Annotated in this window: 67 protein-coding genes; 45 read left to right on the top strand and 22 right to left on the bottom strand. The window is 65.0% G+C overall.

Features of this window, described 5'->3' with window-relative positions:
- The first annotated feature begins 249 nt into the window (after positions 1–249).
- The 17 genes from AB8998_RS30625 (at position 250) to AB8998_RS30545 (ending at position 24025) form a co-directional block, all read left to right on the top strand.
- Positions 250–1437, top strand: a complete 1188-nt coding sequence (locus tag AB8998_RS30625; protein ID WP_369742051.1) for a hypothetical protein — start codon at positions 250–252, stop codon at positions 1435–1437.
- A 635-nt stretch (positions 1438–2072) separates the two neighbouring features.
- On the top strand, positions 2073–3038 hold the full coding sequence (locus AB8998_RS30620) for a conjugal transfer protein (protein ID WP_369742050.1): 966 nt from the start codon (positions 2073–2075) through the stop codon (positions 3036–3038).
- 62 nt (positions 3039–3100) lie between these two features.
- Complete coding sequence (locus tag AB8998_RS30615; protein ID WP_005113689.1) at positions 3101–3352, top strand: hypothetical protein; 252 nt, start codon at positions 3101–3103, stop codon at positions 3350–3352.
- A gap of 26 nt (positions 3353–3378) precedes the next feature.
- Positions 3379–3831 (top strand): hypothetical protein, encoded by a 453-nt coding sequence (locus AB8998_RS30610; protein WP_369633250.1) that lies wholly within the window; start codon positions 3379–3381, stop codon positions 3829–3831.
- A gap of 474 nt (positions 3832–4305) precedes the next feature.
- Positions 4306–6387 (top strand): ATP-binding protein, encoded by a 2082-nt coding sequence (locus tag AB8998_RS30605; RefSeq protein WP_369742049.1) that lies wholly within the window; start codon positions 4306–4308, stop codon positions 6385–6387.
- Positions 6384–8516: a hypothetical protein gene (locus tag AB8998_RS30600; RefSeq protein ID WP_369742048.1), complete on the top strand. Its 2133-nt coding sequence runs from the start codon at positions 6384–6386 to the stop codon at positions 8514–8516. The genes AB8998_RS30605 and AB8998_RS30600 overlap by 4 nt, the downstream gene beginning before the upstream one ends.
- Positions 8517–8519: 3 nt before the next feature.
- Positions 8520–9752, top strand: a complete 1233-nt coding sequence (locus AB8998_RS30595; RefSeq protein WP_369742047.1) for a hypothetical protein — start codon at positions 8520–8522, stop codon at positions 9750–9752.
- Entirely contained in the window at positions 9749–11167 is a 1419-nt protein-coding gene (locus AB8998_RS30590; RefSeq protein ID WP_369742046.1) for a C40 family peptidase, read from the top strand. Before AB8998_RS30595 ends, AB8998_RS30590 begins: the two co-directional genes overlap by 4 nt.
- A gap of 115 nt (positions 11168–11282) precedes the next feature.
- Positions 11283–12980 carry a transposase gene (locus AB8998_RS30585; RefSeq protein WP_369736417.1) on the top strand — a complete coding sequence of 566 codons (1698 nt, stop codon included), beginning with the start codon at positions 11283–11285 and terminating at the stop codon, positions 12978–12980.
- Positions 12981–13136: 156 nt separating this feature from the next.
- A complete protein-coding gene (locus AB8998_RS30580) occupies positions 13137–13697 on the top strand; it encodes an ESX secretion-associated protein EspG (protein ID WP_369742045.1) in 561 nt (186 codons plus the stop codon).
- On the top strand, positions 13603–13947 hold the full coding sequence (locus tag AB8998_RS30575; RefSeq protein WP_369742074.1) for an ESX secretion-associated protein EspG: 345 nt from the start codon (positions 13603–13605) through the stop codon (positions 13945–13947). The genes AB8998_RS30580 and AB8998_RS30575 overlap by 95 nt, the downstream gene beginning before the upstream one ends.
- 366 nt (positions 13948–14313) lie before the next feature.
- Positions 14314–16584: a type IV secretory system conjugative DNA transfer family protein gene (locus AB8998_RS30570; RefSeq protein ID WP_369742044.1), complete on the top strand. Its 2271-nt coding sequence runs from the start codon at positions 14314–14316 to the stop codon at positions 16582–16584.
- A gap of 118 nt (positions 16585–16702) precedes the next feature.
- Positions 16703–18103, top strand: a complete 1401-nt coding sequence (locus tag AB8998_RS30565) for an NlpC/P60 family protein (RefSeq protein WP_369742043.1) — start codon at positions 16703–16705, stop codon at positions 18101–18103.
- Between the two features lie 202 nt (positions 18104–18305).
- On the top strand, positions 18306–19370 hold the full coding sequence (locus AB8998_RS30560; protein WP_369742042.1) for a hypothetical protein: 1065 nt from the start codon (positions 18306–18308) through the stop codon (positions 19368–19370).
- A 2-nt stretch (positions 19371–19372) separates the two neighbouring features.
- Positions 19373–20617 carry a C40 family peptidase gene (locus AB8998_RS30555; RefSeq protein WP_369742041.1) on the top strand — a complete coding sequence of 415 codons (1245 nt, stop codon included), beginning with the start codon at positions 19373–19375 and terminating at the stop codon, positions 20615–20617.
- A gap of 265 nt (positions 20618–20882) precedes the next feature.
- Positions 20883–22469 (top strand): ParB/RepB/Spo0J family partition protein, encoded by a 1587-nt coding sequence (locus AB8998_RS30550; protein WP_369742040.1) that lies wholly within the window; start codon positions 20883–20885, stop codon positions 22467–22469.
- A 692-nt stretch (positions 22470–23161) separates the two neighbouring features.
- Positions 23162–24025: a ParA family protein gene (locus AB8998_RS30545; protein WP_033721400.1), complete on the top strand. Its 864-nt coding sequence runs from the start codon at positions 23162–23164 to the stop codon at positions 24023–24025.
- A 476-nt stretch (positions 24026–24501) separates the two neighbouring features.
- Here the strand turns inward: AB8998_RS30545 and AB8998_RS30540 are convergent, their stop codons facing one another.
- Together AB8998_RS30540 and AB8998_RS30535 are read right to left on the bottom strand one after the other, a co-directional pair.
- Positions 24502–24903, bottom strand: a complete 402-nt coding sequence (locus AB8998_RS30540) for a hypothetical protein (RefSeq protein WP_369742039.1) — start codon at positions 24901–24903, stop codon at positions 24502–24504.
- Positions 24904–25123: 220 nt separating this feature from the next.
- On the bottom strand, positions 25124–26398 hold the full coding sequence (locus AB8998_RS30535) for a helicase HerA domain-containing protein (RefSeq protein ID WP_369742038.1): 1275 nt from the start codon (positions 26396–26398) through the stop codon (positions 25124–25126).
- Between the two features lie 357 nt (positions 26399–26755).
- On the opposite strand from AB8998_RS30535, the gene AB8998_RS30530 reads away from it, so the two are divergent.
- The 3 genes from AB8998_RS30530 (at position 26756) to AB8998_RS30520 (ending at position 28314) form a co-directional block, all read left to right on the top strand.
- A complete protein-coding gene (locus tag AB8998_RS30530; protein WP_005113661.1) occupies positions 26756–26935 on the top strand; it encodes a hypothetical protein in 180 nt (59 codons plus the stop codon).
- Positions 26932–27633: an Rv1815 family serine proteinase gene (locus AB8998_RS30525; protein ID WP_369742037.1), complete on the top strand. Its 702-nt coding sequence runs from the start codon at positions 26932–26934 to the stop codon at positions 27631–27633. The genes AB8998_RS30530 and AB8998_RS30525 overlap by 4 nt, the downstream gene beginning before the upstream one ends.
- Positions 27634–28077: 444 nt before the next feature.
- A complete protein-coding gene (locus AB8998_RS30520; RefSeq protein WP_369742036.1) occupies positions 28078–28314 on the top strand; it encodes a helix-turn-helix domain-containing protein in 237 nt (78 codons plus the stop codon).
- A gap of 37 nt (positions 28315–28351) precedes the next feature.
- On the opposite strand, the gene AB8998_RS30515 is transcribed toward AB8998_RS30520, so the two are convergent.
- The 5 genes from AB8998_RS30515 to AB8998_RS30495 form a co-directional block, all read right to left on the bottom strand.
- On the bottom strand, positions 28352–29212 hold the full coding sequence (locus AB8998_RS30515) for a hypothetical protein (protein WP_369742035.1): 861 nt from the start codon (positions 29210–29212) through the stop codon (positions 28352–28354).
- Between the two features lie 94 nt (positions 29213–29306).
- Entirely contained in the window at positions 29307–30236 is a 930-nt protein-coding gene (locus AB8998_RS30510) for a hypothetical protein (protein ID WP_369742034.1), read from the bottom strand.
- A complete protein-coding gene (locus AB8998_RS30505) occupies positions 30233–30835 on the bottom strand; it encodes a hypothetical protein (protein WP_369742033.1) in 603 nt (200 codons plus the stop codon). The genes AB8998_RS30510 and AB8998_RS30505 overlap by 4 nt, the downstream gene beginning before the upstream one ends.
- Positions 30822–30971: a hypothetical protein gene (locus tag AB8998_RS30500; RefSeq protein ID WP_369742032.1), complete on the bottom strand. Its 150-nt coding sequence runs from the start codon at positions 30969–30971 to the stop codon at positions 30822–30824. The genes AB8998_RS30505 and AB8998_RS30500 overlap by 14 nt, the downstream gene beginning before the upstream one ends.
- Positions 30972–30990: 19 nt before the next feature.
- On the bottom strand, positions 30991–32070 hold the full coding sequence (locus AB8998_RS30495; protein WP_369742073.1) for an ArdC-like ssDNA-binding domain-containing protein: 1080 nt from the start codon (positions 32068–32070) through the stop codon (positions 30991–30993).
- Positions 32071–32208: 138 nt separating this feature from the next.
- Between AB8998_RS30495 and AB8998_RS30490 the strand changes: the two genes are divergently transcribed.
- Both AB8998_RS30490 and AB8998_RS30485 read left to right on the top strand, forming a co-directional pair.
- A complete protein-coding gene (locus AB8998_RS30490; protein WP_369633233.1) occupies positions 32209–32985 on the top strand; it encodes a hypothetical protein in 777 nt (258 codons plus the stop codon).
- Positions 32982–33662: a hypothetical protein gene (locus tag AB8998_RS30485; RefSeq protein WP_369742031.1), complete on the top strand. Its 681-nt coding sequence runs from the start codon at positions 32982–32984 to the stop codon at positions 33660–33662. Before AB8998_RS30490 ends, AB8998_RS30485 begins: the two co-directional genes overlap by 4 nt.
- A gap of 4 nt (positions 33663–33666) precedes the next feature.
- Here AB8998_RS30485 and AB8998_RS30480 read toward each other — a convergent pair whose 3' ends face one another.
- Both AB8998_RS30480 and AB8998_RS30475 read right to left on the bottom strand, forming a co-directional pair.
- Positions 33667–34200: an Imm61 family immunity protein gene (locus AB8998_RS30480; RefSeq protein WP_369742030.1), complete on the bottom strand. Its 534-nt coding sequence runs from the start codon at positions 34198–34200 to the stop codon at positions 33667–33669.
- Between the two features lie 2 nt (positions 34201–34202).
- Positions 34203–34538: a hypothetical protein gene (locus AB8998_RS30475; RefSeq protein ID WP_369742029.1), complete on the bottom strand. Its 336-nt coding sequence runs from the start codon at positions 34536–34538 to the stop codon at positions 34203–34205.
- Positions 34539–34624: 86 nt separating this feature from the next.
- Between AB8998_RS30475 and AB8998_RS30470 the strand changes: the two genes are divergently transcribed.
- From AB8998_RS30470 to AB8998_RS30430, 9 genes are all read left to right on the top strand, one after another.
- Entirely contained in the window at positions 34625–35173 is a 549-nt protein-coding gene (locus AB8998_RS30470; RefSeq protein WP_369742028.1) for a hypothetical protein, read from the top strand.
- Positions 35170–36162: a DNA-binding protein WhiA gene (gene whiA, locus AB8998_RS30465; protein WP_369742027.1), complete on the top strand. Its 993-nt coding sequence runs from the start codon at positions 35170–35172 to the stop codon at positions 36160–36162. Before AB8998_RS30470 ends, whiA begins: the two co-directional genes overlap by 4 nt.
- On the top strand, positions 36159–37958 hold the full coding sequence (locus tag AB8998_RS30460) for a hypothetical protein (protein WP_369742026.1): 1800 nt from the start codon (positions 36159–36161) through the stop codon (positions 37956–37958). Before whiA ends, AB8998_RS30460 begins: the two co-directional genes overlap by 4 nt.
- 85 nt (positions 37959–38043) lie before the next feature.
- Positions 38044–38331, top strand: coding sequence for a hypothetical protein (locus AB8998_RS30455; protein WP_369742025.1), 288 nt, complete (start codon positions 38044–38046; stop codon positions 38329–38331).
- Positions 38328–39434, top strand: coding sequence for a DUF5131 family protein (locus tag AB8998_RS30450; RefSeq protein WP_369742024.1), 1107 nt, complete (start codon positions 38328–38330; stop codon positions 39432–39434). Before AB8998_RS30455 ends, AB8998_RS30450 begins: the two co-directional genes overlap by 4 nt.
- Positions 39431–40288, top strand: coding sequence for a sce7726 family protein (locus tag AB8998_RS30445; protein ID WP_369742023.1), 858 nt, complete (start codon positions 39431–39433; stop codon positions 40286–40288). Before AB8998_RS30450 ends, AB8998_RS30445 begins: the two co-directional genes overlap by 4 nt.
- 32 nt (positions 40289–40320) lie before the next feature.
- Positions 40321–40779, top strand: a complete 459-nt coding sequence (locus tag AB8998_RS30440) for a hypothetical protein (RefSeq protein ID WP_369742022.1) — start codon at positions 40321–40323, stop codon at positions 40777–40779.
- 115 nt (positions 40780–40894) lie between these two features.
- Complete coding sequence (locus AB8998_RS30435; RefSeq protein WP_369742021.1) at positions 40895–41206, top strand: hypothetical protein; 312 nt, start codon at positions 40895–40897, stop codon at positions 41204–41206.
- Positions 41207–41242: 36 nt separating this feature from the next.
- Positions 41243–41464: a hypothetical protein gene (locus AB8998_RS30430; protein ID WP_369742020.1), complete on the top strand. Its 222-nt coding sequence runs from the start codon at positions 41243–41245 to the stop codon at positions 41462–41464.
- Between the two features lie 487 nt (positions 41465–41951).
- On the opposite strand, the gene AB8998_RS30425 is transcribed toward AB8998_RS30430, so the two are convergent.
- Positions 41952–42125: a hypothetical protein gene (locus tag AB8998_RS30425; RefSeq protein ID WP_369742019.1), complete on the bottom strand. Its 174-nt coding sequence runs from the start codon at positions 42123–42125 to the stop codon at positions 41952–41954.
- A gap of 5 nt (positions 42126–42130) precedes the next feature.
- On the bottom strand, positions 42131–42439 hold the full coding sequence (locus tag AB8998_RS30420) for a hypothetical protein (protein WP_369742018.1): 309 nt from the start codon (positions 42437–42439) through the stop codon (positions 42131–42133).
- A gap of 46 nt (positions 42440–42485) precedes the next feature.
- Here AB8998_RS30420 and AB8998_RS30415 point away from each other — a divergent pair, with 46 nt between their 5' ends.
- From AB8998_RS30415 to AB8998_RS30405, 3 genes are all read left to right on the top strand, one after another.
- Entirely contained in the window at positions 42486–42743 is a 258-nt protein-coding gene (locus AB8998_RS30415) for a helix-turn-helix domain-containing protein (protein WP_369742017.1), read from the top strand.
- Between the two features lie 67 nt (positions 42744–42810).
- Positions 42811–43149 (top strand): hypothetical protein, encoded by a 339-nt coding sequence (locus AB8998_RS30410; protein WP_369742016.1) that lies wholly within the window; start codon positions 42811–42813, stop codon positions 43147–43149.
- A 42-nt stretch (positions 43150–43191) separates the two neighbouring features.
- Positions 43192–43392, top strand: a complete 201-nt coding sequence (locus AB8998_RS30405; RefSeq protein ID WP_369742015.1) for a hypothetical protein — start codon at positions 43192–43194, stop codon at positions 43390–43392.
- 228 nt (positions 43393–43620) lie between these two features.
- On the opposite strand, the gene AB8998_RS30400 is transcribed toward AB8998_RS30405, so the two are convergent.
- Together AB8998_RS30400 and AB8998_RS30395 are read right to left on the bottom strand one after the other, a co-directional pair.
- A complete protein-coding gene (locus AB8998_RS30400; RefSeq protein WP_369742014.1) occupies positions 43621–43956 on the bottom strand; it encodes a hypothetical protein in 336 nt (111 codons plus the stop codon).
- On the bottom strand, positions 43953–44222 hold the full coding sequence (locus AB8998_RS30395) for a hypothetical protein (RefSeq protein ID WP_369742013.1): 270 nt from the start codon (positions 44220–44222) through the stop codon (positions 43953–43955). The genes AB8998_RS30400 and AB8998_RS30395 overlap by 4 nt, the downstream gene beginning before the upstream one ends.
- A 156-nt stretch (positions 44223–44378) precedes the next feature.
- Here AB8998_RS30395 and AB8998_RS30390 point away from each other — a divergent pair, with 156 nt between their 5' ends.
- From AB8998_RS30390 to AB8998_RS30370, 5 genes are all read left to right on the top strand, one after another.
- Positions 44379–44894 carry a C40 family peptidase gene (locus AB8998_RS30390; RefSeq protein ID WP_369742012.1) on the top strand — a complete coding sequence of 172 codons (516 nt, stop codon included), beginning with the start codon at positions 44379–44381 and terminating at the stop codon, positions 44892–44894.
- Positions 44895–45261: 367 nt separating this feature from the next.
- Positions 45262–46515 (top strand): hypothetical protein, encoded by a 1254-nt coding sequence (locus tag AB8998_RS30385; protein ID WP_369742011.1) that lies wholly within the window; start codon positions 45262–45264, stop codon positions 46513–46515.
- The gene (locus AB8998_RS30380) at positions 46512–47588 is read left to right on the top strand and encodes a hypothetical protein (protein WP_369742010.1); all 1077 of its coding nucleotides are present in this window, start codon (positions 46512–46514) and stop codon (positions 47586–47588) included. The genes AB8998_RS30385 and AB8998_RS30380 overlap by 4 nt, the downstream gene beginning before the upstream one ends.
- On the top strand, positions 47585–47866 hold the full coding sequence (locus AB8998_RS30375; RefSeq protein ID WP_369742009.1) for a DUF4031 domain-containing protein: 282 nt from the start codon (positions 47585–47587) through the stop codon (positions 47864–47866). Before AB8998_RS30380 ends, AB8998_RS30375 begins: the two co-directional genes overlap by 4 nt.
- Positions 47857–48321: a DUF6283 family protein gene (locus AB8998_RS30370; RefSeq protein WP_369742008.1), complete on the top strand. Its 465-nt coding sequence runs from the start codon at positions 47857–47859 to the stop codon at positions 48319–48321. Before AB8998_RS30375 ends, AB8998_RS30370 begins: the two co-directional genes overlap by 10 nt.
- Here the strand turns inward: AB8998_RS30370 and AB8998_RS30365 are convergent.
- From AB8998_RS30365 to AB8998_RS30345, 5 genes are read right to left on the bottom strand one after another with little or no spacing between them, the layout of a single operon-like run.
- Complete coding sequence (locus tag AB8998_RS30365; RefSeq protein ID WP_369742007.1) at positions 48318–48566, bottom strand: hypothetical protein; 249 nt, start codon at positions 48564–48566, stop codon at positions 48318–48320. The two genes, AB8998_RS30370 and AB8998_RS30365, sit on opposite strands and share 4 nt — an antisense overlap.
- Entirely contained in the window at positions 48566–48748 is a 183-nt protein-coding gene (locus AB8998_RS30360; RefSeq protein WP_225332598.1) for a hypothetical protein, read from the bottom strand. Before AB8998_RS30360 ends, AB8998_RS30365 begins: the two co-directional genes overlap by 1 nt.
- The gene (locus tag AB8998_RS30355) at positions 48735–48920 is read right to left on the bottom strand and encodes a hypothetical protein (protein WP_369742006.1); all 186 of its coding nucleotides are present in this window, start codon (positions 48918–48920) and stop codon (positions 48735–48737) included. The genes AB8998_RS30360 and AB8998_RS30355 overlap by 14 nt, the downstream gene beginning before the upstream one ends.
- Complete coding sequence (locus AB8998_RS30350; RefSeq protein WP_369742005.1) at positions 48917–49261, bottom strand: type II toxin-antitoxin system PemK/MazF family toxin; 345 nt, start codon at positions 49259–49261, stop codon at positions 48917–48919. The genes AB8998_RS30355 and AB8998_RS30350 overlap by 4 nt, the downstream gene beginning before the upstream one ends.
- Positions 49258–49494, bottom strand: coding sequence for an antitoxin MazE5 (locus AB8998_RS30345; protein WP_369742004.1), 237 nt, complete (start codon positions 49492–49494; stop codon positions 49258–49260). Before AB8998_RS30345 ends, AB8998_RS30350 begins: the two co-directional genes overlap by 4 nt.
- 48 nt (positions 49495–49542) lie before the next feature.
- Here AB8998_RS30345 and AB8998_RS30340 point away from each other — a divergent pair, with 48 nt between their 5' ends.
- Genes AB8998_RS30340 through AB8998_RS30325 form a run of 4 tightly spaced genes read left to right on the top strand, consistent with a single transcriptional unit; the run spans position 49543 to position 51498 of the window.
- A complete protein-coding gene (locus AB8998_RS30340; RefSeq protein ID WP_369742003.1) occupies positions 49543–50130 on the top strand; it encodes a hypothetical protein in 588 nt (195 codons plus the stop codon).
- A gap of 53 nt (positions 50131–50183) precedes the next feature.
- Positions 50184–50540 carry a hypothetical protein gene (locus tag AB8998_RS30335; protein ID WP_369742002.1) on the top strand — a complete coding sequence of 119 codons (357 nt, stop codon included), beginning with the start codon at positions 50184–50186 and terminating at the stop codon, positions 50538–50540.
- A 56-nt stretch (positions 50541–50596) separates the two neighbouring features.
- Positions 50597–50764 carry a hypothetical protein gene (locus tag AB8998_RS30330; protein WP_369742001.1) on the top strand — a complete coding sequence of 56 codons (168 nt, stop codon included), beginning with the start codon at positions 50597–50599 and terminating at the stop codon, positions 50762–50764.
- Positions 50761–51498 carry a hypothetical protein gene (locus tag AB8998_RS30325; protein WP_369742000.1) on the top strand — a complete coding sequence of 246 codons (738 nt, stop codon included), beginning with the start codon at positions 50761–50763 and terminating at the stop codon, positions 51496–51498. The genes AB8998_RS30330 and AB8998_RS30325 overlap by 4 nt, the downstream gene beginning before the upstream one ends.
- Positions 51499–51509: 11 nt before the next feature.
- Here the strand turns inward: AB8998_RS30325 and AB8998_RS30320 are convergent, their stop codons facing one another.
- On the bottom strand, positions 51510–52004 hold the full coding sequence (locus tag AB8998_RS30320; protein WP_369741999.1) for a hypothetical protein: 495 nt from the start codon (positions 52002–52004) through the stop codon (positions 51510–51512).
- A 62-nt stretch (positions 52005–52066) separates the two neighbouring features.
- Positions 52067–52513 (bottom strand): hypothetical protein, encoded by a 447-nt coding sequence (locus AB8998_RS30315; protein ID WP_369741998.1) that lies wholly within the window; start codon positions 52511–52513, stop codon positions 52067–52069.
- A 315-nt stretch (positions 52514–52828) separates the two neighbouring features.
- Here AB8998_RS30315 and AB8998_RS30310 point away from each other — a divergent pair, with 315 nt between their 5' ends.
- The gene (locus AB8998_RS30310; protein ID WP_225332494.1) at positions 52829–53113 is read left to right on the top strand and encodes a type II toxin-antitoxin system Phd/YefM family antitoxin; all 285 of its coding nucleotides are present in this window, start codon (positions 52829–52831) and stop codon (positions 53111–53113) included.
- The gene (locus AB8998_RS30305; protein ID WP_029367903.1) at positions 53110–53367 is read left to right on the top strand and encodes a Txe/YoeB family addiction module toxin; all 258 of its coding nucleotides are present in this window, start codon (positions 53110–53112) and stop codon (positions 53365–53367) included. The genes AB8998_RS30310 and AB8998_RS30305 overlap by 4 nt, the downstream gene beginning before the upstream one ends.
- A gap of 247 nt (positions 53368–53614) precedes the next feature.
- Here AB8998_RS30305 and AB8998_RS30300 read toward each other — a convergent pair whose 3' ends face one another.
- Positions 53615–53824, bottom strand: coding sequence for a hypothetical protein (locus AB8998_RS30300; RefSeq protein WP_225332495.1), 210 nt, complete (start codon positions 53822–53824; stop codon positions 53615–53617).
- A 212-nt stretch (positions 53825–54036) separates the two neighbouring features.
- The gene (locus AB8998_RS30295; RefSeq protein WP_369741997.1) at positions 54037–55314 is read right to left on the bottom strand and encodes a hypothetical protein; all 1278 of its coding nucleotides are present in this window, start codon (positions 55312–55314) and stop codon (positions 54037–54039) included.
- Positions 55315–55668 lie beyond the last annotated feature (354 nt).

Here is a 55668-nt window from a genome sequence, read left to right as displayed (position 1 = left end):
GGTATAGCGGCAGTGGAAGGACGAGCAAGACCACCACTTGATCCACCGCGTACCAGCTGGACCGGGCGGACGACCAACCGCCAGCGGACTACCGCCTGGTAACCACCGCTACTACCGAGCTACCAGTGCAGGTCAGGGACGTAAATGAGCCATCGCGCAGCCGTGTGAGCGAACCCACTGCCAGGCGCTTACCGCGGCTCCTACCTCAAGGCTCTGGAGAACAATAAAAGCTGCTGCCAGCATTGATTCATGACCGACTTGCTGGACAAGCTCCTGGCCGACCCGGAGCTGCTTGAATGGCCGCGATTCACCACGCCGGCGGCGGACGACCCAGGTGGGGCGCCCGCTGATGATATGGCGCCCGCAGGAATGGCGTCGCACATGACGCGCGCCGCATCCGACGACCGCGAGTTGGCCGTCGAGAAATTGCGGTCATACATCGACGAGGCCATCCCGAACGATCCGACATCCGGCGACGCAGAGTTCGGCCGACTCGGATTCGATGCACCGCCGGCCGGCGACGATGCCGTCGATGCCGCCCAACGCACCACAGACGACCAATATGCGGCAGAGACGACCGCAGATTCGAAATACGCGACCAATTCAGGAACTGCCGAAAACAACGAAGACCAAGATCCGGCAGACAACAACGAGACGCCTTTGGCGTTCGACGATATTGCGGCCAAAAACAATGCTTTTTCCTCCGGCGTCGGCGCTGTCGGACAATGGCTCAAAGACCAGAACTGGAAGAGCCCCCGCACACTGGGTATAACAGCGGCCTCGGTTATCGCGGCGGCGGTCCTCGGGCAGTGGATACTGCAAGGCGCCGGCGACCAAACCCCGACAGCCCAACTGACCGCACCAGCGACCAGCCATACGGCAGCCCCGGCAGCGCCGGCAGTCCCGGCGGACGGTCCTGTCCAGGTGTTGACCGCAACAGCGCGTTGCCCAGCGCCGAGCTCGGACCCGATGAACGCTCTGCGCGTGGAAAGCACCCAGCCATGGATCTGCGTGCGTGCGTGGCAGATCGACGGTCAGATCCTGGAGGTGACCTTCGACAAGGCCTACGTGATTTCAGCGGTCTCGATCATGCCGGGCGCCGACAGCGAAGAGGGCGGCGAGGACCAGTGGGCCAAGTTCCGCACAGTCCAGCTGCTCAACTGGTCATTCAACGACGTCGGGAGGACCAACTGTGACCAGGACACCCGCAACGAGCGCAAGACAGCAACGTTGGAGATCAACGCGGCGAACTGCTACCACCAGGGGCCATGGCAGCCGGTAGTAGCTAGCTCTGTGACGATCACGATTCGTCACACCGATCAGCCGTCTAACCCGAACTCCGTGGGCACACCCGCCGGCGATCCGAGTGCCAATGCGGACTACACCGCCTTCGCGGTAAGTCACCTCGAACTCATCGGGCACCCCTCGGGCGGCTAAGGCCTCCTACCGCAATCGAGATAGCCTGCTACCACGCTGATCTGGTAGCAGGCTATCTCTGTGTGGAAGCCATGTTGGTAACAACCTATCGCTGCTGGTCAGCTAGCTGCATAGCAGCGCTGGAATGCCAGCGGACGCCCAAGTTAGGCCCCTGACAACCCCACTTGCAGGCTCCGCTACCTACTCAGAAAGCTAGCAAGTTATCAGCTAATTTTCCTAGCGAACCTCTCGGCGCTCCTTCGCCTGGCGGCTCGTCGCGCCGAGCTTAGCAGGGGTTGTCAACCACAGCAACATCGTGTAAGGGCCGACGAACTTGTCGCTTTCTCACTAACGTGTCACTCCAGGGCCGTTGCGGTGGGAAAAACCCAGGCAGACACCGATTCCGTCGAAGCCCCCGGCTCACATGCCGCACGGCCCAGCCGCGTGCCAGAGGGACGACCCTTGCCGGCGCGCTGCTCGATGCGGAGCCGATCCTCGACGAGTTTGGGGATGGGTGCCCCGGAACGGCTGGTCAGGACAGCGCCGAACCCCGCCGCAGGCCCGAACGCCACTGCGGCCGGGTTCGAAACCAGCGTTCCCGCACCTCAGGGGCGGTCCTCTGGAAAACGGGTATTCGCCTCTGCATCGTTTGACCTGTGAGTTTCCGCCCCAGCACCGGCGACCGGGTCCGCCACTGGACCCAACAACACCGCCCTAGTCGACGCACCGTGTCTCGCGCCGGCGTCATCGCCTGCCTTGCCCTCGGCGCCCTCGGCGGCTTCAACGCGATCGCCACAAGCTGCGCCCCCGACCACACGGTCACCGTTGGCCAACTCGACACGACGCTCAACCGCGGGACGTCGGTCAGCGGCTTCGCCGACGCCTACGTCAACGTCTACCTGACCACGACATCGGCGAGCGCCCTGACCGCCTTCACCGGTGCCCACATCACCCCGACTGCGGTGCCGGTAAGCGTGATCAAGACCGCCCCCTGGTCGGTGACGCGTCAGCCCAGCGGATTCGCCAACGTCGACTACTGGTCGGTGGTCATCGGCGCATTCGTCAAGCCCCTCTCCAAGGCACCCGAACTGCGCTTCTATCAAGTCCCCGTCGCCGTCGTTCAGGGAAACCCCCGCATCACCACCGCGCCAGCCATCGTCAACGGCCCCGACATCGGATATGACATCGACCTGGACTACCCGTCCCAGGTCTCGCAAGATTCCGACGCCTATAAAACCGTTGCCGACTTTTTGGACACCTGGCTGAAAGGAACGGCCAGTCATCCTGCAAGCGGCGATATCAGCCGCTACAGCATTTCTCCGCAGATCCGCCCATTCGACAACGCTCCATTCACCAAGATCGGTATCGACTCGATCAACGCGCAGGCCGACATCCCAGCCGACGCGCAAAACGGATTCACCACGAAAATTCTGGTTACCGCGGAAGGGTCGATAAATGACAAGTCAAATCAAACACTGACCTATCCATTGGTCATTGTGCGCCAGAGCGACAAATGGTTTATCTCCGATATCGACCCGGCGCCTCAGATTGCAGGCCGCATCGCCAAGCCAACTGAAACGACGCAGCCACCATCCGGCGCGTCCACCAATGCCCCCGGATGACGAGAAACAACTCGCCCCGGAAAAGAAACCACAATTCCGCGAACAGAAAAGGAGGGTAGAAAATGAACTACCTCAACCAGGTGCTCCTGAACACCATCACTCAGGGCAAGACCACCATCATCCTGGTCATCACACTGGTGGCCCTGGGTCTCATCGCCCTGCTCTACGCCAAGAGCATGGGCTCGATCACCAAAGTGATCGTGGTGGTCGCCAGCGCCATCGGCGCCGTGATCATCGTCGTCATCCTTCCGGACCTGCTGCGCGGTTCGGCCAGCGACACCGGCGGACTCACCGGTATCACCAGCCGCTACTGACACCCGACACAGGCACAGAGGACCGCATGAGCTCTGACGAGTCATCCCGCGGCAGCGCCGACGTTGCCGAGCGCCGGGATCCGCCCATCTTCGTCTCGATCTACACCCTGGCGCGCAAGTTCCCGAAACTGATCGGGAAATTCCCGAACGGACAGCCGATCCCGTTCGGGCCGTTTACGCGCATCCAATGCGGCGTCTTAGTCGCGGCGGCCGGACTCATTCTGCTGGTGTTCAAGCTGCTGGACCCGCCGATCCTGCCCACCCTCTTCGTCGGAGCTGCGATCACCATCCCGTCGGTCATCCTGGCTCGCCGGATCGGGTTCTCCATGGCCCGTACCAGTTCACGGCTGATCTGGCTGGTGCGACCCCGCCTGTACCGCGCCCCGTTGAGCACCGGTGGTCACCCACCGAGCAAGCACCAACGTCCCGCCACTACCGGGAAGAGCGGCCACGTCCTGGACCTGGAGTTCCTTCAATGATCGTGACCCTGCAACAGCCCACCCTGGCCGTTACCGACAACCTGCGCTGGACCCGAAGCGGAGTCGTCTATGCCGAGTGGCTACTCGGTGCGCTGCCGAACGGTCATGAGGAACGCAGTGAGAAAACCCGGATCGACAACCAGCACCGGCACCTGTTCTCCGACCTCGGTACGACGATTCTGACCAGCGTGGTGGCGCCGATCGCGATCCCGACGATCGCCGAGAAGATCACCTCCTCGGCACGTCGGGCCGCGCCGCTACGCGGCCGCCCACCGCGCCGCCCCCAGTTCCGCGGCACGAAGCGACTTCCTGACCCTGTTTCCCGACGCCGCCATCGAGGCCTCCGCGCGGCTCGCCGAGATCGAGATCCAGGATCCGCCGCCGGCGGAGCGACTGCACTGGTTGTCAGTCCCGCTGTGCGGTCCCGCCCGTGGCGGAGACCTGCCCGACGGCTATCAGCCCACCGCTAAAGATGTGAAGGCCTTCACCACGCTCGCCGCCGACACGCAGCGCAAAATCCCCGGGATCTTCCGACCCCAACGGGTCAGCGAACATCAGATGCACTGGCTGTGGGAGCGCAGCCACACCCGTGGCGTCGACTATCGCGCATACCTGCAGGCGCTCAACGGATCCGAACCCAATCCGTCGGCCCCCCGGCCTTTCCCCCACCGCGCCGCCGGGCCGCACTCGGTACGCCGGCGACGCGGCTTTCGGCTGGACGGGGAAGTGGACCCAAGGCTGTCACGCGCGGTCAAGGTGGGATTTCCCGACAGCGATATTCCCCCGAGCTACCAAACATTCCTGCTCGTGGACGACTTTCCCGCCAAGCTGGCCTGGCCGGGAGTAGCCGACCAGGTGTTCGCGCTGCTCAATCACTTCGAAGGCGCCGGCGTCGACTACACCCTGCACACCTGGGTCCGCAACCGCGCCGACGCTCTGGCGCACAATGCGAGCTCGCTCAAGCAGCTGGCTGAGCAGATGGACGAACGCGACAGCGAGGTGAGCTTCGCTCAGAACTTCCTTGTCACGCGCGGCCAGCAGCTCGCCCAGTACAACACTCACCTGGAAGGCAATCCGGCCGAGACCGAGATCCACTTTTGCCCGATCATCGCGGTGTCCGCGCCCAGCTACGAGGAACTCCGCGACCGCGTCCAAGACGTGCACCGCACGTTCAAAGACATCCCGATCAAGCTCGTCGATCCCGCCGGCGCTCAAGAAGAAGCCTGGGCCGCCTGCCAACCCGGGTATGCCCCGCAGCGGGTGACCGCCGATTACACCCATGTCACCGCTACCGACTACTTCTCCAAGTTCACGCCGATTACGGCCGCCAAGATCGGCGACGACGCCGGACCCTGCATCGGAGAGTGCCGGCTCTCCGGGTTCCACGAACCCGTGTACTTCGATCTGCTCGGCGTCACGGAGAAGAACAAGTCCGCCAGCTTCGCGTTGGTCGGCGACCTCGGATCGGGCAAGTCGGTGCTGCTGAAAGTCTTCGGCGGTCTCACCGTCGACCACGGCGGCCAGGTCTTCGCCATCGACCGCTCCCCCATGGGCGAATACGTGTCATTCGCCGAATCGGTCGCCAACGCGGTCGTCATCGATCCGACCAACCCCCAGTACACGCTGGACCTGCTGCGGGTGGTCCCCGGCGCCGACGTCGCCGAGCGCATACTGCCCGTCCTCATGCGCCTGTTCCAAATCACATCGGGCAGCCCCGAATCCACCCTGCTGTCTGACCTCATCGAGCCGAATTACCGCGCACGGCACAAGATCAAGGGCCTGCCTGAACTGGTCACCCACACCGCCAACCTGGTTCGTAACCCGAGCCTGGCCACCGGAGCCGTCGCTGATGCCGCACCTGCGGTGATCGCGAAAGTCGCCTCCCAACTGCGCTTCTGGTCGCAACGCACCTACGCCCGTGTCCTTTTCGCCAACGACCTGCCACCACTGCCGCTGGACGCCCCGTTCGTGGTGCTGCGCACCAACAGACTCTCGCTACCGGACGAGAAGAGCAGCCTGGCCGACGATCCCACCAAGCTCTTCGGCGACGTCATCTACACGCTGTTCGCCACCATCGCCCGGCAGGTGCTGTTCTCAGAGCCCGACGATCCCGATCCGCGCTTCGGCCTCTTCCTGCTCGACGAGGCCCGCCATCTGACCCGGTCGGCCATCGGGGACGGGATCATCGAGGACTTCGTCATCGATGGGCGCAAGCACGACTGCGCGATCGGTTTGGCCTCCCAGGATCCCGCGCACTTCCGACGGTTCACCCACCTCATCCCGACCCTGTTCCTGTTCCGCCAAGTCGACGAAACGCTCGCCACCGAGGAATTGCGCATGGCCAGCAAGGACGCGGCCCGCGACCGGAACTTGGTCAAGCAACTGATGACCGAAACCAGCCCCGGGACCGGCGAAGACGGCCAAACCCCTCCAGAGCGTCGCGGCGAATGCCTGATGAAGGACATCCGCGGCCGTCTCGTCGAGATCAAGGTCAAACTGCCGGCGCGCGGCGACCGCGCCGCCGCGGTGAGCACGACCCCAGGGGCGGCCGCATGAACCGCAATCCATTCCGCATCGCCGCCCGAGCCTGGCGCCGCGTTGTGCTGCTGCTGACTCCTGCGATGATGAGCATCATCAACGCGGCCCCCGCGTGGGCCGGCACCGGTGCGACCGCGGCAATCCTGTGGATCGGAGTCAGCGACAGCGCGCATGTGCCACTTGGCTCCTACGGCTTGTCGCTGAACAACGGCTCGCTCACCGACCCGGCCGCCGCACCGCCAGCACTGAGCATGCATTGGTTCTACAGCCTGTTCCTGGGCATCATCGCCACGCCGATCTGGCTGGTGAACAACGTGCTGTCCTTCAAGTGGCTCAAGGTCATCTCACAGCCGTTCGACTTCATCGGCCACCAGCTGACCGTGATGGTGCACAACCCTGTGGTGCTGACCGCAATCGGCCTGATCGCCGCGTCCATCATCGCGGTGACCTTCGCGCTCGGCAAAGTTGGGAAAGCGGCCGCGCAGATCACCACGGCCATCCTGCTGGCTTACATCTCGATCGCCCTGGCCAACAAACCGGTCAGCGAACTCCTCGGCCCGAACGGCGCGCTGACGATGGGCCGCGACATCGGCGTGGAAATCAGCAGTGAGCTGTCCGGAAAGCCCCTAGAGGGGCAACAAGCGGTAGATGCCCTGTCGCAGTCGCTCGCCGACCACTTCGCCCGCACCCCCACCCTCATCTGGAACTTCGGCCAAGACCTCGACGCACCGCCCTACAACTGCGGTCAAGCATGGTCCACGGCAATCACCAGCGGACCCGTCGACAAGGTCAAAGACGCCGTCGCCCAGAACTGCCCAGGCGGACAAGGCCTCCACGACTACGCCATGAGCGATCCCACCAGCAGGAAAATCATCGCCTTCGTCGCGATCATCTTCGCGCTGGCCGTCGCAATCGTCTTCACCTACCTGTGCGTCCAGGTCGTCATCCTCGCCCTATCGGCAGTGTTCTGGGCGATCGTCGGCATCGTCGCCCTCATCACCGGATGGATCCCCGGCGCCAGCCAAAACCTCGCACTCAAAGCCGCCCTCGATGCGGTGTTCTCCTTCGCCGGCATGACAGGGATGGTCGCCATCGTCGGTCTCACCGGGACACTTGCCGGTGCCATGTTCTCCGCGGCCGGCGGCGATCTCGTCGTCGCTATGCCCCTGGTCTCGCTGATGCTTGTCGCGATCTTCATAGCCCTGCGCAAGGTCCGCAAAGGCATCCTCAAAGCCCGCGAGCGCACCGTCCAGGCCCTGCAACGATTCAACGGATCCCAGGGTGAAATGTCTGGGGCCACAAACATTCTCGAACGTCTCGACCCGCTCACCGCAATCCCGAACGCGACCCACCGAGTCACCAGCCTCGCCCGCCACGGCGCCACCACCGCCGCCAAACTCGGCATCGCCGCCGCAGCCCCCGAGGCGGCCCCGTTCCTCGGCGCCGCGGACCAACTGCAAAACAGGGCGAGTATCAAGAACCTCAAGGGATCACGCAGAGCCAAGGCCGACACATCAGCTCAGGACACCCCTGCCACCACGGAACTTGAGACGCCTGCTTGGGACGCAGAAACCGTCGAGGTAGGCGACCGGATCCGTTACTCGGGTGGTTGGGACGTCATCGGCAAGGTCAACGAAAAGTCCGTGCGCCTGGTCAACCTGGACGACCGGCTGCCCTTCGATCAGATCGAGGAGGTCAGGACGAGCGCCGGCGCCGCGGTCCGCATCGTCAGCGGCCAGCGGTCGATCATCGACCAGGTCACCGCCACGGGCGCCCATAACAGCTATCCCCAATCGGGAACCCCGGCGCCGCCAGTCGGCGGCGGACCGGCCGCCGAGCCTATCCTGGCCGCCCCTTCTGAACGCCTCTATGGCACCGAACGCATTCCTGGCCCTACGCTGCCCCACGCCGCGAGCGTCGCCGAGCACCGTCAGCGATTCCCGCACCTGTGCGGAGCACCTACCACCCGCGGCGGCTATTGCATCAACGCTGCTGACTCCTGCCGGCACCACGCCGGCTCGGCGCCGGCGATCCACCCGGCGATCGCCGCGCTGGCTCACCAGAGCGGCGAACCGCGCACCGACGATCCCGACGCCATGCCGGAGTTCTACGCCGACATCCGAGGCGAACTGATGGGACGGCGATAGGAGATGACCACCGCCGTCAAAATGACCCTGGCAGCGGCGATTGCCGCGCTGCTGTGCATGCTCGCCCTGCCGATCGCGATCACCATGATGGCCCTGCCAGGGCAGGGAACCCAGCAGTTCTTCGCGACCTGCACCGCGGCGCTCGGCATCCGTGGGGCGATCGTGGCAAACCCCCCCAGTGACGCCCCATCTGCGCAGGAACTCCTGTTGAAGATCGAGCAGACCGCCGAAACACTGGGATTTGGCAGACAGGGGGCAACCGTGACCGTGGCGATCGCTATGCGTGCAACTGGGCTGGCTAACGCCGCAAACGCCGGCGACGCCGACACGCAGCGCTATGCACATAGCGCAGTTCTCAACGACGGCGCCGGCGCCCTTGGGCTGCCGCTGTCCTGGGGCAGCGCCGCCGAGCTCATGACCCCAGAGGTGTCCACCGCACTGGCCCTCGATCACATGGTCGACACGGAACCCCGCTGGCGCGATACGGATCCCAGCCAGCTGGCAGCACAAATCACCGGACTGACGGCCGAAGACTTCACCCAGTACGTCGCCGACGCCCAAGCCCGCCTTGGGGCACTGCCCGCGCCAGTCGAAACCTCCAGCGCCGCTGCTACTGCACTGACCTCCGCCGCCCCGACCACCACCCAGCAGACAGCCCAACCCGCACCCCCGACCACAATTGCCGCGACGTCAACGGCAACCACGGTGCTCAACCCGGACCAGGCCAGCTCGGCCATGTCCACCGCGCCCGCCGCCGCGAACTGCCTACACGCACTGACGACGCCGTTGCCGGCTGCTGCACCCGGCCACAACCCCGCCGGACCTGACATCGCTGCCGCCGCTCAGCGCAGTGTGGGCACCGACCAGACCGCCGCCACCACCACCGCCACACAAGCTGCGACCAACGAGCCCATCCCGGCGCAACCGACCACGCAGCCGGCCAACACCGCCGACTCCGCCGGTTACGTCGCCTCGATCCTGTCGAGCACCCTAGGAACCGCCATTCCCACCACCATCGCCGAACAGCTGCAGATCGGATACCGCGTGGTCGCCGACCCCGAACCGGGTGACGCCGTCTACATCGACATCAGCGCGGGCGCGGGCCCACACCTGGCCGGCATCGCGGTCGACGCCGACACCATGGTCACGGTGCTGCCCGGGCACTCAGCGCCGGAGTGGACCCGCATCGGGCCGAACCGCGTGATCCGACGCATCGAGGGAGGCCCCGCCGCATGACCCAACCCTCCGCACCCATCGCCACCGCCGAAGATCCGGCCACCAGCGAGGCCGAGAATCCCTCCACCGCGAATCCCCCACACCCCGCGCAGGCCACCGGTCAGTCCGAGGGCCCGGTGCCGGTCAAGCCACCACCGTTGCCCGGCACGTCGGCGCCAGGCACGACACCACCTCCCACCACTACCGCCGCTCCTGCCGCGCCGGGCGCCACGACACCAAACGGTCAGAGCCCCAATGGCACCGGAACCGTCCCGGCCACCACTGCAACCCCCTCGGGCGACACCAAACTGGAAGACGACAAGAAGGATTCGGAAGCCGATCACAAAGGCGACCACAACAACGCCGACAGCGACTCCGACAGCGACGCATCAGCCGACACTCCACCGGATCCAGGTCCGTCACCAGACGCCCTCGGCCAACTGGCCAGCCTCGGCCCCCAGCTGGCGAGCCCGCTCATCAACGCCGCCACCGGCATCCCCGCGGCCGCACTCCAGGGTGCCGGAAGCCTCATCCCGGCACTCGCATCAGCCGTCATGCCCCAACTTGCCGCGCTCGCAAACCAACTCGGCACTGGCGCACCCCCCGGAACCCCCTCGGGCCGCGTCAACACAAGCGGCGCCGACAGTCTCGCCGGCCCCCTAGGCTCCCTGGTCGGCGAAGGCCCCGCCGCCGACGCGGCCCGCAACAAGAACGAGGCCCTGGCCCGCCAAGTCGGCGCGATGCGCGATGTCGAACGCCAACTCGGCGAGATCCTGGGTCTGTCGTCGGCCCGCACCGAAGAAGATCGCGCGAAAATCCAAGGCGTCATCGACGACGTGGAAACTGCCCTCATGTCGGCCGGTGTCCAGGGCGACACCCCCGAGGCGCAAACCGCGGTCATGACGGCAATGCGCAAGGCGCTCGACGAGGCCGGCAACGTGGTCAGCTCCGCAGCACGCGACAAACTCACCGACGCTCAGTTCGTCCGATCTCTCATCCACAACTACCTGGCAGCAGCCGGCTCGACCGACTCGCTGCACGCGGGAGTCGCCGGTAGCGGCGCTGGCGCCAACGCCGCGCGTATCGCCCATGACGCGCTCGGCCTCCCCTACGTCTGGGGCGGCGGCGGCGCGCTAGGGCCCACCGGCGGCGGATTCGACTGCAGCGGTCTTACCCAGTGGGCCGTCGCCCGCGCATCCGGCGGCCGCGTAATCCTGCCCCGCACCACCTACGAGCAGATTCACGCCGGAACCGCGGTACCGCTCAACGCACTCGCCCCAGGTGACCTGGTCTTCTCCAACTGGTCGTCGCCGGGTGTCCCCGAACACGTCGCGATCTACATCGGCAATGGGCAAGTCATCGAAGCCCCGCAGCGAGGTGTACCGGTGCACATCAGCAACCTGCCTTCCGGCGCGCAGGCCCGCCGCGTTCTATAACTGAACAGAATGCATTGACCCTCAGGAAAGAGTGTCTAGGACGGTGCTGTTTTAGTCGCTGACTTTCGGCGTGGCTGAGCGGGTTTCGCATGGATGGGCGGCGAGGATCAGATGCGTGGCTTTGGGACGGGAAAATCGGCAGGGCCGGTTCGATGACGTGATGCTGCTTGTCGGCGATCAGCTGCCGGCGGGCAGCATCTATCGGCTGCTGGCCGACCACGGCGGTGCACTGTTCGACGACGATTATTTCGCTGATGTGTTCAAGCGTTCGGCGTTGGGTCGGCCAACGGTGCCGGCGCGGGTGATGGCCGCGGTGATGCTGCTGCAGGCCTACGAGGGGCTTTCGGATCGGGAGGCCTGCGACCGGCTGGCCTTTGACCTGCGCTGGAAAGCGGCCGCCGGGTTGACCGTGGATGCGGAGGCGTTTCATCCCACGGTGCTGGTCGGGATGCGCAACCGGCTACGCGCATCGGATCGGCCACGGCGGTTGTTCGAGGACGTCAACACCACGGCGCGGGCGGCGGGGTTGTTGCGGGGACGGCGCCGGGTGCTCGATTCCACTCCGCTGTTGGATGCGGTGGCCACCCAGGACACGGTGATCCAGCTGCGGGCCGCGATCCGCAAACTACTGGCGGTGGCCGATCGGGCCGATCCGGAGGTGGCCGGTGCGGTGCGCACCGTGCTGACCCGCGACGATGACTACGCCAGCCTGGGAAAACCACCGTGTGACTGGGACGATCCCACGGCGCGTGAAGCCTTGGTCGATGCGCTGGTGCGCGACGCCAAGGCAGCACTGGAGGCCTGCGATGGCCGCCAGCTTGACGGGGCACTCGGTGAGGCGGTCGAGTTGCTGGCGCTGGTGGCCGGCCAGGACGTCGAGGCCGGCGACGACGGGGTGTTTCGCATCGCGAGGCGGGTGGCCCGGGATCGGCTGATCTCCACCGTTGATACCGAGGCCCGCCATGGGCATAAGTCGCGGGCGCGGACCTTCGATGGCTACAAGTCCCATTTGGGTATCGATCCCGATGACGAGCTGATCACCGCGGTGGCCGTCACCGCGGCCAACGCCGCCGACCGTGAGGTCATCGACGAGCTGCTGGGCAACCCGGTCACCGACACCACGAGTGCTGCACCCGATTCCGCCGCCACCGATGCCGCCACCGATGCCGATGCCGATGCCGATGCCGATGCCGATGCCGATGCCGATGAAACGATCACCGATCACGGTGAGCATGTGCGAAACGAGTCGGAGCCCAATGTCTTTGAGGTGTATGGCGATTCGGCTTACGCTGATGGGGCCACCCTCGATGAGCAGACCCAACGTGGCCATGACATGCGCGCCAAAGTGCCCCCGGTGCGCAACGCCAACGGCTATTCCAAAGACCAGTTCGGTATCGACCTGACTGCGGGCACCGTCACCTGCCCGGCCGAGCACACTGTGGCCATCAGCACCGGGCGGCGTCAGCAGGTCGCTCGCTTCGGGGCATTGTGTGGGTCGTGTCCGCTGCGGGCGCAATGCACCAAAGCCCGCCGTGGACGGGTGATCACCATCCATGCCCATGAGGCCGCCCTACAGCTGGCCAAGGCCCGCCAACGCGACCCGGCCTGGCAGACCGATTACCGAACGTATCGGCCGGTTGTGGAACGCAAGATCAGTCACTTCACCCGGCGCCCCTGGGGTGGTCGCAAGGCTCGCTGCCGCGGACAACAACGCATCCTGACCGACATCCTCGCCCGAGCCGGCGCGATCAACCTCGCCCGATTGGCCAGCCTGGGCCTGCATTCAGCGGCCGGGGGCTGGGCCATCGCCTGATCGGGACCACCAGGCCACCAGGCCACCAGGCCACCAGGCCACCAGGCCACCTACGATCCCATTAATATCAGCCAGCGCAAGCCCCTCCCAGCCGTCGAGACCCCGATACGCGAAATCCCCGCCCTGCTGGAGGTCACTACATCAGCGCCGTCCTAGATGATGGCTAATGACACCACTACGGACGGATTCGAGATCAGCGTCGACGAGGGCGCCTACCTCGTGGAACACCTCGACCTCAGTGGCCGCTTGCCCGAAGTCCTCGCGCTGTACAACCCCATGACCGGCCCCGACCTCGCCGAACCATGGAAACAGCTGCAACGAGACCGCCTCACCGAACGCGGCATCCTCACTGCCAACGGAACACTGCCCGAAGTCACCAGTCTGGTTCGCACCATCGCGCATGCCGAGGAAACGCTCGCTATCCGGATCATCCCGCTCCACGAGCCCAACACCATGTTGCGCGTCGCCATCGCCTCCCGCTTCGGCCAGTACGTCGTCGCCAGCCGCACCCGCCACATCTTTCTGGTCCAACAGGTGCCGGCTGCCGACTGGCTCACCGCCACCACAGCAGTCCTCGCCGTCAACCTAGGCACCATCGAACCGGCCCCTTCTCAGCGATCTCATCCAGCTCACCGCCGCCGAAGCAGCACGCATCGCCGACACAGCCCCAGGACACGCCACCGACCGACTCATCGAGCACGGCCTCGACGCCCATGACGCCGCCATCCTCAACGCTTCGTCCAAACCCGACGTCGTCACGGAAATCACCGCAATGCGCCGCGTCGACGACGTCACCCGCCGCACCAAAACGGCAGTGTCCCTCCTCGACACCGAGAACTACGGACGCGTCCTCGCCTGGCCTCACGTCGGCGTAGACCGCCAAACCCATCTGACCTACGCCCCGATGTCCAACCAACGCCTCGACGGTGCACTGCGGGCACTGTGGGGCTCACTCGACGACCGCTAGCCCGAGCATTCGCGGTACCTAGGACGTCTTCTGCTGGCCATCGACGGCCGTTGTAACAACTACCTAGCCTGGGTCAAAACCGCTGCAGGACAACCTATAACGCTCCGGTGAACTGGTCCTCTTGAGAACGGGGCGATCGGCCTCAAAAGTGGATGAGGTGAGATCATCGCTGTTCGCTCGCCTCGCTGCCGTCGCCAACTCGCCGCGTCCGCGGCCCAAGCCGGTTCGCGAATTCCACGTGCCCGCCGAGCAGCTCCCCCAGCAGGTTCTTGATCGGTTGCGCCACCCCAGTGCGCCGACCTACCTGGTGACCTGGGACCGCACCGCCCATGACGCCGTATTTCGCCCCAGTGAGGTTCCTCTGAGGTGACCAGTGGCCAGACGCGCAAGACCGCAGATGAGGAGAACCCAGCAGCTGTGCTGCTGGGCATCCTGGTCATCGTCGGTGGTGCCGGCTACCTGGGATACCGGTACCTGCGCAAGAACACCGACCTGGCGGCCTCCGTGGACATCCCGACTGCGGTCGCGGTCATCGGCGCGACGCTGATTGCGCTCGTTACTGCAGGAATCGTGTGGCACGGCGCACGCCCCGGTGAGCCGTCGGCGGCCGAGCCCGAAAAATGGGCGCTTGCACTGCCGGTGGGCCCAGCGACCATCGGCACAGCATCGGCGGCGTTCGCAGCGACAACCGCCGCCGCCCGCTGGCTTCTCGCAATGCCATTCGTCACCGCGATTGGAATCGCCCTGGCCGTCGGCATCGCCACCGCCGGCCTCACCATCGAGCCCTACCGCCTGCGGTGCGCCCGCCTGCAATTGCGCGGCACCCTAATCCAGGCGCTCTACGCCCCGCTCGGCCACAAGCAACCTTCGCTGCAGGTCGTCCCACAGGCGAAATGGGACGCCAAAGCCACAGCGCCCCAAACGATCACCATCCGAGCAAGCCGCCCGATGACAGCCACCTTGCCCTCAAGCGACGACCGGCTCGAACTCGACGACGCCATCGGCACGACAACAACCACCACCGCCCGACGCCTCGATCCCGCCACCACGATCCGCCGCGCCCTGCGCACCCATTGTGACGCCCACTTTCGCGTCAGCGCCGACCCGTCAGCGCTGGTATTCACCGCCACACAGTTCGTCCCCGAGCAGATGGATGAGGAGCTGGCCGACCTCACCCGCAAGGCCCGCGACATCTTCGAATCGTCTGCCACTGTGACAGGAACTCTCGCCGACGGGTTCACCATCAAGCACGCGATCGCCAAGAAACTGATGGGCGACTTCCGCAAGCGGGTCGCCGAACAGAATCTCACCGAACTTGTTGGTGGCACTTGGCGGGTCAAATGGGACATGCCGGCATCGACTGTGACGTTCACCCCCAAACCGGTGCTTCCATTTCCCCTGTTCACCAAGCCAATTCCCGCTGTCCGGACGATCGAAGAAGCGATCGGCCAATACCGCCAGACACGGTTCGCCTACGGTGTCGACCTCGACCTTGGCATCCAGGAGTGGGATCCGCTGGATTCGCCCCACACCCTCGTCAGCGGAAAAACCGGCGCTGGCAAGACGGTCTACCTCCGCGGCCTGATCATGATGGCCGCGCTGCGCGGCTGGGCGGTGGTTCTCGTCGACTTCAAGGGCGGCTCGTACTCCGACTTCGTGGGCTGGCCCAACGTGCACATCATCAGCAGCGACCCGTTCGAGTCGATCGCCACCATCCACCGCATGTACATGCTCATGGAGGACCGCAACGCGCGAGCTCGTTGGGACCAATCGCAGTGGGAGCACAACCTGCCGTACCTCATCGTCGTCGACGAGGCAGCCCAGTTCAAAGTTGTACTCGAACGGCTGTGGGCCAACCTGAAACCGAAGAACGGCGCGAAGGAATGCCCGACATTGACCGAGCTCGGCGAACTGGCGCGCCTTGCGCGGACCGCGCGTATGCACCTTGTGGTCGGTATGCAACGGCCGGACCACACCCTGATCGACACGGAGGCCCGCGACAACTTCGGCAACCGCGTGTCGGTCGGCCCGATATCACGGATCGCGGCCGAAATGCTCTGGGACGACAGCTATGTCGGCCGCTACATTCCCCGGATCAAGGGTCGCGGCATGTCCACGGGAACGCACCAAGATCCACGGGAGACCCAGTACTACTTCACGCCAGCGGCCAACAGCACTGTCCCTGAGGAGGCCGCCGTCATCGAACAACTCCGGCCACCCGTAACGCTTGTCCCCCGGTACGTGCCGGAGCTACCGCTGATGCTCGACGGGGTCTCGTGGAACGAGATCGCGGATGCGCCGTGGTTCGCGCTGTCGGAGCGGCCCGACCTCGATCCCACCAACTTCTTCCGGAAGGTCACCTCGTTCGACGGAGATTCACGTCTCGGATTCGATGTCGCTGAGATCATCCGGGATGCCGAAAACGAGGGTATGGAAGAGCTGGTGTTGGCGCCTCGTGATCTGCAGCCCAAGGACGTTGTGTCCTTCGACGATGGGCACGTCGGCGAGGTTGACGGCATTGATGTCGCCGACGATGGCGTGGTCACAGTGATGTGGCAAGACGACGACAATGGCCGCCTCTGCGTGTCCAGCTTGTCGCCGACGAGCCGTCTGGCGGTCCAGCGCAGCTCCTCTTGAGAACAGCCTGCATACGGCCTTAGCGTCGTAGCCAAACCCGCCGTATTCGCTGGCGGGACCAGGAAAGGGGCGCAAGCAGCTCATGTCTTTTGAGGATCTGCTCGATCCGGGCGACATCTTGAGCGCCGCCGCGGGGGCTCCATTTGGGCCGGCGGGGCTGGTGGTCGGCCCCGTCTTCCGGGAACTGTTTGACATCGGACGCGAACTTTTCGGCTCGGGTGACCATCCGAAGATGCCGCCGCCGCCCCAACCTCCACCGGCTACGCCACCGCCCAATGGGCAGGGCCCAACACAGGAGCAGATCGACAAGATCAACCAGGTGCTCGCCGATATGCAGAAGCAGATCGAGGAGATGCACAAGGCTGGCGAGACCGCGGCCGATGAGACCGGGAACAATTCCGATGCCGGCCGGACAGCGCACGATCAAATCCTCAGCGGCGGCGGCGATCTGGGTCCGGCACTCGCGGCACAGGGTGGCACCCCGGAGGCCGACGCGGGCCGGCTCGCCGCGCTGCAGCAGCAACTCGACGAACTGAAGCAGAACGTGCAGGAAAAGGCTGGCAACGCCGACGGCATCGCTGACAGCCTGCGCAACCTGGGAATGGGCATGCCTGGGATGGGCATGCCCGCACTGGGCGGCGGGCCCGGCCTGGGCATGCCCAGCCTGGGCGGAGGAGGCCTCGGCGCGCCGGCGGGTCTTGGTGCCCCCCCGCCGCTGAGTTCCCCCGCGCGCAACAAGGACGATCTGAAGCCAGCGGACCTGTCCAAGCCCAGCGATGCGCTCAAGCCTGCGCCGGTGACCGATCCAGCGGCACCACCGCCGACGGTGGCAACACCTGCCGGTACCGGTGCCGCTCCTCCGCCGGCAGGCGCCGCGCCCGGCCCAGCTGCAGCTCCCCCTGCAGGTGCTGCGCCGCCACCAGCCAAGCCTGCGCCCGATGCTGCGGGGAATGCACCCGCGAGCAAGGACGTCACGCTGCCAAGCGGCCAGGTTGTCACCGCGCGAACACCTCAAGGCGCGGCCGCGGTACGCCAGGCACTCACCCGGACCCCCGACAGCGGCGATGTCGCGACGGCGGCATACGCCGGAACTGGTGTGGAGCTTCCCACCGACGGCGCCGACCTCGGCAAGAAGGTCGACCCCGCCGACGTCAAACCCGGTGACATCGTGGTCTTTTCGGACCACACCGCGATCGTCGCCGGCAACGGCCAATTGATCGGCCCGGACGGAAAGCTGCAGCCGCTCGGGGTCATCAACGACATGCCCGGCTTCAAGGGATTCTTCGATCCGACCGCAACCGCTGATGCACCCGCTTCGGCAACCGGCGCCACACCCGGCGCGCCAGGAAGCCCGCCGGTAACAGCGCCGACGGCCCCGCACGGCTCAGACCCGAGCAACTCGACTCCTACATCGGCCGTGATGGCCAGCCCGGGTACCACGAAGCCCACCACAGGACCAATCAAGCCGCCGAGCGATCCCGGCTTCGGACTGCCCGCCCAACCCAACCATGACAGTTGAGCAGGTCGTCGACGACTACCTCAAAGGCGTACGCGAAATCGTCGGAACGACACCCGCACCGACTACACCGGCGTCGCCGCCACCATCGACGCTGCCTGAATTCCCCAGCGCCGACTGGACCGGCAACGCTCACGACGCTGCGATCGCCGCTGGCACCTCTCTGCAGCAGGCGCGACAGAACCTGAACACCGCCGCGGGCGGCGTGGCCACCGCCACCGAATCGGCCAACAGGATCGCCGGGGACGCCACTACCCAGCTCGACGTGATCGCCGGCGAATGGGAACACGCCAAGGCCGCTGCCGGCGTACTCCCCTCCCCCGGCCCGCGTGATGCCGCGCTGATGCCTCAAGCGCAGATGACCATCGGCGAAGCCGTTGTCCTCATCTCAGCGACCACCGCCAAGTACGCCGACGCTGCCGCTGAGGTGCGCAAACACACCGCTACCCTGCCCAATCACATACCTGCGCAGAAGCAGCCGGATGGTCCTGAAGGCGATGGCGGCGCACCGCCCTCGCCCGGGTTGTCGACGACAGTGACCCCCGGCCCAGATGTAGCGCTGGCCGGAGGTGCGCCGATGCCCACTGGCCCGATGGACGGGCCGGTGGGCGCGAATTCAGCACCCACGGCAGCGATGTCCAACATGCTGCCCGCTGCGGCCGGGATGATCCCGGCCGCGATGGGTATGCCCGCAGCGTTTATGCCGATGGCCTCCGCACTCCCTGCGGGGGCGGCTCCCCTTGGCGGAATGCTGAGCCCGTTCATGCAGGCTGCCGCCGGCAGCCCTTCGCCGTCCACCACCGCCACCGGTGGCGCTGAGGACATCCCGAGCAGCGGTGCTCAACCCTCCAAACACACCGGACAACCGGGCACGATCAGGGAGGCGATCGACGGAGCCCTCGACGCGCTCGGCATCACCGATCCACAAGCGCGCCAGCGCTGGCAGGAGGGCTACCAGACGCTGATTGACCGCGAGTCGAGCGGCAGAGTCCATGCGATCGCCAACGGCGATTCGAACGCCGTTGGTCCGATGATGGCCGACGGTGGGCATCGAGGATCCTCCCGCGGCCTGGCGCAGGTCACACCCAGCACCTTCGAAGCTTTCTGGGTGCCTGGCACCAGCAAGGACATCTTCGACCCGGTCGCCAATATCGCCGCATCCATGAACTACGTCATCAGCGACCCCAAGTACCACGTGTCCCCGAGCGGTGTCGACCTCGCTACGAAGATCGCCCAGGCAAACCCTCGTTCCCAGGGCGGAGGTTACTGACCATGACCAGTGTGATCGAGGCTGTGGACGCCGTCATCCGGGAAGCTCGCACCCTCCTGGGTAGCGGACAAGGAGCGGTCCCCGGCGCCCCAACCCAACCGGGTGCTCCCGAGAATCCTCAGGGCTGGAACGGTCAGGCCGCCGGCGCCGCCGAAACCACCTCCACTCGCCTACTCGGGCTTCGCGGCAAGCTCGCCGACGCACACACGGCGGCCGTCACCGCTATGTCGGTAGGGCCCGACATCGCCAGGAACGCCCACAACGGTCTGGACGCCATCGAAACCGGTTGGCAGACCGACAAAGAACAGCTCGGACCTTTCGCTGGCACCCCGGAAGGCAAAGTGGCGCTTGCCGTCGCCGGCCAGGGGCGCATCGCAGAAACACAATCGCTCGTATTCGATATTGCTACCCAATACGGCGACGCGGCCGCCAACGTTGACGACGCCACCGCGAACCTACCCGAGACCGAGGAACGCGCCGGGGAAACCGATCCCACCGATCCTGAGCGCAAGCACCCCAAAGACGGCAGTGACCCGCTGACGGACCAGAGCGAGGACTTGGAAGGCGATCACACCGACGACCTACTGGCCGGCACAGCCTCCCCCGACCCGACCGCAAATCCGCTCTTCGGTCAGGCCAAGATGGCGGCCGAACCTGGCGGCATGCCCGCGCAGCCGATGATGCCGTCAGGCATGCCGATGGGCATGCCGGCAGGTGGCATGCCCACCGGCGGGGGCATGCCCAGCGGCGCGGGACTCAGCTCCCTCCTACAACCGCTGACTCAGGCGGCAACCACTGCGGCCGGTGCCGCCGACAGTGCGCCGCATGGCGACGTCGACGACAGCGACCAGCCCGACCACGACGCGAGCACCGGCGCGCGCGTGGTGAAGAACGCCGACCGCGCTCTGGGGCTGCCTTACATCTGGGGCGGCGGCGGGGCCGGCGGACCCACCGGTGGCGGTTTCGACTGCAGCGGCCTTGCCCAGTTCGCGGTCGCGCAGGCGACTGATGGCCGAGTCCTGCTGCCGCGCACCACTTATGAGCAGATACATGTCGGTGAACGCGTCGACCCCTCGTCTGCCCGGGCCGGTGATCTGATCTTCTCGAACTTCTCGTCCCCGGGTGTGCCGGAGCATGTACAGATCTATGCTGGCGACGGAAAAGTGATCGAGGCGCAGCAGTCTGGTGTGCCGGTGAAGTACAGCAGTGCACCCACAGGGTCCATCGTGGTCAAGAGGGTCGTCTAGGGCTGCATCGTCGCAGCTCACGACCGCCGAGCTTCTCAGATCGCCAGAGACGGCCCATTGGGCTGCTGGGCGATGGAGCACACCGGGGAATGTGGTACATGCGTCTACGTGCTCTACAGGGGCCATTACGGCGTTTTGGCCATTTCGACGCCGTCGATGACCGCTGATTCACCGTGAATCGACTGTGGTGTGGGCGTGTCCCCTGGAACACGTCCCAAACCCCCGATACATTCCCTACATGTACCGATTGCTGAAGGGATAACCTGTGGCCACCAACTCATCAGAGACAACCGACATCCAGCTGCCGAAGGCCCGCACCATCAAACGCAGCGCCGGCACCACTTCGCGCCGATCCGTCACGCGTGTTCGAGCAGACGCATCCACAACGCCGGCCTCTCGCGCCGGAATGCTCAGCGGACTGACCCCAGACGAGGCGATCGCGCAAGGTTTGAGCGTGGTGCAGATCGAGCCCACCGCCCTCATCCCCCACCCCTTCAACGACGCGAGTCGCTCCATCGTCGACGAAGACGATGAAGGCTGGAAAGAACTTCTTGTCTCTGTCGAGGAAAAGGGTGTCCGCATCGCCGCAGCAGCGGTGACACGGAAGGCATTCACAGCGCGCTGGCCACACTCGCTCAGGGACGACACACACGGCGAGTACGTCCTCATCTACGGACACCGCCGCAGAGCGGCCGCGCTGGCCACCGATACCGCCGCAATGCCAGTCATCATCGACGACGGAATCCTCGACACTCCAGACGGCGGACTCTTGGAGATGTTCAAGGAGAACCACGCGCGCGAAGGCCTCTCGCCCCTCGCTGAGGCAGAGTTCCTCGCCAGACTCGCTGAAGAGCTGCACATCTCGCAACGCGAGATCGGCAAAGCAGTCGGGATCAGCCAACCAACCGTGCAGCGCAGGCTGTCGCTGATCTTCCTCGAAAAGACACTGCAAGACGCGGTCCGCGACAAGCAGCTCTCCCCCACCGAAGGGTCGACGCTCGGCTCACTCCTGCCCTATGGACCCGTCCGGTCCTTCCAGACCGACCCCGACCCCGACCAAGACACGGATGCGCGCCGAGAAGAACAGTTCCGCGCCTTCGAGCTCACCCAGAAGAGCGGCATCCTGATGAGACAGGCCGCGGAACGGGTGATCGCTGAGCGGCGTTCCCGCGCCTTGGCCAACGACCAAGGCATCGAACTGGTCGACCCCTCGACACACTTCGGAGATGCGGCAACCGCACGCCGCCATCGCATCTACGACACCGTTACGGATCCCAGCACGGTGGTAGCGGCGATCGACGATACCGGCGCACTCGCCTACTACAGCATCGAAGCGCCTACACCGGTCGATCCAGAACCACTCCCCTCCCCCACCGCACCAACGGGGGCTGAGTCCACATCGACCACCGACGCCCAGGACGGGGCGGAGCCCGCCGCGCCACCGACGCCTACAAAGCAGAAGACCGAGAAGTCGAATGCAGGCCGCGCGGCGGCAACCAAAAGTCGCCGCGCCGCCGCGGAACGCATCGCGCTCGAACCGCCACCCAAGACCGACATGCTCCAGATCTTCGCCGACCTCTATGCACTGAATGCCATCGCCGAAGTCGACTGGTCAGCGGTCGATGCCCTCGCGAACAAGTGGGGACTCGACACCATGCCAGCACCGACGAATGCCAAAGCGCGGCTAGCGCGAGCGTGGACGACCGCTCTGGCCACCTACGAGATCCACGCGGGTGCAAAGTCGCAGTGGGGCGAGGTCGACAAGCTCTACTACATGCTGCTCCGGGACCGAGCCAAGTACGAACCAGGACCGTGGGAGCGCGAGCAACTCGACAACATCACCGAGAACTGATTCACCGTGAATCACCGACGCTGCTATCAGCATGCGCCTCTTCTTGGCGGCCGCGGCCCGATTCACGGTGAATCAAAGGCCGCTGCTACCGGCAATGTGGGTGGGGATGCCGCGCCGATATCGATGTCCCTAGGCCGTCCGATTCACCGTGAATCAACTGAGCGGCGCCGCCGGTTCCTGATCCACCGTGAATCGAATATGGGGGAGGACGAGCACTCTGCCAGCTCGGGGAACGCCTCCGGTCTCCGTGGCTTGCAGGACCGAACCCGCCGCATGATTCACCGTGAATCATCTCCATCGTGTGGCGAGAATCCGATTCACCGTGAATCAGGTACGGGGGAGTACGACGAGTACGAGCACTCTGCCTGCCCGTGGAACGCCTCCGGTCTCCGTGGTTTGCGGGATCGTTCCGGAAACCTGATTCACCGTGAATCGCCCATCGGGGAGGCCACGGCCATCCCCAGATATGTCGGGCACCCGCAATCCTCGAGAATCGCGGCTACGGCGATCGCTCGTTACCCCCACAACGTGAAGCGGCGCTGCCGCCTCTCAGGCATATCGATTCACCGTGAATCGCCTGTTCCGCATATCCACCGCACCGCACCCAACGACGCCGCGTCGATGCCGACGCGTCTCCTCACCTCGACACTGATTCACCGTGAATCAGAACATCCACAGGAAGGCCCTACATCGTGAGCATCTATGCCACCGCGACTATCGCCGGGTCAGCCGGCAAGACAACCAGCGTCACCTCGTTGGCCGTACTGTGCGCCAGCAGAGGCGCCAGTGTCCGCGTGATCGACTTCGATCCACAGGGCAATGCCAGCCGACAGCTCGGATACGCAGACCTCGACGAGAACGAACTGACCGTGGCTGACGTGCTCGCAGAGGCGGCAACGATCGCCGACGTGGAGAGGCCAGCACTGGCGCCGGCGGGAATCTCAGAGGAGGGGCTGCCGATCTTCGACGACGAGTCCGACATCGAGAACCTCACCGTTGTCCCGGCCTATTTCCCGACTCTTGATGAAATGAAGGAACGCCTGGGACATATCACCGGGGGAGTGACGCGGCTACGCCGGGCAATATCCGCAGCGCCTCCTGTAGATGTCACGCTGATCGACGCACCGGGTGTGAAAGGTGCGTTGACATTGTCGGCGATCTTGGCCACCCAGGCCGACCAGACGAGCGGCGCCTCCGGTGTCCTAACGTGCACCCTGCCCAAGCCCAAGGAGATTGAGGGGATCGGCAAGCTGGAGAACCTTATTGCCGCCGTGAACGAGGATCGCGATCTGGCCATCACGCTGAAGGGAATCATCGTCTGCGACGTCCCTACGAACAAAAGGAAGCTCTACCAAGAGAGCGTCGCAGACCTGCGAGAAGGCTACGGCGACCTGGTGGCTCCGTCGATCGGCCAGGCCGTCGGCGTCCCGGAGGCGTACAGCTTCTACACCCCGGTCCCACTCTTCCGGAACGCCCGTAAGACAACCCTCGAATACATCAAGGTGCTCGACCATTTCATCGCCGTCGGACTGTTCCCCGAGGTGAAGGCCAGCTGATGGTGCGCCCGCACAGTACCGTCAATGTCGACCATGATCGGCATGAGATGGCCCGCGCTGCAGTACGCCTAGTCGCCAGGGAGACCGGGCGAGAATACCCACTCGCACAATTCGTTCGCGATGCATTCGACGCCCAGCTGAAGCTCATCTGGGACGAGTACAACGAAGGCCGGCCGATACGACCCGACGCCACCCGACTTCCAACGCGCCCGGAAACCGACCTCGCTACCTCCACCGGCGAAAGAGCCGCGGCGCCCTCGGGTACCAATGGCGATGATTCACGGTGAATCGCGAACGGACTGTCCGGGTCGGGGAACACCGTCTGTCGACGGGCGGCATACCGGTGGGGGAGGGGAGTGGTGCAGGACGCGATCGGCTGCATAGACATCCTCAATACATGCAAAACATGTAGCGGGGGTGTCAATGGGTCCGCGGGCCCGGACGCCGAGAGTTCTCAACGGGCACCGGACGAGAAGTCAGCGACCGGATCCCGCGCCATCCATCAGGATGTCGCTGGCCGTCAACGACGAACCGTTCTGGACGACGAGTCCGTTACGAACCAGTTCGCCCCAGTACGTCGAGAACGTCCCCGACGACGACACAATCCCGGCGCGCGCACTGATCTCCTCTCGGGACAATCCGGCGGGGTACGCGTCGATCACCGCTTGCAGCATTCGGCCGGCACCCGCTCGAAGAATCCCTAGATAATGCTGCCGAAGCTCGTCACCGCTCATCGGCTCCGGCCGGCCGCCGAGGAATGCGAATCCCGTCTCGGTAAGCGTGAAACCGTCCGGGGTCTCGTCGATCAGGCCGGCCCGACGCAGCTCACCGAAATATGTCGACCAGGTGCCCGAGGTGTGCCGCATCTTGGCGACCACCGCCCATTGCGCCTTGGTGAGTCGCCGCGGAGCCATCCGCCCGAGAGCCTCGACCATCCGCAGAGCCCCCGCGCGAAACCGCAGTGGCTCATCGCCGGCGAGAGTCCGGGGGCCACGGGCTGGTCCGGCCGGAGCCTCGCCGGGGGCCGCTGCCGCGGCCTTCGGCTGGCCGTCGGTCCGGATCTGCGGCGCCCGATCCGGTGCGGGTCCAGTGGCCTGCCTACCTGTGGGCCGCGCCCGCTCGATCATCTGCAGTGGCATCCGCGATGCGGCTTGCAGCGGCGCGCAGCGACTCGTCGAGCCCCTGCCCAGATACCACCGCTTCCAGTTCGGCCAGGCGGCTACGCAACGTCACGATCTCAGCGTCACGTTCACGCAACGTCTGTTCGAGCACCCCAATACGCGCCTGGACAAGGTCATCAGCGGGGGCCGGCTCACCACTTTTGCTGTGGGCTGCTCTGCCCCCTTGCTCGGCGGCCTTGGCGGCCGTCGCCGCGATCTCCGCAGTGAGCCTCTTCAGGTCGATCTCGGCGCGTGTCTTGGGGACGACGCGCGCCTGGCCCGGCCGCGGAGTGGCGTGTGAGTCGAACGTCTCAAAGAGTGGCAGCTGCACGCGCTGGAGGAGGCTCAAGAATGCCGGGCTCCATACCCAGGCCTCGCCGACCCTCAGTGTTGGTAGGGACTCGACAACCTCACGGGCTCGCGTCCCTGTGGAATCGGCGTTCACGCTGATCCAGTCCTGGGCGGCCTTGATGGAGCGCGGGCCGGTCGTGCGCAGCAGGATCACCGTCTCCATTAGTTCGAGCACAGACTTGGCGACTTCTTGGCCGCGCTGGGTGGCCACCGTCATCCCTAGGCCGCGGCTGCGACCTCGCTTGGCGAGATCCTCCATCGCGCCGAGTAAGCGGGCGGTGTCTGCGGTCGCACGCTGAGGGATGAGAACATCAGCCTCGTCGATCACCACGTGGAGAGGATCCCGGTTGCGGGCATAGAGACGTTCCACGAAAGCGGTCGCGAACGCGCGCGCTTTGGCCTTACGCATGTGCGACAGATCCAGGACCGCCGGTAACCGGTCATCGACGATCAGGTCGGCCAGAAGCTCGCCGGCGGTTGGTTCGAGGGGAACATCGGCGTGATCGCCGCCGAAGATGACGAAAGGCAAGCCGGGGCCGGCGCCGTCGGCGGACGATCGGATGCCCCACCAGTCGCCTTTGACGTCGATGACCACTGTCGGCAGGCCGGCCTGGTAGAGCTGCTCGACAAGGCGGTGCGCAGTAGCGGACTTGCCGCTTCCGCGTGTTGCGAGGATGGCGAAGGTCTCCGTGACCGCCTCCGGCGGAAGGATCAGCGTCTCGGCAAGAACGATGCAGTGATCGTCTTCGATCGATGCGTCAGAAGGCAAAGGTGCGGTGGGGGAGCGCCCGACGTCGAGCGCTGGCGCACTGTTCACTGTCTGCTCCCCGGTTTCGTCCCGTCCCTGGTCAGCGGTGGTCATCAACCAGCTTCGGTCTCGTGGTGATTGGTTGCAAGGGGATTCATCTGACCCAAGGCTTGATGGAATAAAAGAGAGCTGTAATGCTAGCAAGTGAGGAAGTAGGCAAACACGTAACATGGTAAGCTAAGAAGCAAGTGAGCTATCTAGCCAGTAAGAGCGGAAGATGCGCTGACAGCTAGCTTTGAAACACGTAAACGAGAAAACGAGAAAACGAGTACGCAAGTAGCACAGCAAGAGAGTTAGTAGGAAAGCCAGCGTGTGAGTCCTCTAGCAATCAATCCAAGTAGGGAGTACACATGCAGGAAAGTAAGCATTCCGGGAGGGCAACCATCCCGGCCCGCGAAACGAGATGCGCGTATGGCCGACTACGACCAGATCAGCTTCAGGGTGGATCCAGACCTCAAGCGCCAGTTCGAGCTCGCCTTGGTGTATCGATCGGTGCGACAAAAGAGGAAAGCCACCGCCGTCGGTGTCCTCACCCAGAAGATCGAGGAGTTCATCGCCGAAGAGGAAAAGGCGCGGGAGGCTGCACCATGATCCGTCGACCAGTCGCAGGAAGCATCGCAGCGGCCATCACCCTGATGGTCGCTGCGATCTTGACACTCGTTTCTGCACCCATCGCGGCCGCCAGCGCAGGAAGCCCTCTGGTGTATCCCGGGATGACCATCATCCAGGGCAGCGCCAAGTGCACCCTCGCGTTCATCGACACCATCCGTCGAATCGGCTACTCGGCAGGACACTGCAACGACGGCAGTACCGTGACAGATGAAGCCGGCACCCCAATCGGCACCGTGATGGCATCCCACAACAACCGTGCCGGGCAGACCTCCACCGGCCCGGACGACACCGTCATCGATTACGAAACCATCAGCCTCAACGATGATGCGGACCTGACCAGCCAGCTCGGCCCCGCCCTGACCCGACCGATCATCACCCAGCCCGGCGTCACACCAACGGCTGGAATGGTGGTCTGCCACCGCGGCGCCACGACCGGAGCATCATGCGGCGAAATCGACGATGTCCACGACGGCTGGTTCACGATGAAACCCGGCACCCTCACCAGCGACCATGGTGATTCTGGGGGACCGGTTTACACCTACACCGACGCCACCGGATCCACACCGGTCATCGTCGGAATCCTGCGGGGCCGCAACGGTTCTCGCACCGCAGCCGTCAGCTGGCCCGACACCCTGCGCCAGGCAGCCTACGACGCTGCCACACTTATCAACGGATAGGCCGCGGTCCGATGGAACCTGAAGGAAGGAAAAGGTATCGCCGTGTGGAAATGGATGACAGGCAGGCGCCGCCGACCGGTCCCCGAGCCGCGATACGCCGTGGTGGTGTCGTGGTGTCACGGGGCGGGGCGAGCGATCCGGAGCTCCTCATGGGCGGCATCCCGACTACCGGCGCAGATCTGAACGTCTCAGCCGGGGTGGTCTACAGCAATCTAGACTCTGCGTTCGGTGACATCACCAGGAACGGATTACCCACGCGCGCCGCGCCTTCCGACGACGGAACATGGTGCGCGGTTCGCGACACGAAGACGGGAGCGATCCTCCATCCATGACCAGGTCAGCGAGTCGACCGGGATAGCGTCGGCGCGATCTTCACGTGAATCGCCACAACGGCGTGGATATGCTTAGCGGCAATCACCGACGAGTGAAGGACGCCGCTAACGGATGCCTGGACAGATACACGCCCTCTGCGACGATGTGCGGGCGCAGCTTGCCGAGGCGATCAACCAGCAAATCACCAACAACGGCTGGACCCAGGCCGAAGCTGCGGTGCGACTCGGGGTCAAACAGCCGCGAATCTCGCATCTGGTCAACGGCCAGACTGAGCGTTTCACCGTCGACGCATTGTTGAATATGGCCACACTGGCCGGCCTGAAGGTCGAGGTCCGCGTCACACACTGACCAACCACGGAAGACACCTGGGGGAGGGGACTTCAGGTCAGGAATGCCGTGTCCACCAGCCGTAGAGCTGATCGAGTGTTGGGACTGGATTTCCGCCGTGAATGGTACTGACTAGCAGGTCGCTGTCGGTGGTCCATGCGACCGTTGGCACGCCCGCCTGCATTCCGCACACCACGGTCCCAGCCACCCGGTCAGGTGTTGCCAGGCGACGCCAGGGACCAGGGGACTGGATCCGGCCAGGGCAGATCTGCACATCGAGGCTGCGGGTGATGGCGTCGAACTCCCGAGCCATCACGGCCCGGTCAGGGACGAGTGTGTAGGTTGCTGACGGCGGCCAATTCGGGTCGGTGGTCGTACAGGTCGCGGTCGCGGCCACCGTGTCCGGCGACGGGGTACTGCGACAGGATCCGGTCGGGAAGATCGCGTTGAGCCGCTTCAACAGCTGCTCGTCCGGCCCGGGGTTGGCGCTGGGCGGTGTGGACTCGTGCGTTGTGCTTGTCTCGGCGTCGCCTGGAGCCAGCATCCACCACGCCACGGCGGCGACGACCACCAGCAGCGCCGCCGCTCCTGCCGCGATGGCGGCGACCGGCGCCCTGGGGCGGCGTCGCGGGGATGCAACAACCAAGCTGGCGTTGATGGAGTCCGACCACGACTCCGACGCCGGTGGGGACACGTCGGTTGGCGGGTCGATCGGCTCATGGCGGGGAGCCGGCACCTCCGGCACTTCATGTTGAGGAGGTGTAGGGGAGAGCCCCGGCGACGCCGCCTCGACGTGGGCCGTCACCTCCTCGGTGACGACAGGAATTGGGTCGGTGGGTGGATTCTCGTCGACGACGCGTCGCGCCGGCATACCCGCGGCGTCAGGTGCCGCAGGTACCGACGGTTCAGGCGTCGTCACGCGGCTACCCTCCTCTAAGGCGGCGGCGCGGACAAGCCGCGCATCAGGCATCGAACCCGCCATTATTTGCCTTCCACCAGCCGTTGCACCCCGGCTACAGCACTCTGAGCAGATTACTCAGCCGCGCCAAACGCTGAGCAGCCGTCGCGCAGTCGCGCGCCGCGCTGGACACGTCCCCAGACCCTCCCAATGTGTCGGCAGCCAGCGCTGGGTCTAGCCGTAAAACCACGTCCAACGCGGCACGCAGCGCGTCAACGTCCGCCGTATCAGCTCGGGCCCAGGCAGACGCCGCAGCGGCCGCCGTGGGCAATCCTGCGGCCCTCACATCAACGGTAGGCGTGGAGTCTGTCGGCTCGTGGCGATCGTGCGGATGCTCGCCGACGCCGCGGCCCTCAAAGCTTCCGGCGGCCTCGTCGGCGGGGGAGACGTGGGCGCGCTGCCCAGCGACGGTTGCAGGGCCAGCCGCCGTAGCGCCGGCAGCTGGCTCGTCGGCCGGCGCCGCCGATAAGGACTCAGGCACGGCATCGGAGGGTAAGACGTCGACGACGACGTCGGCTGCAATGTCACGACGGCGCCGTTCACTGATCACCGTGTCAATCAGCTCGCGCAGCGCCGCGGTGCGCTCCTCAGCGCTACCGACGCCTTCCAACCGTCCCGGGGCCGCTTCAATCACTCGTGAGGCACCGGACAAGCCAAGAACGGCAACATCATTCGGTGTTACCGGGATACGAACCTCGGCACCGGTGATTTCCAGCAGCGGCGCCACCAGCGTCTCTACCCCCTGGCGGTAGCGCCTTGCATTCGATTCGGAGCCACCGAGCTTATCGCGGACGAACCCGACGAAATCCCGGTACGGCTCCCCGCACCGATCGCGGAGGTAACGCCAGTCCTCGTCACGATAGATCGCCGCCAGAACCTCCAGAACACCGCTGACCGCGCGCGCCAACTCATCGACGCGGCGAACGGCACGTTCCTGCGCTGTTTCCACATCGGCCGCCGTCACGGTGCAGATTGTCACGCTCACTTCGATACCTGGGCCGCGGTGGCGGTTATCGCGGGACTTGCTGTCGCACCGAGGAATTCGTCGAGCCGTTCCCGTGTGTGAGGATCGGCCAAGGCCTGCCGGACCACCGTGGCGAGGGTCTCGGTGAACACGCCGAGCTCGCTGTGAACAGCGCAGCGCAGTCGGATCCGCCGGCGTGAAGTTCCGTCGGCGAGCACCCGGATCAAACCAACGGTGACCTTCCCTGATGCCAGCGCGGCGGGCCCGCTGCGCACCCAGCCCATGACCCGGTGCTCGACGAGCAGCCCCACCAGCGGATCCTGCGTGCTTCCCAGTGGCAAGGCCTCCAGGGGCCCGTCGGATTCGTTGGCGTGTCCCAGCTCGGCGCGGCGCTGGTATTCATGGTCGGCCATGGACAGACCGGCCAAGTAGATCTGTCGCAGTGCAGCGCGGTCCTCGCCGTCGGCCAGCTCGAACCGGCGATAGGTTTCGCAGGCCCCGTCCGGGGTGGACGTGTACTCGATATGTGCTTGGCGTAGCCGATTCCGGGCTGTCGCAAGACGCTTGCGCACCGACGCCAGAGCCCGGCGCTTATCGGCGATCGGGTCAGTGGTCGTCACGTTCACGTCGCTCTGCTTCGTCGACGGCGAAGAACGCGTCGATTTGTCGGTCGACAGCGGCGTCGTCGCATCCTTCGAAGACGTGGGTCACGCCGTCGGTCGGATCGGTTACCTCGACTTGAATGCGTTCAGGCATGATGTACTTCCTTCCGGTGTTATGTGGTCTGTAAGAGCTTGGAGCGGGCCATGATTCGGTCCGTGGCCTTGATCACGGATTCAGCGGTCTTGCGTACCTTCTCCTTGTCGCCGTGGGCCCATCCGTCGATGTAGGAGAACGACGCGTTGTCGGTCAAACCCCATCTGCGACCGACGACGTAGGAGACGCTTTGCGCTTCCACCTCCATCGTTGAGCGCTCGCCGCCGGCGCCGGTGTGGTACTTGTCGGTCCGCTCGGTATGGCCGCACTCAATGTGGGCGAGTTCATGGGCAAGCACCAGCCCTTGGTGGGCGTGGCTGTAGTGGGTGTTGATGGTGACGGTCTTCAAGTCCGGGACGGTGCGGCCGTCGGGAATCCCAGGTCCGTCGCCGAGATCTTCATACACCACGCGGTATCCGTGTCCCTCGATCTGTGCCGTGAGATCCTCGTGCATTCCCTCGGGTGCCGAACCCGACATCCGGTCGACCTCCACGACGGGACGCTGGGGGAGCGGCTCGCCGTCGGTAGAGGACACGTCGAACACGGGCACCGTCTTGAACCCGGTGACTTTCTGCTCGTACCTAGGTTTGCCCCTGGAGTCCAACACCGGGTTGCCATTGGCATCCTCGACGCGGACCTTGCGGACCATCGGAGCGAAAATCCAGACCGCCTTCTCGCCCTTATTGACTGAGCGACCTAGCTCTTTCCATTTGTTGAAACCGGCGACCTGAGTTGCTTCCGGCTTCTGCATATAGATCAACAGCTGGTTGTTCAGCGAGTACTTGTGAAACTTGCCCGAGAACTCCAACCACTGCCGCCAGTTCTCGCCAGTGTTGAGCTCGTTGATCGCCGTGTCGATCTCACGCCGAATGTCCTCGGTGCGCGTCTCCTTGTCGGGGAAGCTCACCACTGGCCGCGCAACGCCACCACTTGAGCCGCCGGCGCCGTTGTCGAGCGCGGCCAATTCCTGTACCAGTTCGGCTTCAGCATGCTCCAAATCCAGCACCGCCACCGCGGTGCGGTGATAAGCCGCACGCGCATCGCCTGGGCACCGGCGCGGACCGTCGGGGTCGCGTTCTGATCGGCACATTGGCCACATCTCCTTCACCTGGCTGACAAGGGGATCTGATCCCCAGCATCAGCCAGCTCAAGAGCCGTCTTCAAGAGGACTCCGCCCCGCCGGCGGCCGCTCCGGTGTCCTGTGGAAAACCCCGATCACCGCGCATACCGTCAAAATGTGACCACTGCATCAAGGGCTGCCAGCGAAGACGTCCCACGTCATCTCCTGACTGCCGTCCACGCGGTCACCACAGCGGTCGCCCAGGCCCGCCACAACCGGCAGGAAGCCGAACAGAGCGAACACGACGTGATTGGCCTGGCGTTCCTGACGATGCGCCAACTCGGCTTCAGCGACCACTACATCGCCCGGGAGCTCGGCCACCCCAGAGCAGAACTGCGCGCGTACGCCAAAGCCGTCCGCCAGCTACCGTCGTACATCCAGGACGCCACCACCCCAGCGGCCCGATCGCAACCCGAACTGCTGTGGCACGCCGCCCGCTGCGCCGCCAGCACGTGGATCGAATCGGAGACGATCACCAGCAGCCGCGACGTCATCATCGCCAACAACATCGACGACATCGAATACCCTTTGCCCGTGGCCACCCTCGACACAGACGGCGCCGAATTCGTCCATCAGCGCACCGGCGAGAAACTCATCATCTACTCACCGCAGCGGTGGAAGGGCACACCAACCGTCGTTGACGGCCGCCCCACCAGCTGGGATCACCAAGGCCACTACCGCATCGAGTTCATCAGCGCCGCAGGCGAACGCGGCGCCATGGCGCCGACCCTGCTCGGCCTCACCCCCGAGGACATCCACTTCAACACCCGCGATGCCCGACGCCGCGACGACCACGACGTGACCTTTGCCCGCATCGTCACCGCGCTGCGCCGCGCCCACGCCATCCTCCCGCCCTACAGTGTCGCCGCCGCTGACGCGTTCACCCTGCGATGACCACTACACCACGCTCCAGCCCCGACGCCGACGACGACGCCGACGACGACGCCGACGACGACACCGGCGACGAACCCCAACCCACGTGGAACGTGGACATCGCCGGCCGCCTGGCACACACCACCACGGCCATCACCGAATTCCAGCACCACATCGCACGCCTGACCCTGCTGCGCGCGCACCTACTCTCCGCCCGCGACGGCACCCTCACAGCCACCTGGCGAGACAACCTCAGCCGCACCCTGGCCGAACCCGACGGACTCCCGCCAGCGCAACACCAGGCCCGCGTCGACGCCGCTACCGAACTGGCCAACCTGCCGTCCGCGGACTGGGAACCAGACCGCGGAGTGGGCTGGCGAGCCTCCCTCGACGCGTGGTTCGAAGCGATCAAACAGTGCTTGACCGACACCGACGACACAGAACAGCGACTTCGGACCCAAACCGGCATCAATCTCGCGACCTCCATCGTCGGAACCGCTATCGACCGTGACCTGGCCACCGCCTCCTACCGGGCCGGAATGGCCGCCGCCGGCCTCGACGTCGACTGGTACGACTGGCTGCTCGAACGAGTCCACCAATGGCCTGACAAGCAGCGACGCTCCTACCAACTTGACCTCATGACCTTGGAACCCACATACCGCGAAAGCGTCGAGCAGCTGCCCAGTTACTGGCGGTAACACCTCACCGCCGGTACCGGCCAGCCGCCAACAGCGGAGCACCGTCCACCGCAAGAAACGACCGTCTCAACTCCGCGAGCGTGAGCAGCATGAACCTCGACAACGGGACCAGTCGCGACAAACCAGGCTCGTCCCCGGCAGCTGCCGCGATCGGCCCCACCCCAGCCCGAGACAACGTCCGATACCCCCGCGCAACGCCGCTGACCGCAAACCCGATAGCGAGATCGCCAGCACGCCGCCACGGCAATTCGAGAAACGGCAAGTCAATATGATCGCGAATGTCGTCGCCAAGCGCACCGATCAAGAACCGCTCAGTCACATCCATGTCGACGGCGAACAGCAGGATCTCGGTCATGCCTTCGCTATCGGTTTCCGAGAGCTCCACCCGGCCGGCATCGCCGCGGCGTTGTAGCCGATACCAGCTACGCCCGCCACCCAGAGGCGACAGCACCGTCGCCTCACTGTCGACGCGGACCTCATACCCGGCCGTGCGTGCCCAACCCGCACATTCAGCGGACAACACCGGCACTTCGCCCACTGCTACAGCGATTGGTCGGAGACGAAGAACCGTGGCGACACCCCGAAGAAGTCCGCGATCACGCAGATATCGTCGAGGTAGGGCAGGCTCTCGGCCCGGTAGAGCCGATACATCTGGGACTGCGACAGGCGCCAACCCGGATATTGGGCAGTAAGCATCCGCTGCAGCCGCAGAGGTGTCAGCTTGCGGGGCTTTCCCGCCGACGTGCGGACGCGGTACCGGCCCATCAGGGTCTTGAGCTGTTCGGCGAAATACGCCGCCGCAGGATGAGCAGAGGTGGCCGCAGGCTCCAGCGAATCCGCCTCGACGACCTCCATCGACTTCCGGTCGCTCGTCATACACCACAGGATAGGCGGATTCAACAGCTCCAACCCTTGCCGCGGTCCTCTGGAAAACCACCACTATCGGCCCATACCGTCGGGACATGGCAACCCGAGCCAGCCTCACTCCGACCAGGACGCAACTGCATCACTGGATTAGTCAGGACGCCCACCTGGCCCACATCTGGGCTGAGCGCCACCCGCGTACCCGCGACACAGTTAACGATTTCGCCGAATGGTGCACCGCTACCGCCGGGCAGCTAGCCTCCCCGAGCATCATCGACCCGGACGCGATCGCCGCCGAATGGCGGCTGCGGGCATACGGCAGCGGTATCCGCGCAGCCAGCTGGCCCATCACCGCCGGCGCCTTCGCCGCCGCCGCGCTGATGGCCGGACTCGTCGTCGTCGCCGCTGGACATCCAGCCGCCGGCCTGGCTCTGCTGCTGCCCGCGCTGCTGGGCGTCGGGATCGTCATCGCCGCTAGGCCGACACCACATCTGCTCGTCGGACCTGCCGACCGCACGCGAGCCGACCGCACAAAATCGGCGAAACGTCTCTACTCGCCAACGCCAACACTTTTCGCGACACGAACTGTCGCCACCGCGATCAGCGTGTGGCACCAACTCCCCAAGAAACGACGGACCGCACCGTGAGCATCACTACCGACGCCAAAGACGAACTGACCCGTGTCCACGTCGACAACACCAACGCCCGCAAGGCAGAAGTCACCGCACTGCTGCGCTACACCGACAGCCTCCGCATAGTCGACAACCACCTCGTCTTCGCCGCCGAGCTCGACCTCGCCAGCACCGCCCGTCGCCTGCAGGCCAACATCGAAGAGCTCTACGACTGCCACGCCAGCCTGCGCGTCGTTGCGGCCGGCGCCACCCGGCCCGTCACCGGCTATCTCATCTACGTCGGCAAAGACGCCGAACCGCTGGCCCGTCGGACGGGGTTGTTGGACCGCCGCGGCGCGCCCGTGCGCGGCATGCCCCCGCACATCGTCAGCGGAACGATCGCCGACGCCGAATCCGTGTGGCGCGGCGCCTTCCAGGCCCGAGGCGCCCTCGTCGACAACGGCCGCACCACCGCCCTCGAAGTGCACTGCCCCGGCCCCGAAGCCGCCCTCGCGCTCGTCGGCGCCGCACGCAAACTCGGCGTTCACGCCAAGATGCGCGTCATTCAGGAACGAGACCGCGTGACCATCCGTGACGACGACATCAGCGAACTGCTGTCCCGGATGGGCGCACACCACACCCGACCGATCTGGGACGCACACGTCACACGCCGCCGCGCACGCGCAGCCAGCACCCCTGGGGAACAACTCGCCAACTTCAACGGCGCCAACCGGCGCCGCTCAAGCCGAGCCGCAGCCGAGGCTGTCGCCCGGGCGCAGCGTGCCCTGGAAATCCTCGGACCCGCCGCACCCCCAGTGCTCGCCGACGCCGGTCAACTGCGTATCGCACACCCCGACGTCTCCCTCGATAAACTGGCGCAGCTGGCCGAACCGCCGATCAGCAAAGACACCGTGGCCGGACGGATCCGCCGACTCATCCGGCTCGCCGACCGCACCGCCCACCGGGCGGGAATACCCGACACCGAAGCCGCTCTAGCCTGGGACCAGCTCAAACGCTCGTCATGACCGATCCGAACCCGGACACCTGGCCACAGCTCCTGGCACACCATGCACAGACACCCCTGGCCGAACTGGTCGACGGCTTCACCGACATCACCGAACTGCCCGTCCCCTACGCACAGCTACCACGCCGAGTCCACACCGCGTTCGCGGGCACGTTCACGCGCTGGGCGGACTTCGCACCACACAGCCTGCACACACTGCTGAGCCTCCCCGGCGTCGGCGATGCCAACGCGCGCGACATCCTCACAGCCGCCACGAAAGCAGCCGCCGCGCACCAAGCGGCCATCAGCAGCAATGAACGGCCATCCGCCGACGCTGCAGTGGGCCAGCTCCTCGACGCCCTCCCCGCACGCGACCGCATCATTCTGGCGGCGCGACTGTGGGCCGCCGAACCCGAACCACCGGCAGTGCTCGACGAGAGACTCGGCGTCTACCACGGCTGGGTCGGGCGCTACCAACGCCGCTCCACCGCCAAGTTCACCGAACTGCTCGCCACACCAGCGCACCAAGCAGTCACCGACTACGCCCACCACCTGGGACACCAGATCGGCCCTTACGCCCCCGCCCCAGTTGTCACAGCAGCCCTGACCACACTCCACGTAGATCCATCGAGCGAAACCGCACGAGTCTTGCTGTACCTGGCCGGCCCCTACACCCGTCTTGGCGACTGGTTCGAGAACCCAGGTGGCAGCGACCGCGCCGCCGCCGCCATCGACACAGCATTCGCTGTCCAACCTGCCCCGCACTTCGCAGCTCTCCTCGACGCACTTCGCGCGATCGGGATGGCACCTCAGAGCGCCCAGTCCTATCTGCACAACCAACTAGATGCCCGCCGCTTCGGCGACCAGTTTGTCCGCTGGGGAGAGGCGATCGCCGACAAGATCGAAGCCGCTCTGCATGTACTTAACGCGCCGGCCACCGTTGATGAGATCCTCGCGACCGTCGGGCACGACGAAACCCCCCGCCGAGCCGTTCACGGCGCGCTGATCCGACATCCCCGATTCGTCCGCACCAGCAGGCGCTCATGGGGACTGCACACCTGGGGCCACCATGAATACAAGGGAATCGTCGACGAGATCCGGATCCGCATCGACGCCGCCGGCGGCCGCATCAACCTCACTGAACTCATCACCGATATCCGCGCCACATTCCCCGACATCGCCGAAACCTCGATCCGAACCTATGTGAGCACCCTGGCCTTCATCACCGAAGCCGGCACCGTGCGCCGGCGCCGACGCACAGACCCATGGCCCGTCCTCGCCCCCGTCAACACCGTCCGCGGCGCCTTCCTCAGCGCCGACACCCATCTACGCCTGGCAGTACCCGTCACCAGTGACGTCATGCGAGGTTCGAGCCAGCACTTCAAGACAGCAGTGGCCGCCGCCCTCGGCATTCTGCCCGGACATATACGCGTCATGACCGGCCCGCACGGCGCCATCACCCTGAATTGGCCACTAACCTCCACCACCGGCGTGCGCACCAGCTCGCTACGGCCTCACGTGCAGGCGACCGGCGCCAGACTCGGCGACACGCTGGTCCTGATCTTCTCACTCGACGACAACTCGGTGGACGTCGAACTGATCAGATCAACCCTGCCCGAGCACCAACGGCTGCAGAAGCTGGTCGGCCCCATCAGACTCACCGTCAACACGCTCGCGGCAAGCCTGGAGTGCAAACCCGCCGAGGTGACCACCGTGCTACGCGCCCGCGGTGACGAGGATCTCGCCGACATCGTCGAGCACCTGCCGCCCCGACACAGGGTGACGGGCCCGCGCCAACGCCAAGGACGGTCCTCTTGAAACCCCTCACAGCCCGAACCACGATCGAAACCGTGGTCAACCCGCACGCAAACCCCACCCAGTCCCACCACTGGGAGGTGACGGTGTGGCCCTGGTGAGCACCCGCACAGCGAACCTGCGAAAACGCATCCTGACCGTCCTACGCGCCTGCCCCGACACAAGCCTGTCCACTACCGAGATCTGTAACCGCGCCGGATACAACAACTTTGAACACCACGCCTACGTCGGACCCCAACTTCGAGCCCTAGCGCGCATCGGTGTGATCACCCAAACCGAACGACCGCCCGGCGGCGCCGCACGTTGGCAGCTCAACAGAGCCGATCAAACCGAGGCGGCATTCAATGCCGCAGTAGAGAAAGGCCCCACCCGATGACCGACACCGAAACCCGCACCGCACAAGCCATTCTCGCCGACGTCCTGGCCGCCTACATGCCCGAGGCCGACACCGGACAAGACGGCGCCCGCAACCATCAAATCGCCGCCGACGCGTTCACCGCCCTCGCCGAGCACGGCTATGCGGTCGTCAAACTCCCTCCACCACTGCACGACAACGGAGAAAGCGCCCACGTCGCGTACTCCGGAGCCAACACCGTGTACTACGCCACCTCCGGCCACGTCGACTCCGACACCTCAAACCTGGGATCACTCCGACGACGCCCGCGACGACGCCACCGCTCTGCTGGCCGCCGCCCACGCCGCCGACACCATGGAGTCCACACAGTGAGCCTGACGCCGACCATCCAGCACCTGCCCCACAGGCCAGGCACGCCCTGGCCGACGAAAACCACACTGTGGCAACTGGATTACCAAGGTGACCCGATCGCCTGGTGGCCCCATGTCCCCGAATGGCGACAACCACACCGCGTCCGCGTCGACATCGACACGCTCCTGGACCCCGACGCGCCGGAGTGGTTGGCCCACACCTTCTTCCAAGAAATCGAAACCGCCGACAAACACGTCTTCGAAGTCATCACCACACGCCCAAATCAACTGCGCACCATCATCATCGACCGCGAACAACACAAACGCGACTACGCCGACGCATTCGACAACCACCCGATACCAACTCGACGAAGCAGCCCCGCCGCCCGCGAAGCACACCGCCGCGCCGGCACCCCGCCCCGCCACATCTGGCTCGGCGTCCTCATCACCAACCAGCACGACGCCGACCAACACATCCCGCCCCTGCTCGACACCCCCGCAGCGATCCGATTCGCCGTCGTCGACCAAGACACACCCGTCGACCTCGCGCCCTGGATGAGCCCAGCAGGATGCCCCGCATGCCGCGGCTGGACCACGCCCCACACCTGCACCCAACCCACCACTGGACCTGGTCACTATGACCATCGACGACAGCCGCCCCATCAACGAGGCGTGGATCAACGACCTCCACACCCAGGGCGAGGAAATCGACATCCCCGTCGACATCCACCCCGCCCACCGATGAGGCATGTGGTGAAAAGCGAGATCCGATGACCGCCACGGCCCGCGAACTGGCCGCGGCATTCTCAACACGTGTAGTGCGCGAGCTTTCCAAGCCATACCCGGCCGTGTGGGCGAGGGAGCGCATCGTGCCGGTCGCCGAACTCGTCGACGGTGATGTGCCACTGAGCCTCGCGTTCGAAGCCGCCCACGAACAACTCGCCAGCAACTACCGGTGTGAGTACGTGTACAAGTCAGCCGTGATCAACCAGGCCATGGCCACCGAACCGCCCGCACACGCAATGACGGGCGTACCTGTCTTCCTCTCCATCGCCGACGTCGTGGTGGCCGGCGAAGCCGCGTCAGCGTTCGAAATCAAAACCGACCTGGACAGCTTCGCGCGCCTGGACCTCCAAGTGCTCAGTTACTCACGATGTTTCGAATACGTCCACGTAGTGACATCCCAAACCAAAGCCGCCCGGGTGCTCGATGCGGTACCAGATCACGTAGGCGTGCGCGCCCTCGGCGAGGGCTCGTCCACCCTGACGACGGTACGGCCCGCCTCCGGCGGACCCTCGCGACTCGACCCCGTGTCCCTATTCCGTGTGCTGCGCCAAGGCGAACGGCTTGCCGTGCTACATCGGCAGCTTGGATACACCGTCGACGTCCCCTCCGCCGAACTCTTCACGAGCCTTCCCCTCGACGCCGCCTACCAGGAATTCGTCACGGAACTCCGACACCGTGACGCGCGACGACGAGCCGCCGCTGCCGCCGCTGCGCTGCCTGCATCGTTGGCGGCCGCAGCTGCCGGCCTGACGCTCTCTGCAATTGCATGGCATCGCCTAGGACGGCTCCTGCAGAAACCGGTGGCTCAGCTGGCCAACACCACACACGGCTGGGCGGCGTAACCACCAGCCCACGAACGATAGGGGACAACGCGATGGCCGAGCAGTTCATGCAGGAGCGTCGAGATCATGTCGCCCGCGACGTCGTGCCCTGGCGTCCGTACGCCCGCTACACCGAATGCGGACGCCTGGCCGTCGACGTCGCCAGCGTCATCTCACCCGACGATCTCCACGAACGGATCCGGATCCACGGCCAGCAACGCACCGCCTTCACTGTGTGCATGACCTGCTGGACCACCGCCCGGCATACCAGCCGGTGGCGCACAAACCCGGCCGCAGTCCTTGTCCGGGAACTCACCCGGGTGCGTGGCTACAGCGGCCACGACGCCGCACCGACCGACCCCGAGGCCATGCGAGCCAACAACGAACTGCGCGCGATCGCCGCACTCGTGGAGGCACACCGAGCAGAGTTCGACGGCTACCTCGATGGTGTGGAAGGCGCGGTAGACCTCACCCGCCGCCGTCGGCAACGACGCGGACACGCCGGCACGTAGGACGCGATAGATGACAGTAGTGAAACTTTCGTCCAAGCAGCTGATCGAGTGCACACGGTGCGCCTGCCGATGTGAATCGCCGAAATGTGACGACTCGGCGATCGAGGTGGTCATCGTGGACCCGCCGAACTACCGGACGGTGGATCCGGCGATCGGCCGCTACAGATGCCGCTACGGCGAGTTCCGTGACTTTCCCCAGACACTGCCCGCCGGTCCGCCCCCGCCGCTCGCGGGATTCTCATGGTGGAACTACGAGGAAACGAATGTGACACGTCGTGACATCGACGGCAACTCGTACATCGATGTCGTCCACCAGGGGCGACGGTGGACGTATCGTCGAGTGCCGGCCTACACCCAATTCACGTTCGAGCCGGGACGCGTGTATCGGACGCCCGCGGGCTTCGACGTCGCCCTACCACCGGACTAAGTCCGCCAATGACCCTAAGAGATAAGGAGATTGACGGTGGCGGTACCGCCTCCATTGAATCCGCCTCGGCTGGGCGACCCGGTCGGCGGCGGTTTCGGCTATGTCAAGCGCGCGAGCGCGGAAAGGCAGGCCGGATATTTGAACATCGTGCTCGCTGACGACCCGGCGTTGGGGCCGAGTTGTGGCCTCATTGTCGGCGTATCGCCAATCAAGGATCAGGACGGCTACTACCCGCTGGTCTGGATCGCCGCGCCCTAGTCCTAACCAGCGATGGCGGTCGGCTGCGCAGCGGGCGGAACGCTCGGGCTTACCCGCAGCTGAACTCCGTAATGGCCGTCCGCGAAAGGGTCGTACTCGGTGTGGCCCACCTGATATCCGCGAAACCGCAGCTCACGCTCTGCCGCTAGGGCATTGCCACCCGAGTTGACGTGCAGAATGACCGACCCTGAGCTGAGTGTGTGCCGTCGCGTACTACCGCGATGATCGCCGGTGCATAAGGGCGGCCCAAGCGCCGTGTGATCGCACGGCTGGCGTGGTGAACCTGAACTTGTCTAACCGCAGTCACCTGGAATCTCCTTGGGGAACAGACGATAACGCTGCTGGGACGCTATGCTCATTGGTAGGCGCTGATCTTCGCCGATTGCGGAGCTAGGCACCTTCCGGCCCCGACCACAAGGTCGGGGCCTTTCACATCGTCGGCACGGAAAAGTGCTTGAACGCAAGGCAAGACAATTGTGGACCACGATCAGTCCCGCTCAGCCCACAAAAAGTTTGCCCACCAGTCGATTCCGCCGTTGACGGCGAGCTGGCCGTCCCAATGGTCTGGATCGCTACGGGCGATACCCTCGTGCACGTACCCGAGAGCGCCCCACGTCACCCGATCGCCGGCCTGCACCAGGTTGCGGTCAGTGATCTTCACCGTCGTCACCCGCCGGCGCTGTCCGGGTCGAGGTCGGCAAGGGTGAGCAGATCCTCCTCGGTGTCGGCAGCAACAAGCGCGTGCGGCTCGCCGACGTAGAGGTATGGGCGGTGAGGAACGCCAAGGCTGCGGCGGGAGATATCGCGGCCGAGGACCGCGGCCGCCCACGTTTCGCCGCGGCGGTCGAGCGCATCGGTGCACCTGCGCAGCATGTGCGGGTCGACGAAGCCGTGGTCGCGGCTCTTGCCGTCGCGTCTCAGTTCGATCAGGCGTGCTTCGGGGATCCTGGTCGCGGTATCGGCACCTCGGGACATATGTCGACTATAAGCGACACGGCAATGGTCGTCTATAGTAGACACCGTGCCGATAGACGCCCCCGACCTCCAGAAGCTGGGCGAAAGGCTGCGCGCACTCCGCCACGCCGCCGGCGAGACCCAAGAACAAACCGCCAAAAGCGTCGGCCTCACACGCACCTACCTCACCGAAATTGAATCCGGCCGCAAGAACATCACACTGAGCACCCTCTACGCCCTCGCCAACCACTTCAAGATCGAACCGGCCGAAATCCTGCGTGTGGAGAAAAGCCGCACCTCCCGGCAATCCCGCAAGTCCTGTTGAAACCCGAGCGCGCGCGCCGCACCATCAGTCCCATGCCCGCGACATCGGCGATAGACGGAGGTTTCAAGTGAGCGATGACCGCCAGAGCGCCCCCGGTGTCGACTACACCATGCAAACCCGGGCCAACAGCCGCGCCGATGCTCTAACGCGCAACACGAGCTCACTCAATCGGCTGGCCGAGCCGATGGACGAACGTGACACAGGCCAGACGGCGGCAGGTAGACCGAGGTGGAGGACGTACGCCATCGCAGTTCTGCGTATCGCCCTGATCGTCGTCGGGATCCCCCTCGTGTGGATCTACCGGACTGAACTCGACTGGTCGATCTGGAAGGCAGCCGCCGCCACGCTTGTCCTGGTTCTCCTCGCTACCGGTCAGACCTTCCTGGCCGCGGTGTGGAGCCCGTAGCTCCCCGTATCTACGAAAAGCACACCCAGGGAAGGAAATACGATGCCGGACGACAACAACGACCCGCATGGTCAGCCTCAGCGGTTCACGCAGATGACCCAGCAGATGGAGCAACGGGCGACCCAGATCACTCAAGCGCTCGACCAAGAACCTGTACAGGTGGCACAGCAGATGCAGCAACAGCCGACCCAGGTCGCCCAGCCACTCTTTCCGGACGGCAAGCAAGAAGACCCGCCAACATAATTCACCCCAGATCCCGGCCCCCACGAGAGAGGATTCACCACGCTGGACACCTCCGCCGCGCTACAGGCCGGACGAGACGACGCAAAGGCCGGAAAACCCAACAGCCCCTTTGCAAACGCGACTCTTCTCGCCGCATGCATTGATGCACCAGTCGGTAGCAAGACCCATCTCCTGCGCGCCTACAACCACGGCTGGCATGAACAGAACGCAGCGGCAGTTGCCGAATGATCAGAAGCGGATGCCGCGCTCTGCCAGAGCGCGACGCCACACTGCCTGCACGTCCTCACTGCAATGCGCCAAGGCGTCATCCCAGGTCGGCCACCGGTCATGCTCGGCATAGAAGGTGTACTGGTAGTGCAGGGACTGGGCGTCGTGCGGTTCGTCCGGCTCGTGATCGCGTGCACACTGCGAACACACACCTGGCGGCGCCGGCAACAGCGTGAAGCCGGCGTCCTTCCGCGGATCGCCGAGCTGCTTGATGGTCGAAGGCAGATGCCGGACCACAGGTGCCGGCGTGCTCGCCTCGAAATCGCCCGCCGCGTCTTCGGGACCATGCTCGATCATCGTGACTCGCTTTCGACTAGATCCTGCAGCGCCACCTCGTAGGGCGCGTAGGTGCGGATCTCGGTTTCATCGCTAGTGATGCTGTCGCGCAGCGTGATCCGAGCGGTACCTCCGTTTCGTGAGACCCGGCGTGCGGCGGCATCGGCTGCCCCGTCGTCGCGATGGGAAGACGTTCCGACGATCGGACGCGACGTGTCGACAACATAGAGGCCCGCCAGGGATTCGTCGTCGCTGAACGCCTTCGTGCCGTCGAAGTGAAAGTGCACCTTCCATGGGCGCGTCCGGCGCGGAGGCGCAGGACGCTGGCGAGGTGAGGGGGAGTGGCTCATGGCGGTGGGGTGCTTCCTGCTCTGGCTGGTGCGCGCTGCGCGGCGCGATGTCTACTATAGACGACATTCGGGAATGTCGGATATAGTCGACATATGTCCTCAGTCCCCGACAACTCGGCCCCAGAACACGCTGTCGAGATCGCATACAGCTATCTCGGGCTCCCGTACGTCTTCGGCGGCGGCGACCTGGACGGACCCACCAACGGGGGGTTCGACCGTGCCGGATTCACCCGCCGCGTCGTGTATGCCGCCACGGGCACGGATATCGGTAGAACACTCGACGTCCAGCTGGACCGCTGTACGCGCCTGCCGGCGGGGGAGATCGCGCAGCCCGGCGACATCCTGTTCTGGACCTCCCCGGGAGGCATTCAGCGAGTCCATCAGCAAGCGTTCTATACCGGGATGATGACGGTGATCGCACTGATCCCCGAGGATCTCGTAACGCCAGGGGCCCCGCTTGACACCCGCGTGATCGCCGCCGTTATGGGCACCGTCTTCCACGAACAGACAGTCGAAACGGACATAATCACCGCCAAGCCGCCGGCCGGGCCGGACCAACCTGAGCTCATCATTGCCCGGCCGCCATACTCCGTCACCGAATCAGCGTGAGCGATCCAATTGCCCGACGAGTCTGGCGGCTGTCGGTGGCCGCAAGCACTATGGTCCAGAATCCACATAGAAACCGCTCGCTGGCGGCAAAAACCCCGGTGGCGGTCCTCTTGAAACCTCCTGAACAGGTCCGAAGGATCGACGACATGGGTGACATTGGTACAAACCCACGACGGGTCGAAGTTATCCCGGAGGCTCCTCCGGTGAGGCCAATGCCGGCGGCCCCGTCTCCCTGGCCGGCGCCAACGAAGCCCACCGCTCCGGATCCTGTTCGCAACACAAGGTCCAGAGCGAGCGCGGTGACAGCGTGAAAAGACCTACACCACGTTTGCTTTCGATCCCCGGAGCGGACCTGTACACCGTGGAAATGCCGGACCCCGCCCATGCTGACCGGCCAGCTACCCAGGAGGTGATCACCGCCGCGCCGGCGGCCCTATGCCGGGCCGTACTCGAGAATGCGGCGGTTCTGGTGCAGGCATCGCCGTCGATCTCCCCGGCGCTTGCACGCGTGATCGCCCGCGAAGCGGCCGTTCAGAGACTTGAGCGGGACCGCGTCGACCAGCTGAGGTTGAGACGCGGCGTCGACGATGAGCCATGGATGGCCACTGGGCCGGTACAGGCGATTCTGCTCGACCCGTTGTTGGTCAGCCTCGCGGGTGACGCGCGGATCGCTCGGGTTCAGCAGATCCTCGACGAAACCAAGCCGCCCTCCATCCTGCGCGATAGGGGGCCGCTGCTGTTATCGCTCATCGGCATGCTGGGATTCTTCATCTTGCTCGGCGCTGGCCTTGTACCGCTGCTGGTCGCACTCCCGGGTGCCGTCATATGCGGCTACAGTGCGATGATTCCGCGCCGCCGCGGCGCGTACCTGCGTGGCCCACGCGAACTGGTGATGCCGTCACGCTATCCGACGATTCCCCTCGACGACGCGCTTCAACTGGCAGCCCTAAACAGGTCTCTGACGACACCTACTAGCGATACTCCGACAACGACGTACTCCGAACCAGTCTCCGCCCAGACGTTGGGCCTCGCCGATCGCCGCCGCGCAATCGCCGACGTCCACGCCGCGATCACAGAACTAGACACGGAATGGCTGGAATACCAGCTGGATACGCACGCATGGTTCCTGGCAAAGCCGCAGCTGCGTAACCTCAACGACCCGACTATCAGGGCGTACCGCGAAGCCGAAGCCGAATTACGCGACCGTGCAGTCGAATTGACCGACACCAGTACCGACGAACAGATCGCTGCCGCACAGGAGGCCGCGCGACACGCACTGAAAGCGTGGGGGACCGCCAACCGACACGCTTTGAAGATCGGCGTGCAGAACCTCAGCCCGTCCGAAGAGGCGGCACTGGGAACACTGCACGGATTGGTCGGCCAGCTCAACGACCGCGCCACACCAAAGGAAATGTGGCCGCAACTCATCAACGCCATCAGCCGTACCATGACCAAACTGACCACCGTGCCCTGCACCCTGGCCGATATCGCCAAACTGCCTGTCATCGAATCGGAATCCCGGCTACGGGCCATCGAACAGCGCGCAGCCTGCGGACAGCCGCCGTGTCAGGAAGCCACGGACACGACTCGGACTGACCGGAGGGACGGAGGCACGCCATGACCGCCGCGCCGCGACCACGCGCGATCAACGAGAACACGGTCCGCGGCCCCTACACCGCGACGCCGCGGCCGGACGCAAGGATCTTCGTGAGGACAACGTCGAGCAGAGCGATACCGGGCGGACCGTACACCGCGCCGTCCGTCATCCGGATGGGGCTTTGGCCTATCGAGATGGCGTTGAAACTGCTAGTAGCGGCCTGCGTCACCTACATGAGTCTGTACCTCGCGGCCGCGGCGATCCCCGCGAACCCAAACCCGACCGTCCTGTCAGACAAATTCGCGATCGACATGTTCGGCAATTTCCTTGCGCAGCTGCGGGACATCGTCGGACATGTCATCACCTTCGGCGGGACCGGGACGCCCTCGTTAACCGGCACAGTGTTGACCGCAGCGATCGCGCTCGGAACCGAACGAGCCATCCACGCCATCACCCGGCCGCCACGCAGCCGTCTCCTAGACCAGCCTGCAGATATCCGGGCGCTCTCGCCTGTCGGCTCAGCGAGCGCCGCGGTGCATGACAGCACCGCCGACGAGCCTGAACGGAACAAGAAACGGATAGCCGAGGTCCGCGCCGCCCTCGCCCAACTCGACGCGGAATGGCTTGCCTACGAACAGGATTTGGAAGCCTACTATCTCACCAAGCCCGTTCTCCGTGACCTCAACGTCCCCGAAACCGCCGCCTACCGCGCCGCGCTCTACGATCTGCGCGAGCAAGCGGAGACCCTCACCGACTCAGCCAGCGCCCGCGAGATCACCGCCGCCGAACACGCCGCCGAAGCCGCATTACTAGCCTGGGGAGCGGCCAACGACCACGCCGCAGCGATCGGCGTCAGCGACCGCAGCCCGACTGAACGAGCCGCACTGCGCCGGCTGCACGCCCTCGTCAGCCAACTCGCCCACCCGTCCACACCGAAACCGATGTGGACCAGTATCACCGACGCGATCACCCGGGAAATGACCAAGCTCACCACCGTCCCCACCTCCTGGAATCACTTACTGCGCCTGCCTGAACTCGAACACCGCAACCTGGCCGCGATCGACGACGGCGCCAACAACGAGGCCTCCGAGAATTGACTGTCTACGTCGACGATATGCGCCTACCGGCCAAAGTGAACGGCATCTCCGCACGCTGGTCACACCTCATGGCCGACACCGACGACGAACTCCGCGCCTTCACCAAAAGACTTGGACTCAAACAGGAATGGGCGCAGAAGCCCGGCACCTGGGAATCGCACTACGACGTCACCGACCGTCTACGCACCGCCGCCATCAGGCTGGGCGCGGTACCCATCGGTGTGTTCAGCGCCGAAGCGCTCGCACTCGCGGAAAGACGGATGGCCCAATGCGACTGACGCAGAAGAACAGTTGCCAGGTGCGTGGACCAGCGCCACAACCCTGCGCCTCGTGTCCATACCGCCGCGACGTCCCGAGCGGAATCTGGGCCGCCGAGGAATACGCCAAATTGCCCGCCTACGACGCCGACACCCCATTCCAGCCGCCACACCTGTTCCTCTGCCACCAAACCAGCGCTGACCACCCCCGAGCGCGAGTGTGCGCCGGCTGGGTCGGCTGCCACGGCAGCGACCTGCTCGCCCTCCGCCTGGCCGCCGCCCGCGGCATCGTCGACGGCACCGAACTGGACATCAACCGCACGACCACATCTGTACCACTATTCAGTTCCGGCGCCGCCGCCGCAGACCATGGCCTCCGCGACATCGACACCCCAGGCGTACGGGCACGTGAAGCCATCAACAAAATCGCCGACCGCCGCAGCGACACAACAACACTGGGGGAAAGCAGCGCCTAGAGATTGTCGGTGCGGTCCCGTCCACACCAGCGGCCGGCATCCCAATCCCACACCGGATCCGGCACCGGCAACGGCACAAGAATGCCGCCATGCTGACCCGCGTGCTGCCGCGCCAACTCCTCCTCGCCCGCGGTGAACGCCATGGTCAGCGCCGGCGCGTGCGGAACACGCACGAGCCAGACGAGATCCTCCAAGCGCACACCCGGATTCCGCGGTTTCACCCTGGACACGTTCGGCTCAGTCATCAGCCGTCCTTGCGTGGTCTGACACGGCGGTCCACCACCGTGGTGTAGATCTCGGGCGTTTCGATCGTGATGCTGTGCTGCCAGGCAGCGTCGGCGTCGTCGAACAAGTCCGACGTGCTAGCCTGCCCGGTCTCCCGGTTAACGCTGACCACCCAGTACCCGCCGCCGCTACTCGGGCTCACCGTCGTCTGCCCTTTCACCCTCTGTGTCGAGCAGCTCAACAACGTCGTCGGGATGGTCGGCCGCGAACAGGTCAGGTTCACTGGCGTAACGCATCGCCTCCAACTCGGTGTAGCCGAGATCGCGCGCCGCGGTGTACAACACCGAATACGGCAGCGTACCGATCTCTGTCATGTCACACCACCTCCGAAATCGCAAGCGACAGCGACATTTAACGCCGCACCGACCGAACGCATACGGTGATCTGAAAGCCGGCCAAGACGTTCCACGAGCATGGCAATAGACACGCTCTCTACAGAGTCCAGATTCACCACGGCCGGCCGAGGTATCGGATCCGCTCCAGGCTCAAGAACAACTTCGCTGGCCAATCCTCTAAACGTCGTCGTGCACGGCGCGACCAGCGCACGACGAAGCCTGGGGATCGCGGCGTCACGTGACAGAACGACCACCGGACGCCGACCAATACCCGCCAGCTCGCACCACCACACCTCACCGTGGCCGGGCAAGCCGGTCACGATGCACCGGCGGCGCGCCGCCACGAAGCAAGATCGCCCCACTCGTCGGGCTGGTCGAGAGGCTGCTGGTCATAAACGCCGTAGCTGATGTCGATCTCGGCAGCACGATGTACCGCCAACAGTGCCCGCAGGGCCTCGTCCACCAACGGTGCGTCTTTCGTACCAGGGCGTAAGTGCCGGGCAGCACCGATCAGGTCGGCATCCACTGTCGTGGACAGTCGCACGCGCGCCATGCCACAATTATGGCGTCAAAGTGGCATGACGGCTACAGGTAGGGGCAGGTGGAAAGACCAGTCGATTCCCCTTCACGTCCCCGCACCAGCGACACGCCGTCACGGCCCCCACTGATTCGCGACCCGGACCCGGCCACCGACCCCGACCTCTGGAGAGGATCCACCCCTCCCGACCCCGCCGCCTGGGCACCGACAGCCACTAACCCCGACCCGTGGGCCACCGACATCGGCCTCACCACCGCGGTCCGCTCGTCGCGGACATCCTGGTCCCCGAATCGCCGAACAACGGCCATCCTGGCTGTCATCCTCGTGGCCCTGCTCGCCCTCATCACTGCGGTCATGATCTTGATGACCCGCGAACCGGCCGCCCGCGACAATCCCGCACCGGCGCCGCCGACGCCGACATCCCCGACGACCACTACGACGCCGGTGACCAGCGCACCACCGCCCCCACCCCCGCCGCCTCCGCCGAGCGAGGAGCCGCCGCCGGCGCAGCCGAATTACCCACGCACCTACTACCCGCGCACCCCGAGCCCGGAGCGCCCGAACGTGACGACACCACAGACCCGTGGACCCGACATCAGCGTGCGGCCCTCCCACCGACCCGCCTTCCCCGGCCAACCCGGCGAGAACTGACCCGCTACAAACAGGTGCGCCCTGATCCACCGACCTTGGGTGATGATTGAAAAATGATCTTCGCCTACCTCGCCGGCGCCGTCGTCGTCGCACTGGCCGCGGGGCTGTTCGGCTCGATCATCGCCCGCCTCTTCGGCCTGTTCTTCGCACTACTGGGTTTGGTGGGCATGGTGGTCTACGGCACCCACAACCAATTGGGTTCCGCCGCAACATGTTTCGCAGCGTTCGTCGGTGGACTCACGTTATGGCTGGCTGGGCACTGGATGTACGCCTACAAGCATCACAGCTGGCCCAACCCGATCGCACGGCGCGTGTTCAACCAGACACCCTTGCGGCACCTAGACCCCACCCGCCGGTGGGGGATCCGCGTCGTCAACGACCACAGCGCCAACAAGAAGGACCAACGATGACCACTGCGACACGCCTCTACGTACCAGGATATTTCGGACCGGAAGGTGATCTGCGTGTGATCGGGCAAGAAACGGCGTGGCTTCCGGGTGCGATCGCCGAGATGACCAAGCTGGAACAGGAGAGCGAGCCCGGTGACGCGGAGTTGTTCGTCGCCTACCGTGACGTCCCCGCCTGGCAGCGCCTGCCCGCAGACGCTCTATCAGAGGCGGGGATAGGCCCATGAAAAAGCCGAGGGGCCGCGTCAGGTATTGGCACGGCCTCGGCGCATGCCCCGCGCCGTTCGCGGTCCGCAAGATTGAAACAGCCGCGATGCGGGGGCTGCCGGCGCGGCCTAACGCGCCCCTGGAGTGCCGGGAGTACGTGTACGCCAGCACGTCCTGGGACGTGGCATTGGCGTTCAGCACACTTGGTGGAGGCCAGGCGGTGTGCGAGGTCGATCCCGGCGGTCTGGCGGCGGAGGTGGATCCGGATTTTCCGAACCTCGGTGTCCGATTCCGCGGCCCAGTCAAATCGGTGTCCGTCGAAGTGGTGAGCGAGTCCGAGTTGCCGACCGCCCGCCAGATCGTCGAAGTATTGTCACCCGACTACGTGTGGCCGGACGGATCTGCCAAGTACGCCAAAGACGGGCATCTCCTGGCGCCGCCGTTCGCGCGGGCGTGGGGCTACGACGATGAGGATTTCCGGTGGCTCGGCCGGTGGTACCCAATACATTTCCTGCTTCCCAGCGCCGACGGAATCACCGTCGCGATCAATGAGAAATGCCGTGCGCACCAGATGTATCCGCCGGATCATCCCGATCTGGACGGCCGCCGCCGCGTGCCGTTGGGGTCGCTCGACGATGCCTGGCGCCAGCCCGGGCTCTACCCGGCGACGGCAGATCTGTTGGAGAAGATCCGGGTCAGGCTTGAGCGCGACGACCCCACGTTGGAGCCGATCCGGCGACCGTGGGATTGGTGACCTGCCGGGCCTTACACACGCGGCGTGTCGGCGGATGCGGCAGATGACGTGTGGCCGTTGATGATTCGCCAGTCCGCGATGTTCCACGATGTCAACGACATCACCGTCCATGCCCGTCGTGTTGGGTATTCGAGCGCAGTGATGTCCGCGTAGTGGGTGAGGACCGCCGATCCAGGACCGTCACGATCCCACCAGAACAACGAAAAATCCGGACCGGGCCCACGCCTGCGATTGGCCCGCCGCAAGGCGCGCCGCCACACCTGTAGACAACTGGCCTCAGAGCACTCATGAAGGTGCGCAAGGCAATCCAGCGGTGCGCGAACCGTCAGGTCGTAGTCCACGAGATGGACGTCGACAGGGCAAGACGTCACACCCTCGTAGGTGACGGGAAGCAGCTCGACGGCGGTGGAGGACTGACCGGACCAGCGCGGGATACCAACTACGCCGACATCGGTCATGAGATGGGCCAAGTGGCGGCCGCCATCGAAAGGACTCAGCGCGGTCATGTGTCCAGTCTCCCAGACCGCAGATGCACCATCAGACATGAATTCCGGGGGGAGCTGTGCGCTCATGACGGCGGCTGCAATAGGGCCGCCCAGCGCGCCGCCTCTTCGTCCCGGGAGCGCCGCCGCTGCTGGCGCCCGTATTCGGCGAACCGCCTGCCCAGTACCCAGTCGTCGCGGACGCCGAGTTCCATGTCGACCAGCCAACGCACCTGCTCATCGGTGAGATCCGCCAGACCGCCACTGGCGTCGCGGCCAGACAGCACAACATTGCCGAGCAGCAACGGCACTTGTCGCGCTGTGAAATTTTTCGTGGAAAGCAGGAATTTGACCGCCTGGCGGTTCACCAGCCGGATGGTTCGGTGAGCGCTGAACCAAAAGACAATTCGCCCGTCAGCACTGGTGAGACTTTCCAGACGGTGCTCACGGACGAGGTCCGCGAGGTCGGCGATCCCGTACAGCTGGGTCAGGTACAAACTCCCGGTGTGGCTGGCATGCAGCGTCTGAACCATGACCTCGGTCCTAAGCGGGCCGGCGCCAGGGAAGCCCGCTGATCAGCCGCGGACAGACTGTGGAGATCGTATAGGTGCGGAGGTGAAATATTTCGCGTTCAAACTACCCGTGCCCCGTCGCCAAATAGGCGTATACGCGCAGGGCATTAACCCCATCGGCGATGCGCATCACAGATGAAAATGTCATGAAACTCGGCCATGCCATGCACGCGAGGAACTAGGACGCACTCACAGCCGCCTGGATACCACCAGTACGGGAGTACCGTACAATAGCGGTACGATATCCCTGTACGACTCGCTCAAGGTGGTTTGAACATGGCAATCAGCGCCAGCGAAGCGCGTCAGCGCCTCTTTCCGCTCCTCGAACAGGTAAACAACGACCACGAACCTGTCCGCATCACCTCCAAGGCAGGGGACGCCGTGCTCATGTCGGCCGACGACTACGACGCTTGGATGGAAACCGTCTACCTTCTGCGCTCGCCAGAGAATGCGCGCCGACTCATGGATGCCGTCGCACGTGATAAGACCGGCCATGCTGCGTCGGCCGAGCACACCACAACGATTCGCGAACTGCAGGAGATGGCCGGCGGAGAGGCGTGAGGAACATCAACTTCGATCCGGATGCCTGGGACGACTTCCTGTTCTGGTTGGCATCCGACCGAAAGATGGCCCGGCGAATCACCCGACTCCTCAGCGAGATTCAGCGCGATCCGTTCACGGGCATCGGAAAACCAGAGCCCCTCAAAGGCGAGCTGTCCGGGTATTGGTCGCGGCGGATCGACGACGAGCACCGCCTCGTATATCGCGCCAACGACGAGGAGATAAAGATCCTCAAGGCTCGCTACCACTACTGAAACCACCAGCAGGGCGCGCCCTGGGACGCCGACCTTATCTCAGCTATGGCCAATAGGCGCAGTTATTCCTGTCGGGCGAGGGTCGACCGTATGCCCCGTGACAGGTCGCCGACTTCGCTGGCCCACCTGTTGAGGAATGGCTGGATTAGCACTGCGACGTTTCTTGGGACGCCTTCTGCCACCAGCTCTTCGACGGTGGGGTAGTTGCTAGGCATGTCGTGTCCTCGCCTTCTTGCCGGTTCGGTGCTTATGTCGGGTCGTGCCAGAGGACTTCGCCCGCGGCATCGGTTACTTGGATTGGCTCCCATTCATCGCCAAGGGTGACGTCATGCGCGCACTGGTGACACAGCGACGCATAGGCTTCTTCGCAGGCTCGCTCGCGAGCTGCGTCGGGACTGTCGGCCTCCACGTCGACCACGATTGTCGCGCCCGCGACCATGACCACGGTGTACTTCATCTCGCCCTTTCTTCTGTCAGCTTGCGGCTCGGTTCGGCATCGGTGACCGCCAGTGGTCGGTCGCAGAGCGAGCAGATCCAGATGCTCCACTCATCGTCGAAGTACCGAAAATCCGAACACGTTCCATCGCAGAGGAGGTCGTCTGCATTCGCGCGCACTATGTTCCCGCAATCTCCGATGAACGTTGCGTTGTACCGGATTTGATACCTATGTCAGCCTGATGCCAGCGACGGTGCTGCGGTGGGGCTGATTGCGAGTTTCGACGGACGCGTGATCACGCTCTGGTCGACGCCGTGGTAGTTCTCGTGCGCCTTGACGGTGGCCGCGCCCATTGTGAACGTGTCACCGACCTCGATGTCGAGCGCCTTGCTGGCATTCCACACCACGGTGTGCCCGTAGTCGGTGATGGCGACCAGGAACGTCTTCATGCCGTAGTCGCCTTCGGAGTACACAACCGTCTTGGCGGTCGCTGAGATGTCCCGGACCCGCTCGCCGACCTCGCCGATGAAGCCGGCCACGACTGGGTGTGCCTTGCGTTCGGCTTCGAGCTGCTGCTGGCGGGCGTAGACCTTGACCAGGGACGCCAGGATGCCCACGTTGCGGCCGGACACATGGTCGCCGGCCAGGACGATCCGCAGGTTGCGTCCGTAATCGCTATCTTCTGCGGTCTCGGTGACGGCAGCCTTGATCGCGGCGATCAAACCCGTGTCGGCGAGGTAGGTAGCCGCCTCGGCGCCCTTGGCGATGTAGTAGGCGCGGTCGGCTTCCTTGAGCCGGTTGATATCGGAGAACAGGCTGGTGCGGACCTGCGAGACCGTCGAGACCCCGAAGCCCGATGAGGGGACGTAGGCGCGGCCCTTGTCCGAGTGGGCGAAGGCATACGCCAGCACCAGGTCGACCGAAGCGCCGTAGGAGCGCGGACCGAATCCGCCGTCGAGATCGTCGCGCGTGAAGCCCGCTAGATCCTCGTCGAAAGTCAACGCCCACAGCCCTTTCGGGGCGATACCGGTGTAGAGCTCGATGCAGGAGTGCCCCAACTGGACGATTGAGCGGTCCCGCTCATCGCGCACCAGGTACAGCCGTGTGCGGGACCGGGCGACGTTGCAGTGATCGCAATCGTTGGTGCCTTTGGGGGCGTAACCGCCCAGTTCCTGGCCGGGAGCGGAGTGGACGGTGATGCCAGCTTCCTCGGCGACCAAGCTGGCGACAAACGTGAAATGTCCGTGCCGCAGTGTCAGCGGACCGGTCAAGGTGGCGCGCACCCAGGGCTCGTAGACATACACCGCGTCATGCCCGCTCACCACGAAGCGATCGACATCCGAGACGTTCTTCTTGACCTCGAACTCTTCGTAGGAGACCTCGAAACGGGCGTCCAGGCCGGCCCGGGCCAGCTTCTTGTTGGCCTGGGCGATCTTGGCCTGGAATGCATCCAGTTTGTAGGCCGGGATCTCCCACTCGTGGGTCTCGACCATCTGGGGGCTGGCGATCATGACCCCAGTATGCCAAACGCAGTTGGCATATGCCAAGTGAAGTTGGCCAAATGGATTATGCTTAGTAACGTGGATGACCTTGACCGCGCCCTCACACGCCTGCAACGGGCCCGCACGGCCGAAGCCGAAGCCCTCGAAGCCCTACACGACGTGATACGTCGGCGGCTCGACGCAGGCCCCCGCGGCACCCAAGCCGAACTCGTTCGACGCACCGGCTACACCCGAGAACGACTACGCCAAATCCGCAATGACGCAAGGAGCACAACACAGCGCCAACCCGGCCGCACCCAGGGGCGCAACACCCTGGGCGCACATGCCAGTGACCCTACGAAAATCGCACGCAGGCAAGGAGAC

It is taken from the genome of Mycobacterium sp. HUMS_12744610, from assembly GCF_041206865.1.
Lineage (GTDB): Bacteria > Actinomycetota > Actinomycetes > Mycobacteriales > Mycobacteriaceae > Mycobacterium > Mycobacterium servetii.
The sequence above is the reverse complement of the archived record's forward strand: the minus strand, read 5'-3'. Positions and strand labels throughout refer to the sequence as shown.

What these genes read in the sequence shown, in the direction of transcription:
- AB8998_RS30595 (WP_369742047.1), top strand. Translation starts at nt 8,520, where the DNA reads ATGACCACCGCCGTCAAAATGACCCTGGCAGCGGCGATTGCCGCGCTG.
- AB8998_RS30300 (WP_225332495.1), bottom strand. Translation starts at nt 53,824, where the DNA reads ATGAAGTACACCGTGGTCATGGTCGCGGGCGCGACAATCGTGGTCGAC.
- AB8998_RS30530 (WP_005113661.1), top strand. Translation starts at nt 26,756, where the DNA reads ATGGCCGACTACGACCAGATCAGCTTCAGGGTGGATCCAGACCTCAAG.
- AB8998_RS30335 (WP_369742002.1), top strand. Translation starts at nt 50,184, where the DNA reads ATGATCTTCGCCTACCTCGCCGGCGCCGTCGTCGTCGCACTGGCCGCG.
- AB8998_RS30555 (WP_369742041.1), top strand. Translation starts at nt 19,373, where the DNA reads ATGACCAGTGTGATCGAGGCTGTGGACGCCGTCATCCGGGAAGCTCGC.
- AB8998_RS30460 (WP_369742026.1), top strand. Translation starts at nt 36,159, where the DNA reads ATGACCGATCCGAACCCGGACACCTGGCCACAGCTCCTGGCACACCAT.
- AB8998_RS30320 (WP_369741999.1), bottom strand. Translation starts at nt 52,004, where the DNA reads ATGACCGCGCTGAGTCCTTTCGATGGCGGCCGCCACTTGGCCCATCTC.
- AB8998_RS30500 (WP_369742032.1), bottom strand. Translation starts at nt 30,971, where the DNA reads ATGCCTGAACGCATTCAAGTCGAGGTAACCGATCCGACCGACGGCGTG.
- AB8998_RS30390 (WP_369742012.1), top strand. Translation starts at nt 44,379, where the DNA reads ATGTCCTCAGTCCCCGACAACTCGGCCCCAGAACACGCTGTCGAGATC.
- AB8998_RS30495 (WP_369742073.1), bottom strand. Translation starts at nt 32,070, where the DNA reads ATGTGGCCAATGTGCCGATCAGAACGCGACCCCGACGGTCCGCGCCGG.
- AB8998_RS30365 (WP_369742007.1), bottom strand. Translation starts at nt 48,566, where the DNA reads ATGACTGAGCCGAACGTGTCCAGGGTGAAACCGCGGAATCCGGGTGTG.
- AB8998_RS30610 (WP_369633250.1), top strand. Translation starts at nt 3,379, where the DNA reads ATGAGCTCTGACGAGTCATCCCGCGGCAGCGCCGACGTTGCCGAGCGC.
- AB8998_RS30355 (WP_369742006.1), bottom strand. Translation starts at nt 48,920, where the DNA reads ATGACAGAGATCGGTACGCTGCCGTATTCGGTGTTGTACACCGCGGCG.
- AB8998_RS30440 (WP_369742022.1), top strand. Translation starts at nt 40,321, where the DNA reads ATGGCCGAGCAGTTCATGCAGGAGCGTCGAGATCATGTCGCCCGCGAC.
- AB8998_RS30450 (WP_369742024.1), top strand. Translation starts at nt 38,328, where the DNA reads ATGACCGACACCGAAACCCGCACCGCACAAGCCATTCTCGCCGACGTC.
- AB8998_RS30400 (WP_369742014.1), bottom strand. Translation starts at nt 43,956, where the DNA reads ATGATCGAGCATGGTCCCGAAGACGCGGCGGGCGATTTCGAGGCGAGC.
- AB8998_RS30485 (WP_369742031.1), top strand. Translation starts at nt 32,982, where the DNA reads ATGACCACTACACCACGCTCCAGCCCCGACGCCGACGACGACGCCGAC.
- AB8998_RS30470 (WP_369742028.1), top strand. Translation starts at nt 34,625, where the DNA reads ATGGCAACCCGAGCCAGCCTCACTCCGACCAGGACGCAACTGCATCAC.
- AB8998_RS30525 (WP_369742037.1), top strand. Translation starts at nt 26,932, where the DNA reads ATGATCCGTCGACCAGTCGCAGGAAGCATCGCAGCGGCCATCACCCTG.
- AB8998_RS30475 (WP_369742029.1), bottom strand. Translation starts at nt 34,538, where the DNA reads ATGACGAGCGACCGGAAGTCGATGGAGGTCGTCGAGGCGGATTCGCTG.
- AB8998_RS30295 (WP_369741997.1), bottom strand. Translation starts at nt 55,314, where the DNA reads ATGATCGCCAGCCCCCAGATGGTCGAGACCCACGAGTGGGAGATCCCG.
- AB8998_RS30420 (WP_369742018.1), bottom strand. Translation starts at nt 42,439, where the DNA reads ATGTCCCGAGGTGCCGATACCGCGACCAGGATCCCCGAAGCACGCCTG.
- AB8998_RS30600 (WP_369742048.1), top strand. Translation starts at nt 6,384, where the DNA reads ATGAACCGCAATCCATTCCGCATCGCCGCCCGAGCCTGGCGCCGCGTT.
- AB8998_RS30625 (WP_369742051.1), top strand. Translation starts at nt 250, where the DNA reads ATGACCGACTTGCTGGACAAGCTCCTGGCCGACCCGGAGCTGCTTGAA.
- AB8998_RS30380 (WP_369742010.1), top strand. Translation starts at nt 46,512, where the DNA reads ATGACCGCCGCGCCGCGACCACGCGCGATCAACGAGAACACGGTCCGC.
- AB8998_RS30520 (WP_369742036.1), top strand. Translation starts at nt 28,078, where the DNA reads ATGCCTGGACAGATACACGCCCTCTGCGACGATGTGCGGGCGCAGCTT.
- AB8998_RS30315 (WP_369741998.1), bottom strand. Translation starts at nt 52,513, where the DNA reads ATGGTTCAGACGCTGCATGCCAGCCACACCGGGAGTTTGTACCTGACC.
- AB8998_RS30325 (WP_369742000.1), top strand. Translation starts at nt 50,761, where the DNA reads ATGAAAAAGCCGAGGGGCCGCGTCAGGTATTGGCACGGCCTCGGCGCA.
- AB8998_RS30580 (WP_369742045.1), top strand. Translation starts at nt 13,137, where the DNA reads ATGATGGCTAATGACACCACTACGGACGGATTCGAGATCAGCGTCGAC.
- AB8998_RS30310 (WP_225332494.1), top strand. Translation starts at nt 52,829, where the DNA reads ATGGCAATCAGCGCCAGCGAAGCGCGTCAGCGCCTCTTTCCGCTCCTC.
- AB8998_RS30385 (WP_369742011.1), top strand. Translation starts at nt 45,262, where the DNA reads ATGCCGGACCCCGCCCATGCTGACCGGCCAGCTACCCAGGAGGTGATC.
- AB8998_RS30445 (WP_369742023.1), top strand. Translation starts at nt 39,431, where the DNA reads ATGACCGCCACGGCCCGCGAACTGGCCGCGGCATTCTCAACACGTGTA.
- AB8998_RS30405 (WP_369742015.1), top strand. Translation starts at nt 43,192, where the DNA reads ATGCCGGACGACAACAACGACCCGCATGGTCAGCCTCAGCGGTTCACG.
- AB8998_RS30615 (WP_005113689.1), top strand. Translation starts at nt 3,101, where the DNA reads ATGAACTACCTCAACCAGGTGCTCCTGAACACCATCACTCAGGGCAAG.
- AB8998_RS30345 (WP_369742004.1), bottom strand. Translation starts at nt 49,494, where the DNA reads ATGGCGCGCGTGCGACTGTCCACGACAGTGGATGCCGACCTGATCGGT.
- AB8998_RS30370 (WP_369742008.1), top strand. Translation starts at nt 47,857, where the DNA reads ATGCGACTGACGCAGAAGAACAGTTGCCAGGTGCGTGGACCAGCGCCA.
- AB8998_RS30535 (WP_369742038.1), bottom strand. Translation starts at nt 26,398, where the DNA reads ATGACCACCGCTGACCAGGGACGGGACGAAACCGGGGAGCAGACAGTG.
- AB8998_RS30590 (WP_369742046.1), top strand. Translation starts at nt 9,749, where the DNA reads ATGACCCAACCCTCCGCACCCATCGCCACCGCCGAAGATCCGGCCACC.